Genomic DNA, 57,217 nt, shown 5'->3' with positions numbered 1-57,217 from the left:
GTCTCGAGTTCATCGGCACGTTGGCCCAGCCGATCATGCGTCCGCTCTTTAACCTCCCCGGCCGATCGGCCCTCGACGGCGCGGCGTCGTGGCTCGGATCGTTCAGCATTGGATACTATCTCACTCGAAACGTTTTCGACCGCGGCGGCTACAACAAGCGCGAGGTGTTCGTGATCTGTACCTGCTTCGCGACCGCGAACCTCGGGAGCGTCGGGGCGGTCGCTGCCATTCTCGAGGTGTTACACGTCTTCCCGATTCTCGTCGCACTGTACCTGATCGCGACTCTCATCGTCGCCGCGATCCTTGTCCGCATACCGCCGCTCTCGACAGTTCCTGAGCAATACATTGCGGAACCGGATCCGGAACCGCAGTTCACCGGCACCGTCACCGACTATTTCCGCTTTGCCTTCAACGAAGGCGTCAGAACTGCACAGGAAGGTGAATCGGTCCCCAAAGCGGCGATCAACGGGTTCGTTGACGGGACAAAACTCACCGGCACGATCCTCGGTACTATAATGACGATCGCGACGTCCGTCCTCATACTCGAGGCGTATACTGGCTTCTTCGAATACCTCGCGGCCCCGTTCGTCCCGCTGATGACCATCCTGGGTATCCCGAACCCCGAGACAGCTGCGATAGCGGTCCTCGCCGGCGCCGGCGAATACTTCGTGGGTGCGACGGTCGCCGTCGGGGCGGACGTCATCACGAAAGTATTCGTTGTGATAGTCACGAGCGCGCAGGCGATCTTTTTCGCTGCATCCGCCCCGATGATGGTCGACATGTTCGACGACGTTCCCATGCGCTTCCGCGATCTCACTGTCCTCCTGATACTCCGAACCGCGCTGCTCGTCCCCATCGCGGCCGCGCTTACCCACGGAGCCTCCGCCGTAGGCCTCATCTAGGGCCGTCGGTCGTCATTCGAACTTGTTCTTATCGGCTCTGGACGGAACTAAACTGTCCGTCGACGCCGACTCCGAGAGCGACTCGTCACGGTTGCTCCCGATGCAACCCGTTGGAGTGTTCTTAGAGACGGTCGTCTCGTCCGCGTCGTTCTGATACAAATCGGTAGAACTGTTTGTTCGCATCTGCTCTCGATCCGAGTGCATTACAACTCTACAGGTGTAATCATTGGACGTTTGCTGTACTTTCACCACCTCCCACTTAGCTATCACCCACCAAAGCCAGAAATAAATTACAAAAACTAACAAATAGGGTTATTCTCGTTCAAATGTAATACCCTGTTCTGATTTGCCGAGTATTGTAATGCTAGCAATCGGGCAAAGACAGTATCGTCCCCCAACGTAACGAGCGCGAGTCGACAATCGGTTCCCGAGTTCAAGACATCCGGCATAATAGCTATAACATTTTATCGGGATCGACTTATTATGCTCTCGCAGGACAGACCGGTCCCACTGATCCATAGCCAGACTATCCTCGAGCGATCGCCATCTACGAGAAGATCGAGTTCAGTGTGACCAATGCCAACAAATCAACATCAAGATGCGGCTGCCGCTAGTGACGGTCGCTCGACAACCGTCAGCCCCCGCAGCTGAACGGCCGCTCCTTCACACTGCTCTCACGGACCTGCAACTCGCTCCCGTCAACGGCTGCGTTCGATAATGAGAAATGTACAATCACATCCCGCGTTTCTCCAGGTTCGGTTTCCTGTTCCGTGCGACCACCTATTCGATAGCTGTTGCGCGGCGTTTCCCCTCGGATCCCGACTAATATACAGCGACGTTCGCATTCTATGTAATCCCATCCCTCCGGCGGTCGATATTTGTAACATCAAATAGGGGATCTAGTGAACACCACAAACACTATGATACCATACTTCGTCAATGAACATCATGAGCGATGATACGAACGACGTGCCGGTGCTGGTCGCCGGTGCCGGACCAGTCGGTATGACGGCAGCACTAGCGTTGCACGCGCGAGGAATCGAGACCACAATCCTCGAGGCGGACCCGAAGGACCGGGACCGATCCGGAAGCCGTGCCATCTACGTCCACGGCTCGACGCTTCGAACCCTCGAGCGGATCCACCCCGGACTGGGAACTGACCTCGTCGATGAGGGACTGGTCTGGCCGACCCGACGGACCCTCTACAAGGGGAAGGAGGTGTTCAACCGAACGTACGACTCGCCCGGCGGCAGCGGCGACATTCCGCACTTCACCAGCATCCCGCAGGTCGTGACCGAGCAGTACATGCTCGAGGCGCTGGAGGGCGTCGGCATCGACATCCACTGGGAGTCGGAAGTCGTCTCGGTCGACTCCTCGCCGGACGGTGTCCGCGTTGAGACTGACAACGGTCGTGAGTGGAAGGCTGAGTACCTAGTCGGCGCGGACGGCGGCGGTTCGACCGTCCGCAAGGAGATCGGCGCGAACTTCGAGGGCGATCAGTCCGAAAACGCCTTCATCATCGCCGACATCGAGGACGAGGGGATCGACGACGGGCATCCGGACCTCGAACGAGTGTTCCACTACGACGCGCCCGAAGCCGACGGGCGGAACGTGTTGCTCGTTCCCTTCACCGGTGGCTGGCGGCTTGATATCCAATGCATCGAGGGCGACAATCCCGAGGAGCTCAGCAGTGACGAACGAATGCGGGAGTTCGTTCGCGACATTATGGGTGAGGAGTACGAAGACCAATTGAAGTGGGTCTCTACCTATCACTTCCTCCAAGTGATGGCAGATACCTTCGTCGACGACCACCGGCGCGTGCTGCTGGCCGGCGAGGCGGCTCACCTGCTGGCACCCTTCGGCGCTCGCGGGATGAACTCTGGCATCGCCGACGCCGACGAGGCGGCTTCGGCGGTCGCGGTGGCCCTCCACGCCCGCACGGACGCGGTCGCACGCGACGAGGTCGAACTGTACGCGGCCCGGCGCGAAAAAGCCGCCGAGTACAATCTCGGTGCGGCCGGACAGGCCCTCGAGTACCTCCAGGGCGATGATCCGGTGACTATCCTCCGGAAGGAGGTAGCCGCCTCGATGGCCGATCAATTCGAGATCGCAGGTGAGTGGCTTGACGATGCACCATACGGTCCCCACGGTTCGCCGCCGATCGTCTCGACCGGAAACTACTGAGTCCGCTCCGGCTCGCACTCATTTTTTGCACTCAAACCGCCGAACAGAGCACAGTCCCTCCATTGAGACGCAACGGACCCCTGACTTGGGACCGTTCACGCGCAACTTAACGACCGATGCATCTCGAGTGTCAGGCATCGAGATGACAGTCTCAGTGAAAAACGCTCGGAGACGGGAAACAGAGCCGAATCAGTTTAGATCCAGTCGCTTAGCGACCCAGTGGTCACGGGCGGCCAGCACGAACGCCTCCTCGTTCTTGAAGTCAGTCCGTTCGGCGACGAACTTCTCCCATTCGCCGTGGGGGACCGTCTCGAGTTCCTCGCTGGAGCTGGCCTCACTGGGACTCTCGGCCACCAGTTCATCGAAGTTCTTGAAGTCGGTCCGCTCGCTGATGAACTCACCATCGAACATGTCCGTAATAGCAATCTCCTCGTCCTCGTCGTACACCTCGTCGATGTTCAGAAAGTTGTCCTGCTCCGCTGCTACTTCTTCGAGGTCTCGTTCAAGCACCATACACTCATTCTATAGTGTTATTACGTAAATCCATCCCCTTTTGGTTCGGTCCCTGGCGTTGAAATGATTCTGGCTAGCCATATGTAGCCCGATGTGCGGGAAGATCTCAAGACGGTCGTTGCGATTGCGAATGGGTTCCAATCGAGATCCGGACTCACTGCGTGAGCGGAACTGAGTAGGAGACTGCCTGCCGACCCACTGTTTTCTACCATTGAGAACACACTAAGAGTTTATGACAGGAGGTTCCTAGCATAGGGGTATGTACGAGAGACTGCTTGCACTCGACGAGGAAAGTCGCACGCTCGCTCTCAGCTGACTATGATCACAGATATTCCGGTCGAAGCCGACTCGATAGAATATGGTGGTACACGTATTTTCCGATAATCGGAGCGGAGCCATGATCCCGCCAGTTGGGTTCCGCGAAGACCGTCGAACGAGCTCTCCCAACCGCGGAATCAAATACCGACTCGAAGAACACAGCGGCGAACCGACCGAGGAGATCCTCAACCACGCGACGGAACACGACGTTGGTCTGATCTGTCTGGCCGGTCGGAAACGATCACCCACCGGAAAGGTGCTGTTCGGGGGTGTTACGCATGACGCAATCCTGAATACCGATCATCCCGTTACTGAGTCAGGCTGCGGACGTCACTGGCGTCACGGAGATAGCTGCGGGCGACGAGATCGGGATTTTCTCGGACCGCTGTCAAGTTCGGATCGGCAGCGCCGAGGGCGGGTGGACGGTCGACATGATTGACAAGGCGTTTGATTCGATCACGGACGGTTACGAGACGACGCGGACTGACTGGTTCCTGTAGCGTCCTCACTGAATCGCTTGCTGTCGGTGGCCGTTCGACGCAGAGAACGGCGAGGAAACGACGTACCAGAACGGCGAGGGCGAACTCGTTTGATTTTCTACCACGGGGTCCTCCAACACGCTTATGACGATCCTTCCGGTAAGAGCTATCATGGCACAGCAAGACCCCGAAGAGAGCATTGAACTAACTTCAGAGACCCGGGAAATTCTTGAGGAGAACGATCTCCGGCCGCTGTGGGAGGTTGAGGACACGATGGGCCATGTCTACGACGACCTCCAGCCGGACATCTGGAAGTGGGAAGACATCAAGCGGGCGATCGACAACGTCGAAGAGGACATGCCCATTGAGGAGCTTCCGCCGGGGTTCCAGCGCCGGGTCGCAGTGCCGATCAACACCGGGATGGACAACGCCATCTCGAACACGATCTACGTTGGCGTCCAGACCGTCTCGCCGGGCGAAACGGCGCCGGCGCATCGTCACGGGGCCAACGCCCTGCGATTCACGATCGACGGGAACGAGGACATGAAGACGGTCGTCGCGGGCGAGGAGTTTCCGATGGAGGATAACGACCTCATCACGACGCCACAATGGGAGTGGCACGACCACGTCAACGACTCCGACGAGACGGCGATGTGGCTCGACGTACTGGACCTGCCGCTGATCCTCGATTCGCTGAACTCCTCGAACGTCTTCGAGAACCATGAACTCGAGCGCCAGCCCGTCACCAAGACGCAGGGCTACTGGGACTCCCAGTACGGACAGGCACGCCCCGTCGACGAATCAAAAGACGACGGCATTCCCGGTCCTTTCGAGGGCAACCGCGCGCCGACGCCGCCGTACCGCTTCGGCTGGGACGAGACCCTCGAGACACTGCGCCAGCGGGCCGACAACAACACGCCTGACCCCTACGACGGGTACAGTATGGCCTATACCAATCCAACGACGGGCCAGCCGCCACTGTTTCCGACGATGTCGTTCCGGGCCCAGCTTCTCCAGGAGGAGACGGAGTCCCACTTCCACAACTCCACTGAGGTCTACTTCGTCATTGAGGGCGAGGGAGCCACTCATGTCGGCGACGAGACCCTTGAGTGGAGCCAGTGGGACATCTTCGTGATCCCGCCAGACGAGCCCCACCACCACGATCCCGACGGCGAGGAGGCGATCCTGCTGGGCATGACCGACCGACCGGTGTTCGAGGCGTTCAACTTCTACGCCGAGTCGGCGGTCAACGAGTAACGGCGGTTCGCGACCCCAATCCGCTTTTCGGCGCCAGGGAGAACACTTTATTGACCGGCGGTCGTACTGTATTTGTATGGCAGAGTTCGAGAACCCGTACGCGGAGCACGATCCGTTCGTTCAGGCGCACTTCGACTGTCTTGACTGCGGTGGCAAGCTCTGGGAGTACGCGATCGACGGACAGATGGTGTGTGAGGACTGTCGCAATGTGTTCGACTCGGAGGATATCTTCGACGACCAGATCACGGCTGGTGACTGACGACCAGGATCGAAGCCCATCTCTCGCGTCCGTTCCCGATCCTATTCTTCAACGCACGACTGGCTTGGTGAACTGTCGAATTCTGGTCGGAACACACCGCCATTTTTCGAACGGATCGAAACCGAGAGAGGACGATTTATATGGCAGGACCGTGGTTGTTCTACCATGCGACTCGTCAGATTCAACGACGATCGACTCGGTCTGCTAACTGATGGCGGAATCGTCGATGTCACCGACCGACTCGACCTTCAGACGAACGATCCACTCAAGGAGTACGCCCGTAAGGACCTCGATGCCAGCGAGTACGAGGACGAGGATCCCGACTACGACCGCGACGAGGTCACTATCGAGTCGCCCGTCCGCCGCCCCGGCAAGGTCATCGCCGCACCCCTGAACTACGAGAACCACGTCGAGGAGGCGCTGGCCGACAAGGACATTGTCACTGAGGAGTGGTTCACCATCGAGGACAAGGGCTATTTCCTCAAGGCCCCCTCGAGCGTCGCCGGTCCGGAAGAGGGCATCGAACTGCCGTTCAACGACCGCCGCGTCGACCATGAGATCGAGCTCGCGTTCGTCATGGGCGAGAACGTCAAGGACATCGAGACCGGCGACGTCTGGGACGCAATCCTAGGCTACACAATCCTGCTCGATGTCTCCGTCCGTGGCGACCAAGACCGCTCGAACCGCAAGTCCTACGACACGTTCACGATCATCGGCCCCTGCGTCGCCACCCCGGATGAGGTCGGCGATCCCCACGATCTCGAGATGGAACTGCAGCTCAACGGTGAGACCAAGCAGCAGCAGAACACAGGCGGCATGATCTACAGCTGCGCTGATATCGTCGAGTACGCCTCGATCGGTGCGACCATCGAGGCCGGCGACGTCATCACCACCGGGACGCCCGAAGGCGTCAGCGCGATTTCCGGCGGCGACACCATCGACGCCGAAATCGAGAACGTCGGCTCGATGATCGTCGACGTCACTGAACGCGATGTCGCCTTCGAGGACATCGACGTTCAGAAGAGTCAGAAGAACGAATAACGGTCGCGTCTATTACTTCGATTTCTTTTGTTCCTCAGTTGGCGAGCGAGACGGGCACGTTGAGCGCTACTGTGTACAGTTCGACTGCGTCAGCAGCGGATTGACCTTGATCTCGCGGCCCCTTCGTTACCGTCTAGCAGGTCGCCGACGGCGACGATTTCCTCGCAGTCGACTGCTGGAGAGCCACGGTAGCCGTCGAACGATGGGGACCCGTTGAGTTCGTACGTCATCTCTACCGCTCCGGCCGTCGAGATCGGGGCGAGTCAGTGCTCATATCCCGGAGTACCTGTCTGTTCAGGACGTTACAAACGTGACGATCACGACTCTTACCGTCCGGGAAACCGACGCCAACATTCGTTTCAGTGGTGTGAACAACTCACTGTTGGAGAGCATTACGAGTGGAGAGACCGGAGGTAGCGGAGATGGAGTGATTGTGGTTCAGTCACAGAACATCACGATTCATGACAGCGAGCTCTATGGGCGCACTGTAGATGGAGCTGCAGTGAGGCTAGATCCTTCCGAGCACGTTGCGGTGATTGACAACTCGTTCATGGAGGGATGGTCCGACATCGAAATTTCAGCCACGAATAATTCTACTGTGAACCGGAACTCGTTCCCCGATAACGTAGATTCTTGGCGGAGGGACTCTGGGTTCGGAGCGGGTCACAGAACATCATCTCCAACAATGCGTTCGGGTATTGTGACTTCGGTGGATCAGAGTTAGCGGAACGAACAACACGGTGACCGGGAACACAGTCTCCAGCGATTATGGGATCCACGTCTCAGGATTGAATCACGTGATCTTGAACAACAGCGCCAAAAGCAAGTATCTCGGAAAAGCTCCGGGGGAGACGGATAACTAGCAGATTCAAGACTACTTGTAGAGTGTTGGAGGGATAGTTACTCCTCTGGGTTACGCACTAGACGACCGTAACTGTCCCAGTTGTCTGGAGCCGGACTCCGTGTTTCGCACCTACTTTTCGCCTGTTCCAGTCCATTTCTTGTTGTCCCTGGGTACAGAGTCTACAGGCCCACGGCGGAACCTGGAGAATAAGCCTACGATACTCTGTGTCCCAATCACGCTGTTCCCAGAGATCTGTAATAAAGTGTTCAAACTGAGTAGAATCAAGAGATCGCAAGCGCTCGTGGTGCCGTGGAACAGATTCAGTGTAAAAATCCAAACTGCCAAGGTCTGGGTTCGTGCCCGCCACAGAAGTTGAGACAGCTGTTCTCAATGCATAGCGGTTAGCTACATCCCTGCTGGAGAATACTTCGGTTCCAAGGTGCAAACTCAACTGGCTAGTATGAGGAAATATTAAGTTCATTTGTCCAGTGTTAGTAGCTATGAGTACTTCGGCCCTCCCACGAACGCTCGTTCTCGGCGATCATCCTCGGACGAGCGTGCGAGCGCTGATTGCAGGACTCGTCATCGCGGGGTTGGCGGTCGTCCTACGATTTGTCTCGCCAACTATATTGCTCGGTCCCGAACTCTCGCTCCTCGCAGCGGGTATCGGATTCAGCCTTGCGATTGCTGTTGGCCGCTATGAGGGTGGTGTGCTTATTGGGATTCTCGCGGCTGCCCTCCCCGTATTTGCCCTCAACGCTGCATCGACTGCTCTCTTCGAACCCGTCTCTCTGGAACTAGCTATTCGCGCCGTACGTAGTTCTGCATGGTATACTCTCGGAGTAGCGGTGCTGGTTGTCGGACCACTCGGATACGCTCTCGGCGGGAGCTCACCGTCTGCTGGCGGATCTATGCGTTCACACCTTCGCGTTGATCGGAATCAATACGGGCCTTTGCTTATCTGGAGTTCTATAGCACTAGGAATTGTTGTCCTTTGGACGGTACTCCCGGAGTCTCCGATCTCGCCGGTTGCTTTCTCACCGGTGCCCGTCGCTACTGGACTTGTGGTAGCTGCAATACTCGGTTATCGCGCCCGAGGAGTTCCTGCGGCGGCCATCGCTGGTGGTATCGGTGTTAGTGTAGGTCTCCGGTTATTTACGCAGGGATTCAGCACGCTTGAGATGGGAATGGAAGCTAGTCCATCGCTTATGGCCGTTGGCACACTCATGTTCATTGGGTTCATCGGCGGGATTCCACTCGGCTTGATTGGGTATTGTATCGGACGAATGCTCACTAATTGAGGGGGGACCTGCTCTTGTTCTCTCACATTCGACGTTGTCAGCCGGGAATTCGGTAGCCTAAACGACTGACACTGCTCGATAGGACGCCAAGCTCCTTACAAGACAGTACGAACTCTTCGGAGAAATAGACCAAAAAAGTGTGCTCCAGTCCCTATCACAAGGAGTGCTCCGGCGAAGGCGAGGAATATGAGCGATGTCGGAGAGTCGGTACTGGGAGGCAAGAAGAGGTGATAGCCGAGTAAATACACGAAGAGCCCCCCAACTGGTCCCATCGAGATGAGAATTGTCGTTTTGATGTCGTGGCCATCTAAGGATGCGTAGAAGGAACCTACGCCGACGACAAAAAGGACACCACCCATGATAATGGCAGGAAGTTCTCCGAGTGACTGACCAGCGGTTTCATACAAATATCGGTCAGTTCCGAACGTGAGCAGTGTGATCACTCCCAAAATTGCAGAAAGGACACGATAGCCAATTCGAGGGGGTTTCCCTGTCTTAGAGGAGTTATTCAGGGTGTTCATCTCTCGAAGATGACACGCCGATGAGCATATGTTTTGGGGTTCTTTGGACTGAATGCTCAAAAGTGAGTATTTGGGAATGACTCAATGAGAATGAATTTTCAATAAAAGGGCTAAGTAATCGGCATACTCGATTGGGAATTGGTGCCATCAACATCTGTCTCTCGGCGTGCTGTTTTCCAAACTCTTGCGTCGAAATCATACTACAACTGGCCTGTTTATGATGCAACTCAGCTGTATAACTGCAGTTCACTCGATGCACTTGAAGAAGATATTCGGACTGTTGCAACGGTGTGGTTCGCCCATGAAGATCACGACTTGGTCGATGATTTCATTGCTGAAGTTCCGCTGAGGTATGTCGATTTCGATACACACGATCGCTATCGTGGCTCAACTATGTACAAAATGGACACGTTGGTGCGTGCATTTCTCCTAAAGGAGGTGTACGGATGGGAGCATGAGACGGCACTTATCGAGTATCTAGAGCAGAACCCATCGATTCGGCAGCGGATCGGTTTTGAGACGATACTGGACCAGTCGACACTCTGGCGAACATGGCATCAACGGCTTCCGACCGATTTGCAGGAGACAATCATTGAGGGCGCTCGAATCATCCTTAGACAGGCAGATCGGAGAGGTGTCGAAATCCCACGACAACTACCACATTCCTCCCGTCATCACAACGGAAGTGGCGAGGACGACCTTAACGATCAAACGCTTCTTGCTCGTGCTGACGAATTTACTGATCAGGTTGGACGACTCGTCTATCCTGCGTTTTCGCTCGACCGTAATGCACACTGTGAAATTCACGCAAATGCATTCTGGGACTTACAGACCTATCTCGGGCTGCGCGAGAATTTAGCAGCCAATGAAGGCGCACGGAGTTTCACACTCGAATCACGACGAGACCGGACACCGCTCGGACATACTCACCGAACGCACCTTCGTGACCTCTCTATCGACGAAATTCGTGAAATGTATCGTGAGGCAATTGGCCGATCACTTGACCGGCTTGCCGAGACAGATGCGTTCCATCGGGCGGGCATCGTCGCGATCGATACGACCGAGGACGATCCGTTCACCGGCGACCGTACTGACCATGAAGCCGAGATTATCGGGACGAAAGACGGTGAGTACGCCTACCAGTGGGCGACAATCCAGCTCGTCGGCAATGCAGTACCCATCGTCTTGGACGCTCGGCCAGTTCGGAAGGGTGATTCTCGGTTAGAGATTGTCCGAGACCTCTTAGATTCCGCCCAAGAGCAGGTCCTCGTCGATAATGTCCTGATGGACCGGGAGTTCGATAGCCAGCATATCTTGGAGGAGATTGACCAGCGGGGACTCCGATATGTCGTACCGAAACGGATGCAGACGAGTGAACAAGCTCAAGCAAAGCGGTTACTCCGGTGGGACAAGGATCGGTACGTGACAGACCGGAATCTTCTGTTGAACAACGGTGACCGGCACGAAACAACGCTGGTGTACCGACGTCGGGACAACTCCGAGCGCACTGATTATCGCCAGTATTCCGTGTTCATGACTAATGGCGAACCCTGTCTGTTGCGAGAGTATGCATATCGTTGGGAGATTGAGAGTGGCTACAAGAGCGTCAAACGGTTCATGGGCGCAACGACGTCGAAGAATTTTGTGCTGCGATTCTTCTACTTCGTGTTTGCCTGCTTGTTGTACTCGATTTGGCGTGCTATTGATCTGCTGGTGCAGATCGAAGTGACCGGGGAGTACGAGCAATCACCGATTGTGACGGCAAACACAGTGCTCACGCTACTGAAACGGACTGGAATTGGCTAGAAACCCTGTTTCAAGGTGATGAACGCTGGATGAGCAGCGGCAGCTCTGGTTTGAATCGTCGTTAATTCGCCCAATGATTAGATAATTGATCGAAGTCGGCTTTTGTGGTTCAGTTTGAGACGCTTGCAAAGGGGAGATTGCCTCAAATAGTGCATTCTGGGCTCTCTATACTGGGTGTAGTCTCATCTTCACGTCGCTCATATTTGATATCGCAGTATACAATTTATGAGAATTTAGAACACTGTTTTACCGTGTTGTAGGCGCTCTAGTGCCCTATTTCATTGGAAGTGGTGGTGTGCGATGTACTGCCGATTAATTCAATAAACGGAAGTGGAACTACCCCGGGACCCGCATCTCGATCTGTGCGGAGTTTGTTGTAGGTCTCTCGCGTTTTGCTCTCAAACTAGCCAGAATAGAACGTTGACGATTCAGCTCTCGATGAATCCTATACGAGACGGAGGTCCTGAGGATAGTCGGTGAGATTCTCGCAGCCCAACTCAGTCACCAGAATGAGATCTTCGAGGCGGACACCACCGGCTCCCTGCTCGTAGAGGCCAGGTTCGACTGTGACGACGTGACCAGGCTGTAGCTCCCCGCTACCCCAACTGAGTTTGGGTAGTTCGTGGACATCGAGCCCGACCCCATGCCCAGTTGTACTTATGAAACCATCTTCGGCAGACTCGTCGGTCCGCAGCGTTGGATATCCTTCGCGCTCGAAGACGTCACAGACTGCTTCATGAACTTCCTCGCCAGTCACGCCGGGCTGGATCATCTCCAGTGCCGTCTCAAATGCCTCACGCGTGAGGTCATACCAGTCCTGAATCTTGGAGTCCGGGCTGCCTTTCACAAACGTCCGGGTCATATCCGCGAAGTACCGTGTTTCCTTGCTGCATGGGAAGATATCCACGATGATCGGGTCGCCAGTTTCGATCGGACCAGATCCGACCGCATGGGACTTGGCACCCTCCGGGCCGGATGCCACAAAGCACTCATCCAAGCTATAGCCGTCTTCAAGCAGCGTCATCTCGATGTCCCGGCGGACTCTTTCGCTCGTCAACACCTCTCCATCGAGATACAGGATACCATCATCGACTGTGGCGCTTTCGAGCATCGTCTCTGCAACCGCCATTGCATTCTCATTGGCTCGCTGTGTTTCTCTGATACAGTCGATCTCTTCGTCGGTTTTTACTGCCCGAACTTGAGCAATGATGTTGTCGTAATCTGTGGCTATCTCGATGCCGTGGTCCCGCAGGATATCTGCGGTCCCGTTCGGGAATGACATCGGTACTGATACGGCGTCGATGCCATGATCGGCAAGGAACGCTGCCGCTGCGAGCGGACCGGCTTTCTGTGGTCCGTGCTCGATGACCTTATCTCCGTAGTCGTACTCTGAGAACCGCTGGACAGTAGCGGCATTGCTATCAGTACTCGCTCGCGGGTAGGCGAGATCGGGAACGAGCAGCTGAATTTCTCCGTCAGTGTATAGCGTCAGGAAATCTCCCATCGCGTGGAACCCCGAGAGATACAGCTGATTGCTATCCTCACCATCGGCGTCGATCAGATACCCGTCAGTTCCTGCCTCTTTAAGAAATGTCGTGAGTTGAGGATATACTGAAGTCATGTTATGACAGTGAATGAAACCGGTAATAATAGTACTTTTTCTGCTCTTGGCTCGATCTAACTAGATCTCTTTTCTCTCACTGTTAGTTTTGTTTCCACTCGGTGTAGGCATCGCGTGCCTGCTGTTCGTGGTTTTTGTGCCAGTCGGGAACAGTATTGAGTGACCAGTACTGTACGTCCTCCCCTTCGCGAGAGACTTCGACCGTTCCGCGTTTGATTGTACAGCGATACAGATGAATTACCAGACAATGAGGACCGAACTCTCCCGGCTTCCGCGTATAGACTCCGACCAAATCGCCTGCTGTAACGGTGAGTCCAGTTTCCTCCTTCGTTTCGCGGACGGCGGTCTCGTGCGGGGCTTCGTTGGGCTCGGCATATCCACCTGGGAGACACCAGGTTCCATCGTCAGCTCGCTTTTGGAGCAGGATTTGGCCAGATTCGTTGAATACCGCTGCATCAGCACTGATCTTCGGCGTCACTCGCCCGACTTCTGTCGCGAATCGTGAGCGGACTTCCGCCGGTGGTAACTCTACCGATTGCCCATAGAGTTCACTTACACGTGTCAATATCCGCTCGTAGCGTTCCTCATCATATGGGTCGTCCGCGTACTCTAATCCGACTTGTGCGAGGATGCGCAGTTCATCTAAAAACGAATAGAAATTGGATTGCATACCCTCGCTACAACAGGCAGTGTGCAAAAAGATCGGTGAAGACTCCGTAGAATATCCTTCTGAAATTGCTCGGAGCAGTTGTCTGACATAGATTTATGTATCTTGTATATGTATACAGAAGATGTATATGGTAACTGTCCCAGCGAATCAGATACTGCGGGCGGCGACCTACGTCGAGAAAGGCGGTGTCGGAAAGACGACGACTGCCGCACACGTTGCCGTCGCCGCCAGCCACGAGCACGACCTCGACGTGCTCCTCATCGACTTGGCCGGCAAACAGAACGACCTCTCAACGCACTTCGGAGTCCAAGACGAGATCGACGACCTGGACGCACCCATCTCCGCCGTGTTCGGCGACGACTGGGAGTTCATCCGCGACAACATCTCGGACGTCGTCGATCGAATGGTGTTCGACACAGGCGAAGACGTCGACCTGATTCCCGCCGACCCTGGGCTCGGCGGTGCCGACAACAACCTCGCGAACATCCCCGTCGAGGACCGCTTCGACAAACTCGACGCATTCATCACCAACGACCTTGCTGACCGCTACGACTTCGTGCTGCTCGACCTGCCGGGCAAGGAGGACAACATTGCACTGAACGGCCTGTTTGCCGCTGAGAACATCATCGCTCCGTTGAAGCCGGGGGCGTTCGAGCGCACGCAACTGGAGAACCTGCGACGGGATCTCAAGGAGATCGGCGAAGAGCATCCGGTCGATCCCGAGTTGGTGATGGTTGCACCGACGATGGTGGATCGGACGACGAATCTCTCGCAGTCGTTCGTCGACGATCTTGAAGACACGTATCCAGAGCAAGCGGCCGCGACCGCAGTGTCGAAGTCCCAAGATGTGAGTAAGAAACAGCAGGAAGGCCAGACACTGTTTGCAGTGCCGGACGATGAACTCTACAATACGGGCGAGCGCGTGCGTGAAGCGTACCGAGCAAACACGACTGAACTTCTGGAGCGACTAGCTAACAATGAATGACGACGAACAAGCAGCAGAGGAATTGTTACAGCAGAGTGGCGAACAGAAGCGGCATAACTCAGAACCATCGACTGAGGAGACAACTGACGCCCGGTCGTTACAGGATGCGATCGTGGACGCATACGAAGCGATCGACGATGGGGATTCGTCGTCGAACATTACAGTCCGCGACGAGAATCTTGCGGCGCTAGTCCGTGGCCTCGAGGACGTGGATGAACTATCGGATGTCGCGGAAGCGGCACGCGATGAGTTGGATCGAGACGAGGGGCGTGTCAGTCGGAGTCAGACGCTTGGAGATCTAGCACGTGTTGGTCTAGACGTGGTTGCGCCGGAGGTTATCGAGGACGGGAAAGCAGCGAGAAAGGAGTTCGTGCTCTCCCAGGAAGACGAATTCTGAATTTGTATACTGAATCTGTATACGGTATATGAATATTCTAAGCAGTCCAGCGACGAACGATAACGGTAGCTGTGGCTTGGTTCTGGAGACCGCGTAATCGCTAATCGAAGCCAGAAAGGCGACGTAGCCGGATCGTCAGGCTGTCGGGGCGTCTGCTTCGAGATATTGTTGTTCCCAGTCGTTGCGTGCAGTGATCTCTCGCTGGCCACGCTGGGTGAGCGTATAGTAATTCGTCCGGCGGTCTACTTGCCCCTTTTCGATCAGTCCTTTCTCAACGAGTGTATCCAGGTTGGGGTACAGCCGTCCGTGGTGGACCTCTTTTTCGTAGTACTCTTCGAGGTCGTCTTTGATGGCGAGGCCGTGGGGTTCGTCTAAGCCGTTGACGACGTACAGTAGGTCACGTTGAAAGCCGGTGAGATCGTGCATTGGTACTCGACTAGAGAGTGTCACTCGTCTATTAAACTCCTTTTGGTATATTGAAATTAACACGAACTGACAAGTTGTGGGTGTGTGGTCTTCGATGGACTGAATTTCGTGTCTGCGCGTCACTGAGGTTCTAGACGTGACGCCTTCGGATATCTCTCGGACGGACGGCGGTCGCTACTATGAGTTCAAGGTCACGAACAGCAGGGACACGATCGGGATCAATCCGATCAGTAGTTGAGCAAAATCCTGAGTTGAACATCAAATAGCAGTTCGTTTTAGGTAGCATCATACCTTATTTCTGCGAGCATCCTTCTGATATCCGGGCGTATATTCACCCCTTGCATGGTAATTTTAATATATATCTAACATATATAAAATTATAATGCCTGTGTTCGGTCAATGAGGTGTGGATAACGACTTAGACCACCGATTCGACAAGAGCCGACGAGAATTCCTTCAAAAAGCAGTCACCACCACAACGATCGCCGGCATCGGCGCGTCCGGGGTAGGAGTCGCTGCTGACAAGGAAAACAACGGACAGGCCCCGATAAAAGGTGATCCGTTCACCCTTGGTGTGGCTTCTGGTGATCCCCTACCCGATTCCGTCGTTCTCTGGACTCGCCTCGCACCCGAACCACTCTCCGAAGACGGTGGGATGCCGGACCGTCAGGTACCGGTACAGTGGAACATAGCGACTGACAAGGACATGACCAAGACCGTTGGAAAAGGTAACGTAAAGGCGCATCCTGAATACGCCCACTCCGTCCATATCGACGTAAAAGGGTTGGATGCCGATACAGAATACTACTATCAGTTCAAAGTTGGCCCTAATCGAAGCCCGGTTGGAAGAACAAAAACAGCCCCTGGAGAGGGAGCTGACGTAGACGAGCTTAAGTTCGCCTTCACCTCGTGTCAGAACTACCCCTATGGTCACTATACCGCTTATGACCACCTCGCCGATGAAGACCTCGACCTGGCCATCCAGTTGGGCGACTACCTCTACGAAGGTGATGCACAGGGCTCGCTTGATCGCGGCCACGAACCCCCACGCGAAATTGAGAGTTTGAGTGACTATCGAATACGCGAAGCCCAATACAAGACGGATTCGAACCTACAGGACGCCCACGCTGCATTCCCGTGGCTCGTAACGTGGGACGACCACGAAGTCGAAAACAACTATGCCGACGCAACCTCTGAAAATAACGATCCCACGGAGGAATTCCTCGAACGCCGGGCGAACGCCTACCAGGCATATTTCGAACACCAGCCACTCCGCCCGTCGCGAATGCCTAACGGCCCGAACTTGCCGCTCTATCGACGGTTCACATTCGGTGATCTGGCCGAGTTCAACGTCCTCGACACTCGGCAGTACCGCGACGATCAAGTCTCCTCTTCAGAGGAAGCTGCCGACCCAGGGCGGACTATTCTCGGCGACGAGCAAGAAGACTGGTTGGTCGACGGTCTGCACAAATCAACATCGCAGTGGAACGTTCTCGCCAATCAGGTTCCCTTCGTTGCGACCGACGAGAATCCGAATCCAGACGTACAGAATTTCGGCGGCGGCGACAAATGGGACGGGTACCGAGCCGACCGAGAGAGACTGCTTGATGTCATGGCCGCCGACTCCGACCTAAATCCAGTCGTGATCACCGGCGATGTCCATCGGAACTATGCTTACAATATCAAGGCTGACTTTTCCGATCCTAACTCAGAGACGGTCGGCACCGAGTACGTCGGCACTTCTATCTCCTCGTTCGGAGATGGATCCGGGTTAACTCAATACGGACCATCACTCGGTGAACCCTGGCAGCGGTTCTTCAATGATAAGCGGGGTTACGTCCGCTGTACGATCACTCCTGAGCAGTGGCAGACTGACTACCGGGTCGTTTCAACTGTTGAGGAGCCTGAGGCCTCAGTAAGTACTATCGCATCGTTCACGACCGACGCCGGAGATCCTGGTGCGGACTTGGCCTCCGAACGACCCGCCGAATCCCAGCAGTCGGCTGTCGAGATCACTGAGATCAGACCAGATCAGAATGGAGATCTCAATAACGAGTTCGCCACAGTTCGAAATACTGGCGACACCCCGATTGACTTCTCGGGGTACATTATTAGCTTCGAAGCAGGGAGTCAGAATTACACGTTCGGTGACTTCATCCTCGGGGCAGGTGAGACGGTCACAGTCCGGAATGGGACCGGCGAGGACACTGAGTCAACGCTCTATGCTGACTTCGGCGGCCCGGTTCTGAACAACAGCAATCCTGACACAGTGCTCGTCGCCAATGACGAGGGGGTTGTCCTTGCCGAAGGGTCGTACTTGCCCGTCTAACCCCGATCTCACTCGGTGATTGCACGCTCACACCTACTTTTTCGAGAAGCGACAAGGGCGGCAAGCAGCGCGAAACGTGGCTGCCGGTCGAAGTCGAAGCGACGATCAATCGCTACGTCCAGCAGGCCGATCTTCGGGACGATGACCCCCTGGTTGGACGGTCGAAACGTACCGTCCAGTACCGGGTTGAGCAGGCCGCCGACCAAGCAGCCGAAGAAACAGGCGACAATGACTATCGGCGCGTGTCTACGCATGACTTGCGTCGCTGCTGGGCGAATCACCTCTTGGTTGAGGAGAACGTCTCGCCGCGGATTGTGATGGCGCTCGGTGGATGGTCGAGCTATGATGCGATTGAGCCGTATCTGGCTGCTCCCACCGAGTCGAACATCATTGAGTCGATGAGCGCCGTTGAGCTGTGAGCGGCTAATGAGCTTGAGAATCACTACTCCTGAAAACACAAAACGACAGTGGATACCCCGGTGGTTCCAACTCTATCTATGCGCGATCGCCGCTTCGAAATTATCAAGGGCTCGAAACGCATATTGTTGCTATATCACTAACTTTTGTGTATTCACTTTTGGATTGGCTGGCATTTGTTTACGGCGAGTTTGAGTATAAATTCCGCAACTGGTTCGTGTGACGCCTCTATTCGAGCGGTAAGGAGTTTTGCAGACGGTAATGATTACTAAGATTTGAATGGGCCAGAATCACCAGTAGCTGTAACTGTCCAAGCGAATTCACCGGAATTTGAGATTCGTCCCGATAGAAACGTCCCTTTCTCGCCGTTATTTGGTGCAGGATGGAAGGAAGTGAGTGCTTGGGCATCGTCCAACTTTTGCCCAGAGACTGTGAATCGAATAGCGTACCAATTGGGTGTTGTAAAGACGCTTTCATACGTTTGGGTCTCCCCTGGCTCAATTGTTGTTGCGGCAGTCAGATTGCGCTGAGCGGGACGGACGTTCGGATTTCCACTGACCGTGCCTGGGCCTGTCCCGGATTCTGATCCGACATCCGTAACGTGCATCCTGATGATACGAGGCGTTGAGCTCTCATTGACAAATCGAAGGCTTCCTGCCGGTGGGGCTTCGGATTTGGATTCAGTACATCCTGCTAACCCAGCAAGTGCAACTGATCCAACCGATCCAAGAACAGTGCGGCGTTTCATTGAGGATGTCTTCCCACTTAAATAGCGAAATAAAAAAGTCCATTGCAGCAAGTGCGCCGGTGTTCCCATAGTCTTCGAGGGTGTGGCCGATCTGGGTCGCTCGCCACTGGCCATCGTCAAGCTCTGTGAGCTTGAACGTCGTGTATCCAGTCGGTGAGCGATCGTCAGTGGTTCCATGCTGCGATAGCGAGAGCGATTCCCCAATAGAACTGAATTTTCAACAGAGTCGATTCGACTGATACTGGGAGACAGGGCCGTTAGCATATTATACTAACCTACGAGCCTCCTTACTTATCGGCGCTCAGTTGCTATGCGCTTGTATGAACGAGAACGCGGCTATCATCGCGCGGATTGTCAAACACAACACCGGCGGGAAGAATACGGAGACGATAGCCCGCGAGCAGGTCGGGACGATTGCACACCATCACGGTCGGTTCGACGGCGACCTCAGGACCGCGATCACCGAGACAATCGAGGAAGGCTATCTCGAAGAGCAGGATGGCGAGCTTGTCGCGACCGACGAGGTGAACGAGTTGATTCGGGGGCGGCGACACTCGATGGGATAGAGAAGAGGTGTGAAGAACGTCGGATTATCAGTCAATAATTCTCTTCTCTTATTCCAATCCAATACGACTTATACAAAACTCTTATCCTAGTGGCTGTCCTACGTGAATACAGACGATAGCGAGGTGTAGCATGCATCGACACGGCCATTTTGGACTTGCGTTGCTCGCGCTTGCACCCGTGGTCTACGTGCTCGCGAGCCGCGGCCAGCCCGCGCTCGCTCTCCTGATCGCGGTCGGCGTGATCGTGGTCGAACCACTCCCCGACAACGACCACTGGATACCAGGCCTCTCACACCGAGGCGTCAGCCATTCGCTCTTTACCGCCGGCATCATCGGCGTTGTTTGCGCCGGCTTCGGATGGCTCATCGGTCGCTACGTCACCGTCCCGCTTGCCAAATGGTTGGCAGCAACGACCGCCGAGATCGACGCCACGAGCATTGCCATCGTAATCGACCAGTTGGCAGCGCTCGATCCATCGACGCTCACATTCGCTGGGTTCGCGGTGGGCGTCGGCGGGATCTGCGTGCATTTAGCCGGTGACATCATCACGACGAGCGGCATCAAGCCGCTGTTGCCGTTCTCTCGTCAGCGAGTGTCTCTGTCGGGGCTTCGCGCCGACAGCATGCTCGCGAATAGCGTGCTGTTTCTCGCTGGCACTGTCGCGATGGCCGCCGTCGGCTACGTGCTCTCACCGTTCGCGGGAGGATTCCCATGACGCAGGACAACGACGGCGACCAGCAGGACGGACGGACGCGCCGAGACGTACTCAAACGAGCGGGCGCGGTCGGGACAGCCGTCGCAAGTAGCGGCTGTATCGGTATTCTTGGCGGCAGTGGCGGCGGTGTGCCCACTGACACAGGAAACAATAGCACGCAGGGAAAGGGCGTGAAATTCCCGGCAGCGCTCAGAGCTAAGCAGTACGCCAGCGCGTTCGAGAACGTCGTGAACATGGTCGAGGCCGGCGCTGACCCTGAGGGCAACGAGGACGTTGTGCCCGTTATCGAGCAGGAATTGCAGAGCGATACGTTGCTGTACTTCCCGAAAGGGAGGTACAAGATGAACTCGCAGGTCGCCCGTCGTGGCGAGACGAATCTAGGCCTCATCGGGAATGGCGCGGTGCTTGCCCACGGTGAAGTCAACGATATCAAGGGGTTCACGGTCACAGAGGGCGAGTTCGAGGGGAAGGCCCAGCACTTCAAAATCGGGAGTGGCGATAATCCGCATAACGGGAAGTTCGTGTTTGGTGGGTTCACGATGGATTGGCGCGACGAGAACACGGGGATGCAGATACTGAACCACCACACGACGGGTGTCTCCGAAATCGCGAACGTGCGCCAACTCGGCGTGCATGACCTCGGTTGCCAGGGACCATTTCGGGCGAATCCCGCCACCAAGGACGCGAAGATCCAGGTCCGAAACGTCGACATTCGGTATGGCGGTCTGACCTACCAGAAGACGATCAACGAGCGGACCACAGACAGCGGCGGTGGTGGCTTCGGCCGCAGCTGGGCAACGTCAGGGATTACGATGCATCCCCAGACGAAAGGCTACCTCCGCGTGCAGAACATGTACGTCGGCGGGTGGCCCGACAATGGGATCTATCTCGTCGGCGGTAGCAAGACCCGGTCAGGGACGGTCGAAGTCGTCAATTCCGTTGCAGCGAACTCACACGCGTCGAACATCCGGATTGGTGGGCAGAACTCGAAAATCGTCAACTGCACTGTCGTCACCGACGAGAAATTCAGCAAACACTACTTTGAGCAGCGTCCGATTCGCCTCGACAACGGCAGTTGCAGCATCAAGAACACCCAGATCATTCAGAAGAACCCGACCGGCTGGAGTATCACCGTCCAGCATGCAGTCGAGAAGGCTGTGTTGAACAACGTTCGTATCGCGATCTACAACACGCCGATGACCGCGCTTGTGATCGACCCAGCGGCAGACAGTGTGGTGGTCAAGAACGTCGACATCAAGACGCCGGGATGGCCGGGATCACGGCCGATGCTCATCCAAGGCAGCGGTGATGTGATGCAGAATATCTCGATCTCGTAGTAGAGCCGCTGAAGGAGCGGAAAAGTCGAGTTAGTATTTGACGGGTAGAATCGCTTTAACAGCAAGACGCGCGAAATAGTACGAGACAAGCAGAATTGGAATTACTATCAGCGAACCATCCTGATATCCCCATAGCATCTTGAGTGACTTCCCGATGATAAAAAATGCAATCATGAAAACAAACACGCTGACGACGGCAATTATAAAGATGGCTTTAAGAAGTGCCCAGTGCCGTCGCAGCATATCCTTCGCACCTTCTTCATGGGGATGAGCACGGTCTGGAGTCCGTTGAATGAGTCGCATAGTGTTAATAGTCTGAGTTAGATGTTCTTGGGTCGTGTTTCAACTCATAGAGCGCTGAGGTTTCGTGGACTTTTTCGACATAATCTGCAGCCAGCAAGACCTTCATATTTGTGTATATGTGCTGACCGGAATAGTCGAGTTCGTCGGACATCATCGCTTGCGTTGCGCGACCGTCGTGTAGCAGATCAAGGATTTGCTCGTGGACGTCGTCAAGTTCGACCATGTCTCTGTTCTCCTAGTTTGTTCCTAAAGCATTTTTCCAAAATCCAATTGATATCATAATCTGCCATTTCATTTGTGCTCTTTCTAGTTAGATCAATAACTAATACCCCAAAATATAACTAGTAATGTCTAGTACGTCTAGATGAATTATGACAACTAGCACTAGGTTATCGGGCGGAATAAAGCGGATCGGCAGATACGCAGTTCCTCCACGCCTCATTCAGGCACTCACGCTTCTCTTCCTCACCTCCGTCCCGGCTTTCGCCCAGGACGGCGGCAGTGGCGGGAAAGCTGGTCAACTCATGTGCCAGGCTGGTCTCGGCCAGCTACTCACTATTGGGTTCGGGCTATTGACTATCCTCCTCGTGGTGACCGGTGTCTTCCGCATTGGGAATGGATTCCGGAAGCTAAGTGACCCACGTTCGCAGAAAAAGAGCGAAGGGCGGCAAGGAATCGCAGGCGGAGCACTCGCCTTTGTCGGTGCGCTTGTCGTCGGTGCTGCGCCGGCTCTTCTGCAGGCGATTGGCCTTTCGACGCTCCAGTGCGTGAGCTTCAGCGCCCTCTAGGAGGACTAAGCATGAGAATCGTCCCTCAATTGCCTGCGAGCAAACGCAAATCGCAGGTTTTCGCTGTCGTCCTTGTCGTCTGTCTCGTCGTTCCTACCCTTGCTAGCCCAGTCCTCGCCGGATCGACTCTATCCCAACAGCAAGTGACGACTAACAATTCAACAAATGGGAGCAGCGGGTCTAACGGCGCTGGGCTTGAACCACCGAGCCGGTTCATCGGGAACGGCGAGGCCGATTCGACAGCTAATAATTCGACGAACGGGAGCAACGGGGACCAGAAGAAAAAGAACGGCGGAAATGGGATCGTCGACACTATTGGCGGGATCGGAGGCAGTGTAACGAACCCTACAAAGGCAGTTAAGGGCATATTCAAATCTTTTCTTGGTATCCCTGAGTTTGTGATAGGGCAGATGAATAACCTTATTTTCGGGATTCCTGCCCCTGGTAAGGCACAGCAGCCAGGGACTTGGTCAAATCCTGAGTCGGGAACCTGGAAGGGAGTAATTCAGTTCACTCGCTTCTCAACGGTTCTCGCGACGGTTATTCTTGTCTTCAGTGGCGGGACGTCGTTCTTTGCTAAGGACGAGTATCAGCGGCGTCAGGCATGGAAGCGCTGGGGGCTCGGCGTCTTCGCAATCGTCCTGACGTGGACCATGCTTCCGTTCTTCTTGCACATCGCGAATGCGGCCGCCTCCGGATTGCGGCCAGACGACACAGAGCTATTAGGGGAATTTGCAAATGTCGGAAAGATGAGTGCTGGCCTTGGATTCACCGCGTTCATCGGAATTCTCCAACCAGCAGTTGCAGCAGTGGGCGTGGCCGCTCTTGGTCTTGAACGCTTCTTAATCTATCTCGGTGTCGGCGTCTGGCCGATAGCGTGGGCACTTCGGACGACAAACAACTCGTTCGCGCAGTCAATCGGTCAGACCTTCATCTATATCTTCGGCGTCACCGTCGTCACAAAGCTCTTTCAGGCATTTATTGCGCGATTGCTCTTCATGCTGAACTTCGGCCAATCGTTCCAGAGCACGGTTATGACGACTCTTATGATCGGAGTTGGAATCGCATTCTTGTTAATTTACTTCCCGAAACAGATGCTCGATCACGCCAACGACGCCGCATCTGTTTCACTCGGCGTTGGAGCGGCAGGGTCGAACCAAGTCGGCCAGTATGCCGCGAAAGCCAACGATCGCGTCGGACAGGTGCACGAGAAAGTCGAAGACTATCGTGCTGATGGCGGAGACACGCCCGAGGAAGCGAACACCGACCGCCACGATACTCATTCGGATAGTGGCAGCAGCGGCGGCAGCAGTTCGAGTTCTGATCCGACGAGCGACCTCAATCATCACAGTTCGATAGACGACAGCGCAGTGCCAGACGACATGGAGCGCCAGATCGAGCAGATCGAGCGCACGTCGACGATGCAGCAGCGAATCAACGACGACGATTAGCCGCCTGGAGTGCCGTGCAGTGCTGTCCGGTCGCCCCGCTCGGTTGTCGCCGACTACTCCGTGCAAGGCCGGAGACGGGGCCTCGGAGGTCCCCATCTATGACAGACGACGATCAGGACCCGACACAACTCGTCCCACCCCACGTTGATAGCGGTTGGCAGATCAAGGGCTTCGACGCGAGCAGCCTCGCCTTTGGCATCCCCGGCGTGCTTGTTGCACTCGTCGGCTTTGCCCTCCTTATCGGCTTTCAGCTTGTCGTACCTGCACTCGTGCTTATCGGCGTCGGTGCACTGCTCATTCCCGTCGGCATCGTCTTTGCCGCTCAGGTTGGCAAGTATTCGAGCAGTATCGATCAACTCAAAGGCCCGCTCACATTCCTGCTACGAGGCCGTGACGAAGGCCACGAGGAGGCAACGGCCATTCACGGCGTAAAGCGAATTCACGAGGATGGCACGGCCGAGATGCAGGACGGCCGGATCGCGACCATTGCACGGATCAAGGGCCGGAATACAGACCTGCAGGAGACTGAGGAGAGTCGGCCGATGATTGGTCGACTCCGGCAGGCGTTCGACGATCGCGTTGATTTTGATTTCCAACTCTACAGCACGACCGCGCCGTTCGACCCTGAGGAATTGACCGAGAAGTATCGCGAGCAGTGGCTTGCGGATACGTATGCGTCTGAGGAGTGGAAGCCGGCGCGTGCCCTCCTGAAGAATATCATTGACTGGGAGGAGCAGATGAGCAAGGAGGCGTGGCAGGCGCGTGAGTGGCAGCATTACGTTGTCGTGCAGGTCGACCCCGACGACGTTGACCTGCCGGACGTCGCGACGACCGATGAGGACACCGGTCGGTCCGTGGGCGACTGGATTGACTGGTTGCTTGAACTCTGGCTTGGAGTTGACCGCTCTAGCAGCGACGACGAGCAGGGCGAGCATTGGCAGGCCCGTCGGAGTCGCATGCAGCGCAAAGCATCGCGACGACGGCGACACCTCCGAGAAGCGTTCAGCAAAATCTCCGGAGTAGAGACCCGGAACGTCGAAGCGACCGAGCACGCCCTGTTGCTCACTCGCTTCTGGGCCGGCACAGAACACGAGATTGACCCCGCGCACGTCACCGAGGACGTGAACGCCTCGGTGTGGCCCCACCACAACGCGACCGAGAGCCACCAGCCCGAAGCCGTCAAAGCTGACGAGACGGCCAAGCCGACAGCGGTCGCCGACGTTGAGCAGGTCGAGGCAGTCGCGGATGGCGGCACGCAGGCCGAGACAACGACGACCGCGACGAACACCGCCCACAACGACCCTGCCGACGCGCACGCCGACCAGGACGACGCCGCGAACGCAGGCCTATTCGCACAGATTCGCGAGGGACTGTTCAACCCCGGTAGCAGCGGCGGCAGTGACGACGAGACAGAGGGGAGTCTCACGCAACCGAATCGGATTCAGGATCTGCTCGCGCCCGAGCAGTACAAGGAACCCGAGGATCTCGTCGTTGCTGGCGATCAGTATTGTCGGACGTTCTGGATAGGTGCGTGGCCGACCGAACCCAAGGAGAAGTTCCTACAGGACCTCTACACCCTGCGCGGCGTCGACGTCGACGTGTCGTTGCGGATGCAGTCACTTGATCGCGACTACGCGATTGACGAAGTGAAACACGAAATCGGGAGCATTGACGCGAACATCAACGAGCGCAAGCAGGATGCAAACGACCTGGAGGCGCTGTTGATGGAAGACGAGATCGATCCCTACGTCCAGATGCTCAAGCTGCTCCGTCACTCGAACGCCCAGCCGTGGAAGCTGAGCGGCTACGTGACAGTGCGGGCGGGGACTCGTCGCGCCCTCGAGGAAGCTGAAGACCTGGTTGAGGAAGACTTGGTGCAGGAAGACCAGTTGACGATGGACATCGCGAAGCGTCGAGCACTGGAGTCGGCCTGCGAGAAGGTGACCACCGTGCTGGAGTCGTCGCCCGCAAATCTCACGCTGCTGTCGCCGTCGAAGCGCCAGGGCCAGCTGTTCGAGAGCGCGTCTCCCAACGGACGTAACGCCTACGCCGAAGCATCGCACCGCCAACGGCGCGCGCTCACGCTGTCGGGGACGATCGCAGCGGCGTTCCCCCCGACGTCGAAGTATATTCGCCAGGATGACGGCATGGAGCACGGCCGCAGCACGACGAATGGCAGCGTCGTCACCGCAGACCCGTTCGACCCCGGTCCCGGCCACAAGCTCACCGGCGGCGACTCAGGGTCGGGGAAGACGACGGGCGCGCTCAAACAAGCGATTCGCTGGAAGCTTGCTGACCCCGAGCGGACGCTCATCTTCTGTGATACGGTCGGGGACTTCGGCCCGATCACCGACCTTCTCAATGGCGCCCACATCACGCTCGACGGCGATACCACGATCAACCCACTTCACATGGAGGAGACACCTGAGGAGGCGCTCGAAGCGGGCGTCAAGCCGTTCGAGATGAAGTTCCGGCAGGTCACCGGCCTCGTGCTCGACATCATTGCAGGGAGTTCAACCGATATTCGCGAGCGGTTCAAACCACTCGTCAAAGACGCCGTTCGCGAGACACTGAAAGACGCCGGCATCAAGCCCGGACACCCCGACACGCACAAGCCTGAGCGAAGTCCGACGATGGCAGATTTCCGCGAGACGGTCAAGGACATGGGCAACAACCCCGACGAGTACGTCGAGACCGAGAAAGAGAAGATGCAGATCGAGGACAACGCGGGGCCGCTCCTTCGCCGGATCAAGGGCTTCAGTGAAGACGGGGAGTATGCATCGCTCACCGGCGAATCAGACGCTCGCATCCAGCCGGGAAGCATTACGTATCTCGACTTGCAGCAGATCGAGGGCCTCGGGTCGGCCGCCGACGAGAGCACGATGCTGAATCTGATGCTCGGTCAGGTGTACGAGGCGGTGAAGCGAGCGCCGGACAAGACGATGTTCGTGATCGACGAGGCGCACTACCTCCTGGAGTCAAAGGAAATGCTGCAGTGGTTGCAGCAGGCCGCCCGCCACTGGCGACACTACAACGCTGGCCTCTGGTTCCTCTCGCAGCATCCCAACGACTTCGTCGAGGACGAAGACGAGGACAAGCGCAAATACAAGGAAGCAATCAGAGGCCAAGTCAACACGGTCGAACTCTACGCGACTGAAGACCTCTCCGACGAGGCTGCCGAAGAGTACGGCTTGAACGACCGCCAAGCCCACTACCTTCGGGATAAGGCGACGGCCGGCCAGGACGGCCTGGGCTACACGGATTGTCTCGTCAATTATACCGAGATCCAGGGCTGGATGCGCGTCGAAGTACGGTTGTCGCCGCTAGAGCAGACGATTTACACGCATAATCCAGACGAGGATGGACCGTTCGATGACTATCTCGCCGACGAGTGGGGTGAGTTCTGACAATGGGACTCCTCGGTGACTCCTCGGCGGATTTTCAGGCCGCACAAATCAACGAACAGCACTTCCAGGATGCCAGCGAGACGCCCGGTACCCTGTTGCGGATCACACCGTACAAGCAGAACGAAGGCATCCAGAGCGGGGCCAGGCTCCTGCAGGCGATCCACGACGTGACCACGGAACGCAAGCGGCTGTTCTCGACGAAGAACGTCAGCGATCACCATTCGTTCGAGCTCTGGTTTGACGAGGGTCGCGTGAAGTTCTTCATGCACGCCGCTACCGACGATGCCGCCGACAAGTACACGACCCGCGTCGAGAACGCCTACGATAATTCAGACGTGCATGAGGTGGACGATGGTGACGGTTTCCCGCCGGTCGGTGCCGACGACTACGTGGCTGCAGCGGAACTCGACATCGAGCGTCATCACTTCTATCCGATTCGCCACCACGACGGCGAGGGCTTCGAGCACGACCCCTACTCGGAAATCACGAGCGAGATGCAGTCAACCGAAGAAACACGCGTGGTCGTGCAGGCCGTGTTTCGGCCTGAACCGAAGGATTGGGCGGAGGACGACGGCAGCAGCATGATCGGTAGCGGCGTCAGTGTCGATGACGTCGCGCAGAGTCTTCGCGACGACGAAGTTGAAGGCTGGTTCGACCCCTATACCACCGAAGCGAGCAAGAAGGACAAGGATGCCGCCAAGATCGTTGAACAACAGCGCGGGAAGTATGCGTTCAACACGAACCTCCGCATCATCGCAATCTCGCCCGACGAGTATGAGGCGGAATCGCGGTGCGAGGGCGTCGCTGGCATGTTCACGCGCTACTATAATTCGAAGACAGAGCAGGGGTTCGAAGCGAACCCTGTCGGTGAAGGCCGCCTTTCGAGCGTGATCGAGTCGGCCCAGCAGCGCGAGTGGACCGACCACGAGATGATTTTGACGATTGACGAGCTTGCTGGCGCGGCCCACATTCCGAATGACGAGATCAACGTGGCGAATATCGATTGGAAGAACACCCAGCGCGGCAGTCGCGTGCCGGCCGACTCTCTCCAATCAGACAAAGACTAGCGCAGCAACTACCCCACGCACTTCCCTCTCATCCATGTCACTCTTCGGCTTTGGCGACGACAACGACGCACAGACCGACGAAACGAGCAGCGACCAAGAGGACGAAAACGAGGACGTCCCCGACGAACTCCAGTCAATCACGGGCGAACGCTACCAGATCGACCCGCAAGACCATATCCGCGAGGGCGGGACTTACGTCGGAACGAAAACGCCGAGCGAGAGTCCTGAAAGCGAGTACGATATTGTCGCGAGCGACCGGATTCGCCGCGACTTAGAAGACGCCTATGACGACCCACATTCGCCGCTGTGGACGGGCTACGACGTTTCGGCCCAGCAGGGCTTCGCGGTCCCTGGTATCCCGTTCGAAGACCTGTTTCAGCATCTCTGGTTAGTTGGCACCACAGGCGCAGGGAAGACAACGCAACTACTGAATCAGATGGTGCAGCTCGCCTATGGAGGGCATGGCTTCGTCTATTTCGATCCCAAGGCGGAGGATTCACGCGAACTGTTGCGGATGCTGCCTGAGCACCGCTTAGACGACGTGGTATGGATTGAGCCGGGGAGCGACGAGTTCGAGAAATCCGTCGCGATCAACTTCCTGGACGTCCCCGAGTGTGACAGTGAGGCGGAGCGCGAGCGCGCAATAGAGGACCGCTTAGAGGTGTTGAAGGCGATTTTCGATAACGACGAGTATTGGGGGATCAACATGGCCTCAATTACAGAGTCGATGGGGCGAGCGATGCTCAAACACAACGCCGAGGCCGACGACCCCGAAGACTACTACTCGATTATCGATTTCTACTTTGTCCTGCTGTTGGAGCAGCGCCGCGAAGCATTCGCCGAGGAAGTGGACGACCCATTCGTGGCAGAGTTCGTGAGCGAAATTGCCGACATGGACGATGACGACGTGCGCCCGCTACTCAAACGCATCAAGTCCTGGGTTGAGAACGGGATCATCCGCCGGATCGCCGCCTGCCGCGAGTCCACAATCGACTTTCAGAAGATCATCGACGACAACAAGATCGTCATCGTTCGGACGCCCGTCTCGAACGACGACATCAAGCAGATGATTTCACTCGGGACGATGCGCCCGATCTGGACGGCAGTCCAGAACAAGTCGTTCGATGGCGAGCGAGAGCCGTTCTTCGCGATCTTCGACGAGGCCGACAAGGTACTCAACGAGAATCTGGACGTCGCAGACATGCTCGCCCGCGCTCGCTCGATGAAACTGAGCGTGACCTTAGCGTGCCAGTATCCGACTCAGCTCGCAGAAGCGGGCGTGCTGAAAGCAGTCCAAAATAACTGCAACAACCTCCAGGCGTTCCGCGTCAACGACGACGATGACGCCCGACCGTTGATGAAACGGTTCCGGGGCTACGAGGTAGAAGACCTGCTTGAGACGGAGAACTACCACATCTGGACGCGGGTGCCCCTAGAAGGCGGCGGCCGGAGCGACCCATTGAAGCTCAGTACGTTCCCACCGTATCCGCCGCTTCGGTCGGAGGAGGAAGCAGACGAGGTAATCCGCGAGAGCTTAGATCGCTACGGCCGTACGCCGTTGACAGACGAGGAGATACGCCGGAATCTCCACTTCGGCGAGTTCGAGGAGGCGTTTGACACAGGTGTCGGTGACGACCTCGATCTGTCCGACGACGACCAGCGCAACCAGGCACTCAAAGCCGTCTACGACGAGACGATTCGCCACGGCGACCCTGGTGGATGGATTGAAGTCGCGGAGTGTGTCGACCGTTTGAATCGGTATCTGCCGGGCGACGACGTGACCGACGCCGGGAAAGCATGGCGGAAGGTCCTGCAAGAGGTCCCCGATCCCTACATTGACCGGCGGGAAGTAGACGACGAGATGCAGGTAAAGCCACTGGATACGGGCTTCTTGAACCTCGGTGACAGCGAGAACGACGGGAAAGCGGAACACTGGGCACCGATGGCTGACGCCTACGTGCCGATGACGCAACTCGAGTTCATTTTCGAGATCCCCGAACAGACCGGCGACGCGATGCCGGATGGATTGGCGCGGTTGGACGACGTGCTCGACATCAATCGCGGCGACGCCCCAGACGCAGTAGCCGACGCGGTGAACGCCTATCGCGAGGACCATCCGCTTCTAGATCGCCTTGCAGGGACGAGTGACGCCTACATTGAGAGCGAGCACACGACCGGGAGTACCCAGCCCTCCCAGACGGTCAAGAACCTCGCACAGGCCCACAACGCGGGGCATCGGTGTCTGTTCTTCGCCCGTGAAGACGTGGCCGAGAGCGTGTATGAGACGGTAGCAGACGCGCCGTTCTGTTGCCGGAGCAGTCACCCCGACGATGACGAGCGACGGTTCTACACCGGAACGACAACGCTCACGATTGACGGCGAAACGATCACGCGGCCCGGCGACCGTGAGAACGTTTGGGTCTACGACGAGCAGACCGGCAAGTACGAGCTTCGAGACGGGGATGGAGCGGTCCACGCGCGGTTTAATTCGGCGGCGGACATCTTCACCGACACGAGCGCCTACCCGAGTGGTGGCGACCGGAATGTGAAACCGCCGATCATCCCCGAATACGAGATGGACGGCGATCTGGATGAGGTCGAGTGGGACGTGATTGTAGTGCCGCCGGAGACAGAGACACCGATGGATATGCGCCTGTACGAGGGCGACAAACAGACGCCGCTGACAGACCTACCGACTAACGATGAGAGTGAAGTAACCGAAGAAGAGACGGTAGATATGCCACGAGAAGATGAAGAACAGCGTGAGAAAAACAAAGTTGAGTTTAGCCGCTTTTAGGCTCGATTCTAACTTTCTTGATGTGCTAACTCCTCGACGACATCGGCCATCCGATTGAACTCCTCCCGGAGCTCATTGAGTTTATCCACCTCGGCACGAAGCTCCTCCACCTCCTGCTGGAGGGACGCAATCTGCTCCTGTTGTTGGTTAATCTGCTGTTCAAAACTCTCGACAGATTCCACAGTGGTAGTGCTGTCTGCAATCTCCTCAGCGACATCCGTCCCAGAGTCAGTAAGATGATAGCTATTAGCGATCTCACCATTCTCAAGTCGCTCTGTTCCCTCCTGGCCGATGAGCTCCCAGTCCTCGAGCACCGAGAGATGATACTGAATACTCCCCTCTGGCACATCCCCATAGGCACGAAGTTCACTGGTGTTGGCAGCTCCGCCGTGGTAGCGAAGTCCATCCAACAAGGTCCGACGATGACCCCGAACTTCATCTACGTCTTCTAGTTTTCCTGGTGTTTCCATATGCGGATAAACGCGGATAATGCTAATAATTCTAATGGCGTTTAGGATCATAAACGCGAATAGAACACGACCGCCGACAACTATAGCTGGGTAACAAGGTGAATTGCGTGCCTGGGGGTGAAGGTGTCCTGGCGAGATGTATACTGGAAATGATGGTGTGTGCTGGTGGTGGAGTGAGCCGGAGCGACTGTAGTGTGAAGGAGTAGGATGCGAGTAGAGTGAGGGAGGTGAGTGAGCGTGAGCGAGAGGACGACGTGATGATGTGAGTGGGGGGCACCCAGATGGTGGCGAGACGTATGGCATCCACGCTGTGCGTGACGACAGAGCGGCACCCGACTGCTTAGTAAACGATATGAAATATAGTGTGGGAGCGACGGGGGGACAGTCAGAGTATAGTGGGCGAAGATGACAGTCAATATTATGAGAGAAGCTGAGGATGGCGGCAGTAGAAGCGTATCAATAATGGACCGTGTGGTGAGTGACGGCTCACAGGAGGAGCGCAGCGAGAGATGAAGCAACCCGAGTTGAGACATGGGACAGCCACGACAAGCACAAGAGAACATCTCTGAAGGATGTCATAGTGGTGTGGGACAGTCATAGTGAGCGTAGCGGAGCAGTGAACCAGGGAGGACCAAGTGCCACTAGTCATCCCAAAGCGGAGATGAGAAGCGGACAGATGACGGCGACAGCCTGACAGTCACCACACGCATCCACAGGAGAGACAGAGGACGACCCCGGCAGGAGAATCACCGGACAGGAGAATCTAGTCTGCGAATCCATCAATACGAGATCCACCGATATACTGTCCCTAGAGTACCGATATGAGATGATGAGCGGGTACCGAGATACGTAGGAGCGTACAAGCCTGGAAAGGGACAGCAAATGGAACCCACATACAGTGGCAGAAAACGAAGACCGGAGCGAACAAGCACCCTCCTAACTCCGACGAGACAGTCCACGTGAGACAACCAGCCAGTAGCATGGGACAGCCAGCCAGGAGAGTCTCAGCAAGCCAGACCGTGACAACCAGGCTGAGGGCAAGGGTGCCGGCCGACGAGCACAATCAGGGTGCCAGCAGTCACGCGACAAACCTAGGTGCCGACACCAACGCGAGATCTGGGTGCCACGTGTAACGCGACAGACTGGGGTGCCAGCCAGGCGCACAGCGCCAGCGATCTAGGTGGGAGTGACCAGCGACGGGCCGACTCTCCAGCCATGGCCGACTGTTCACCGGGCGAAGACCCGAACTCACTGATCTCGAGCAACATCACCACGGCGAACTATCCGCTGGTCCACGGCACGACTGCCAGTACTAGCAGTCCCAGACTGTCATCCCAGCACGTCCCAAGGGGACTGTCAGCCGGAACAGACCAAAACGTGCGGAAGAGGCGAAAAGGCTGCTGAATACGGGCATATTACTCCGGAAATCTGGTGTCCGTCCCACGCGAACCAGGCGACTGTCAGCCAGACTAACGCAGGCCGACTGTCATCCGAAGCGTTGGCGGCCGACTGTCCACCACGGCGACACCCGAGGCGTCCACAGCGAGACGACTAGCGACTGTCAACCCCGAGTCCGAGCAGAGGTCTGACTGTCTCCCAGAGCGTCACCGAAGAATGACGCCACACTACTCCACGACCATCACGGAGGGAGACTGTTCAGCACGGCCGGCTGTCCCACCGCTCGCTGTGCAGCCGTGGTCGGCGCTATCGGGAGCAGAGTGACATGGCTGGACGGCTGAAATGTGGCTTAGCGATCGCTCGAATGGTTGGTTGATGAAAGGAGACACCTCAGCGATCGTCCGTCGTATCTCTTTATTATCGCAAGAAGTACTTCAACCAACAACGAACACCAACGAGTCTACAAACCGCCCAGAGAGACGACAACGACACTGAGCTGGACCGAATGTTTAAGCAGCTCGCTTCCCACCATGGAGCTATGGCAAGGGATGAGCACGACGACAGCGGACCAGAGGCCAGCCCCGATCACGCTGTCGGTGAAACCGCTGCCGAGCGCGATCTCGATATGGAGATTCCCGAGGAGGTCCTCGCGCTCCAGCCGGTGTACGAGGCGATTGCGCATCCCCGTCGGCGCTACCTTGTCTATACTCTCTCGGAAGACACCGAGTGGACGCTCGACGAGCTCGCGACAAAACTCGCGGCCTGGGTGACCGACACCCCCGAGGCGGAGATCGCCACGCTCACTCACGACGAGATGTACGTCTCGCTCTATCACGCCCACGTGCCGAAACTGGTCGAGTTGGACGTGATCGAATTCGATGCCGACACCGAGACGATTACACCTGGCGAAAATGCGGCGCAAGTCCTGGCAGTGTTAGAAGGCGCTGGTGGGAGTCTCGACTCCCGCCAGGAGACACACGCACGCCACGAGTTTGACAGTGACGACATCGACAACCACTAGCTTGCTACCAATGCAGTCCGACAACTGTCTTGACGATGGAGGCACGGGGAATAATCGCTTACAGGAGCAGACAAATGCCCTCAAGTAACGACCACACCGACGATGGCGCCAAGCTTGCACAGGACGGCGACACCACCGAGTGGACATTTGTGGAACAAGCCCACTACGCACGCGACAGCGATCGCGATCTCACCACTGCAATCGTGTTCGCGGTTGCGGCCGCTGAAGACAGAGATCCGACCACGCTCACGGATCCACCGCTCTACGAGTGCGTGGATGTCGCGGCGATCGAAGATGCGTTCTTCGGCCCTGCGGTCACCGGGAACAAGCGCGATGGTGAGGGCACTGTCTCGTTCCGATATCACCAGTACCGAGTTGAGGTCACCGACGACGGCTGGATAACTGTCCGTGAACCCGCCGGTGATGACCACCAGTCCACTGACTAACTGTCCACGCTCTTCAGATCGTTCTGTCTGAAGTATGGCGTGTAGTAGGTGAGTGTCGGTGAGGGCAGGACTCTCTGAACGATCGCCGTGACTGTGTTGTGACCGTGTAGAGAGAGCATCACTAAAAAGAATGCAGAGCGCGGACTATAAAGCGAAACGGGACGATCGACAGTGGTAGCAGCCGTCAGTCGTCGGTAGTGTCGACCAGCACCTCCGTAAGCACTCATCAGGGCGCTGGGGCGAGAGATCACCACCGATTCTGACGCATTTGCATGCCCGCACGGGTAGGCGACGAGCGTCGATGGTCCTCGGCCGACCATCGTCACAATACTTCACCGGCTTCAGTACAGCTGGTACTCGAAAATGCAGGTATCGCAAGGAGACGTCGCGAGGATCGTCCGTCGTATCTATCCGTTATCGCGAGAGCCACTTAAAGGCGGACGGGAAGATGTCAGAACTTCCCTTCAGTAGTCAACACCGCTGGCAGTCGCCGACCATTTTATACTACTAGTGGATAGCTTATAATAATCGAAAGAAGGATAGCAATAGAGAACCTTACGTTCTATACAATCATGAGACAATAATTAGAAAAACAGGTAACAGTGCTGAACGAGACCCAGCCACCACGGTATGGGCTCCTCTGCAGCTATCACGAAAATGTCCAGCGGGCGCTCGAAGAGTGCTCATGCAACTATCCCACGACAAAGCGACTCGTCGAGTTCGTTGACGATCCAGCGATCACGCCCCAGATGCTCGGCAATATCTTATCGTTGCTTGTCGATCTCGACGTGATCGGCGTCCACAGCCAGCGCAACAATAGTAACCGCTACGACCTCACTCAGTATGATCCAGCTCGCATGGACGAGCTTGCGGAGCTATTAGCTGCAAATCCAGAGCCGTGACGTCCCTCGCAGCAGGGCCGCCAGTGGCTCAGAACAAATCTCATGTATAACACCTAATTGCTCCATGTTGGCTACGCGCAATCGCTGACAGTGAGTTCAGTAAGCGCCTGCTTTTCATGCAGACGATGAAGATCGCCCAGCAGAACGGCTACGGCGTGTGGAGCGCGAATCAGACGGCGTAGTCGACGTGAAAATAAAGACTCTGTTGAAACCCTCAGGTTGTGATAGGCGTGGCGTGCTGAATGAGAGCACTGATTCAGTAGATCAATAATCATAGACGAGCGATTTAACGACTGTTAGGGGTGGATGAGCCGGGGTGGCGTGATAAAACGATACATTGAAACTTATTGCTCGGCTATTCTTTGTCGATGGAACACCCCCAGCTGTCTTTACAGTGTGAGTGTACGCCTATAGCGGATACTCAATACGATCTAGCCGGGGCAGGTTCGCCCACTCACGCTGTCGTTCGGGCTATCGCCGCCGCCTCGGACACAAACCCAACATCCCTCCCCCCGCTAAACGAGTACATTGACCCGGAGGCTCTTGACCGAATGTTTGACGAGGCAAGTGAGAATGACGGGCCGTCGGGGCGGATTTTCAGTTTTACAGTGAACGGCTGGAACGTGTTCGTTCGTGACGATGGTCGAATTCGCATCTGCGATCCAACAGAAACGGCCAACACTTCGCCGATTTTCGATTGAGCGTTCACCATATTACCATCCATTATAGGAGACGTGATTTCCCGAGAGACCGAAGTCGATGCCGCCCAGTGCCGACTATGCGCCCGCTATTCAGCACGGCCTCGCCAAATTATCACTGTTTAAGTACTTCAAGAGAGCAAAGATGGAAGGCCGAACACGTCAACGGCCGTCAGTCGTCAGCCGTGTCGGCGAGCAACGCAGGCAGCCACTCATCAGGGTGTGCCAGCGAGCAATCGCCGGCTCTGATCAACAACTCAATTACCCGACTCTGTTGGGCACAGCCACTATGTGGAAATTCACGAAAGCTTCGTTTGATGGCCGAGAAAACGATTCACGAAGACAAGGTATCGCGTGAGGAAGTTGCGGACTGACTGCAGGCGCTTGCTCATCAGCTTCGTGATGGTGATAACGCCGATGTAGATGTAGGAAACAAAACTATTACGCTGTCACCTCGTGACACCATTGGCTATGAAATCGGCATCCGGGAATCGTCATCAGTACTCCGGGGTAGCCGTGAATCAGTCACAATTAAACTCGACTGGAAACCAAAGTAAGCTATCCAGTACGAGCTTTCTTTGGTATCCTACTGTCACTGATACCAGACATTTCTATTTGAATCGCATTACTGCGTAGAATATTAACCAGCAGATAGAAGGCTATAAGAGATTGTACTATGGTAATAAAATGGTTATAGAATCACTAATGAGTGTACTTCCAGCAACACCACTCCAGGCAAGTAACGTCTTCAATACAGCATCACTTATCAATAATTACGCTATTCCAGCGGCGTTGTTCGTCGTCTCACTGATAGTTGTGTATCTACTTGGACAGATGGTTCTTCTGCCCGTTGTTAGTCGAGTACTTGAACGGCAGGGGCATGACCCAGCCGTCCAGAGCTTAGCGAAAAATGTGACCGGAGCACTCGTCTGGGTGCTTGCAATCGCGGTCGCGTTCACAGTGGCTGGGTTTGGCAGTGTAATCGCTGCATTCAGCGTGTTTGCAGGCGCGATTGTGCTTGCAATCGGGTTTGCTGCCCAAGAGTTGCTTGGTAACTTCGTGGCAGGTATCTTCATTCTCAAGGACAAGCCGTTCACGATTGGCGATTGGATCGAATGGAGTGACGGTGAGGGTCGCGTCGAAGAGATTGACCTTCGTGTCACGCGAGTCCGGACGTTCGATAACGAGCGGATCACGGTCCCAAACGGCGACTTGGCCAATAATGCAGTGAAGAACCCAGTCGCATATGAGAAACTCCGGCAAAAATTCGTCTTCGGGATCGGCTACGATGACGATATCGACCACGCCAAGGAAGTCATTCTTGACGAAGCACGCCAGCATGACGAAATTCTGGCTGATCCAGCGCCAGATATTCGCGTAACGGAACTCGCCGACTCATATGTTGGCCTGCAAACCCGGTTCTGGATCGACAATCCTGCTCGCTCTAACTTCACGCGAATTCGCTCTGAGTTAGTGCAGGCGGTCAAAGAGCGTCTCGACGCCGAAGCGATCGATATGCCGTATCCCCACCGCACCCTCGAAGGATCGCTCGATCTCACCGAGACACAGCGACCAAGCGAGCAAGCCATCTCCGAGTAACACGGACGGGATGGCAGCTGGCGCTCACAGAAAATGAAGACGGCATGACCGAAATGAAGATGGAGTGCCGAACCCGTCAGCAGCCGTCAGTCGTCGGCAGTGTCGGCCAGGAAGGCCGTGAGCCACTCGTCGGTCGTGGGGGCAAGCGGTCGCCGGGTTCGATCAGCACCGATTCTGACGCGATGTCATGCCCGCACGGATGGACTACCAGCGTCGAGGGACCCCGAACGGCCGTCGCCGTGACCACCGTTTTGCAGTACGGACAGCGGTCGGCAGTCATTGGCCGGGACTCGCTTCGACGTGGAGGTTCCCACCGCAGTCACCACATCGGTAGTCCTCGGGATTGCGGACCGTCTTCGAGCGACGATACCGCCCGATACGCTGGTCGCAATCCACGCAGACCAGCCACCAGTTGGGCGAGGTAAATCGCTCGCAGTGCTGGGCGATATCGAGGCAGTCGGTCCAGCGGGCAAATGTCTCACCGTGATCCGCCTCGTCAAACCGCCAGTACTGCCACGCGTGGACGAGTTCATGCCGGACAGTCTTACTGTATTGCTCCCAGCCGAATTCTTTACATGCATCCCAGGTGAGCCAGATCGTGACCGACTCAGTTTCGGGATTGTATTCAGTCACACCGGCCTGTCGCTGGGGCCGCTCGGAAACCTCCCAATCGATCGACTCGACAGGGAATTCGGGGAAGTGTTTAGCCGCGACGTCGGTCGCGTGCGTTCGTGCCCGGTCGAATAAGGCCGCCTGCGTTTTCGGCACGCTATCGGAGGCGTCTCGGTCGTCGGTCGTCTCGTTGATGCTGTCGGTGAGCGTGCGCTGGTCGGTGACTTCGGAGACCAACCCCACTACGCAGAAGCGTGAATGCAACTACAATGGCGTCCGTGTGAACAGCCACCTATGGATTCGTGTATGAGTTGCCGAGACGAGTGATGATATTGTCCTCCGCAGTTCGTAGCCGGTACTGGACAGTTGATCGGGGAACGTCCAGTATTTCACTCAAATTCTCGACTGTCACCTGCCGTGGTCGTTCGTACGACATCCGCGACTTCGCAGACCGTGCGTCTTGCCCGGACGCTGATCTGCCGGACGATCCGACGCCGAAGAACATCTTCGAAGTGCTGCTCGAGGCCGAGCGCTGTGCGATCCGAACGTGGACCGAAGTCTGCGATATGACGCAAGGCAAAGATCCACGCACGTACGATATGGCCCAACGCGTTCTGAACGAGGAGATCGACCACGAGGCGTGGTTCATCGAACTTCTCAGCAAGGAGCGCGACGACGAGATCAACCCTGCCGGCCACTTCATTCGTGGCGAGCCCGGTGACGCGCCATACTCGACCAACAACCGGTTTAACGACTCGGCGTAACGCAACACCCTCTCAGTTTTTCTTCCTGTGAGGTACTCTTCTTAGCTGCGTTGGCGTCTCATTACCGATTCAGTGATCAGCCAGTTGCTGGCTGTGTTGCCATAACTGTAACATAGGCTGACAACGTGGTTGGAGATATGACGAACGAGGAAGTGACTCAACTCCTGCGGAAGGCGTATGGTGACGAAATCGAGACGGTGATGAACTATCTCAGTAATTCGGTTGTTCTTGACGGTGTGACCGCTGAAGAAGTTAAAGAGAATCTTGCTGCCGACACTCAGGAAGAACTCGGCCACGCTGAAATGATCGGCCAACGGCTCAAACAACTCGACGAACGCCCGCCTGCTTCCTACGACTTTGAAGCACGCCAAGAAAGCCTCCAGCCACCCGAAGACAGTACTGACGTGCTTTCGGTTATCAACGGTGTTCTCGACGCTGAGGAGGACGCTATTGAGACGTATCGGTCGCTGGTGACTGCAGCTGAAGATGCTGATGATCCCGTTACTGAAGATCTGGCGGTCACCATTCTCAGCGACGAAGAAGCCCATCGTACGGAGTTCCGCGGCTTCAAGCGCGAATACGAGGAGTAACCGAAAGGACGACCGTCTACATCAGCGTTTTTCTCCGGTGACTCTGACGTAGCTGGAATCGTTTTCACCAGATCAGCCCCTGTAGGACTCTCAGCAGACAAGGGTCCGGGACTAGCAGTAATAGCATGAGCCGTAGCAACTGGCATTCAGATGCATCATGCTGTCAGAGGAAATCGGATCCGCTATTTATTAGGATAGTATAGCATACTACCCATCGGTTCCTGTGGGATCGCTTTACGCCCCTTGAAAGTGTGGAGAAGAGAATATTGTGGACCAATGCTAGGAAGGGCTTTTTCCGTATGGTGAGCCACCGAGGCTCGTTCTGAACTACTGTGGAGAAGTCCGAACACAGTCTCTCAAGAGATTAATAACTACTCTCAGCTGGGTTACGTGGCTTCGGATGCTATTTTATTCGGTGATTGCGGTTGGTAATGGGTCTAGAACAAAGGAATCGTGGGTCGTCGTAGAACGGGTATGTCAACAGAAGCTGTGAGCCTTGATACGAACTTCGACGAAACACTCAAATCGTTGTTCGGCGATGCCGATACAGTGCTTGTGGTGAATCCCTCGCTAGAAGTATTTCGAACAGCGATGGAGACGGCATTCGAGTTCGACGAGGAGTTGCCGACGCTGCAAGTGCTTGCAACTCCGGATGTGCTTAAAACGGCGGTCGGGGATTTCATTCTGGCCAGCCAAGTGGCGGACTTGATCGACCAAGACACATTGTCGCTGCGGACGACAACTGATATCGCGCGGAGTTCGCTGTTCGTCAGTGACGAGCAGATGATGACAGTCGTGCCAGTCGACGAGGGACTGAGTGGCTTGACGTCGACGGACGAGAAGTTCGTCGAGACGGTGCAATCAGCGTTTGACGACGACTGGGATGAGGGTGAGGAATTTAGCCTGCGAACGCCACCACTGTCTCGTGTTCGAGACACGCTCAGTGAGGTGTTTGACGAAGAGGTCGAAGACGACTTTATGACGATGCTGGAGGCGATGGCGACTGTTCCTGGTGAGGATGACGAGCTGGATGAGGTAACGATTGCATTGCTGGTGGGTGCGAACAACGAACTACTCCTCTACGATATCAGTCGCTGGGGTGAGGATGTTGGGCTGGCGAGTAAAGCAACGTTCTCACGGACCAAGACTCGTATTGAAGATCGGGGGCTGATCGGCACGGAGAAAGTCCCGATCGAGGTTGGGCGGCCACGGCTTCGACTACTGTTAGAGCCGGACGATCTGGAGGATGTTGATGCGCTGGCAGAGCAAGCGACTGCAGCATAGCTCTCAGCAGCGCCAGCTGCTCCGTTTGTAGCTATTGAGTATGAATAGTCAGTTGGAGCGCTCCGTTTTCACATCGATCATACGGGGTCGTGTGTGACTGCAGTATGTCTACGCAGGGCATCGCCACGGTAATTTGTGGGTTATCGACGTCAGTTGCCACGTTGTCTGTGGATGGAAGGAGGTGGCGATGCGGTGAGCGCAGGCAGATGGGTAGGTAGTTATACTCCCGCATCTGCATCTGCACGGCCATGCCAATGTGAGTCACCAGGCATCGACAGGACCGCCTGATGCAATTCATCCAAGACAGAGGGAGGTATTAGACTCCTAGCGTCGTTTCGTTTCGGGAACGGTTTCAACAGTTGTCGCCAGCCTGGAGAGCAATTACGTGCTGTGACCTGCCGCCGCTCAGTGCGCTTACTCACGGCTGCTTGTTAGTAGTCAATACTAACGTCACCGACAACGTGCACTCGTGCTTGGTCGAGCAGGGCCGCCTGCGTTTCCGGCACGCTATCGGCGGCGTTGCAGTCGTCGGGCGTCTCGGCGATGCTGTCGGTGAGCGTACGCTGTTCGGCGACTTCCGGAAGCGTCTGTTGGCGAGTCATAAAACAGGAAGAGAGGCGGTTAGCAGCAGGCGTCGAGCGCGCGTTTGTCAGTGGTTTCAGTCCCGCAGTGCTCGCAGCGCCAATAGCGGTGATCGAAATGGCCGTGTTTGTCGTGGCCGACGTGCGGGCCAATGACGCGTGTCCTAGCATCGTCGTCGCTCTCATCGTCGTCAGCGGGGAAGGCGTCAAGCGACCCGTCGGCGACCGCGCCTTCGACGGCGGCCATGTGCTTGTAGTGAGCATGGCGGTGCACGTAATGGGGGCAGGCGCACGCCATTCAGACGCCGGTCACGCCGTCCAGATTGACTATCCATCCTGTCGGTGAATAACTGGATATCCAGTAACAACAAGGACTGTCCAACTGTCACGCCACTCCATCACTGCCAGTAGCAGCATGGGCGACTGTCACCACGACAGGTTTCCTGGGGACTGTCAGTGAGAGCGCTACTGCGTGAAGCGGACGGCACCACCTGCAGACCGTAACGTACCGTAGGAGTGTGAGAACAACGGGAATCGGCCGTTCTACTCCGGAAATGTGGGTGTCTTCTTTTCTGTGAACAGGCGATCTGTCAGCCTGACCGATGCAGGCCGACTGTCCACCGGTCGGGTGACAGGCACCTCGCAACGGTGGCGCGACGGGTGGTCAGGAGTGCAAAAAGAAGGGCCGTTTTTCGTCATACTTCTCGACAGGCCAACAAAACTCCTTTACAAATCCACTCCAATGGGCAGTAACGAGAGCCGAGCGCTCTATACAACAATATGGAAGGACAAAATCAACAGCAGGCATACGATCGAGGCACGTCAATTTTCTCCCCGGACGGTCGACTCTACCAAGTTGAATACGCTCGCGAAGCTGTCAAACGGGGCAGTGCCAGTATCGGCATTCGGACGAGCGATGGTGTAGTGCTCGCAGCCGAAATCAATCCCCGATCACCGCTGATGGAATCATCGTCGGTCGAAAAGCTCCATAAGACCGACAAGAATATCGGTATTGCATCTGCGGGCCATGCCGGTGACGCTCGCCAACTAATAGACAAAGCACGTCAGCATGCACAAGTTGAGCAATGGCGCTATGATCAACTAATTGATGTCGATACGCTCACCAATGCAGTTTGTGATGATATTCAGGAATATACGCAGAAAGGTGGCACACGGCCATTTGGTGTCGGTCTTCTTATTGGTGGACTTGACGAGGGCGAACCGAGACTATTTGAAGTAACTCCGGCAGGGACAGCGTCCGAATGGAAGGCAACTGCAATCGGTTCGAATAGTGATGAACTGCAAGCCGCTCTCGAAGAGCAGTATAGGACCGATCTATCGCTTGATGATGGCATTCGCGCAGTTCTTCAGGCTCTTAAAAGCGTGACCGATGATGAATTGTTAGCAACAAACGTCAGATTTGCAACCATCGACACCGATTCAAACCAGTACGAGATAGTAAATGAGGAAACAGTTGCAGAATACATTAGTGGCCTCTCAACGTCTGATGAGTAAACACAGATAGTAGACCATTCTGGAGATACAATACTCTCTCAAGGCTTCTACAACGGGTTTCGGACACCTATGTAAGAGAGGCTTCTCGAGGATTGTTTGTAGTTAGTATCCCATACTAGTCAGGGTACACGCTATATTGTTGATGGCGAGAACTTCAACAAGCGGCTGCTGACTGACGGGTATGCCCGACTGTATGAGAGTTCGTTCTCGAAGCGGAACACCTTCGAGGATGCTGAAGCGCAAGCACAGCAAGACAATGTCAGGCTGTGGGACTTCGAGCAACCTACGTAAACCCCCACACCGACAACTGATACACCGGAGACACCCTCCGATGGAGATGAAGGAGTAGACGTACCGCCGCCACCATCGGACGGCGATTACGACTGTAGTAGCTTCGACACCCAAGCACAAGCTGTGCTCGATAGTACGCCGGGTGATCTTCACCGGCTTGATGGCGACGACGACGGTATCGCCTGTGAGTCACTCTAAGCGGTAACTCCTTCCTCAAACCCAGCAGCAATACTCCCAGTATGAGTCAGCGAGTGAGATCGGAGTCGATTACGAAAACTGGTTCTCACTAGAGAGTGCCGATGGAGTCTGGATCGTTAGGTCGTATGATTGTGGGGTTCCCTGGAGTTTGACTCGGATGAGGAGAACAGCAAGATCATCGCCTGCCTCATCGACGATTCGAGTCATTTGCTGTCGCTGGTGGCGTTCGAAGCTTGTTGATCCATGCTTGATTTCGGCGAGATAGCGTTTGAGCACTGGCCCACTGTTGTCCTTAGACGGCGATGACGTTCGCCGATGGACGATAAACTCGCAATCTGGCACCCACCGTCCGTCACTACGTTCGAGTCCGGAGTGGCTGATGCTCTCCGGTGATGCGTTCACTGCAACCTGGAAGTCCTCGGGTTCGAGGCTGAGATCCTTGGCGGCGTATGAGACGATTGGTGGTGGATTCCAACTGTACGCAGTGAACAGTGTCTCTGTGAGTGCGCCAACCTGCTGGGCTCGCATGTTGAACGTCCAGCCGTCGTCTGGCGAACCACGCTCAGCCGGCTCCAGTTCTGGGTCTCGAACCTTCACGAGATACCGGTCGACATCTGTCGAGTCGTTCGGAGCAGGCTGTTGGAAGCGGAGTCCAGAACAGTCAGTGTCGTCGAGAAGTTCCTGTTCTGCCGTGGTTCGCGACTCGTACGTATGAATTTCGCCGAATTTATCGCGGAGGGTGGCGATCTCGGTGGAGGCCGCACAAGCGGACGGCTTGAGTGCAACTCGAAATCGTCCGGACGTCTCTTCCCTCGGGTTGCTATCTGATTCGTATGGAGTGCCCGGCCATTGCTCCTGCCACGTCATAGCTCAGCTATTTTCGGCGGTCGCTTTTATCTAGCGAATCGCTCATTAGGAAAGACTTCTTCCCCGATCTCGATTCCGAACACGTCGAACAAGGCCGTTTTTCAGCGGACGATCGGTGTGCGCTCGCGCATGTCGTCAGTAGCGCGGGGAAATTCTGATTCTCCCGAGGGGAGCGGCCTTCTCACATTTGCCTAGTAGGGCTAAGGTGATAAAACCAACGGTTACCTTATAGGGCCAAGGTTATATGTGGATGGGACTCGTATTGCTGAATATGCCCGAAGACGATGAGAGAGAGCGAGATGAAGGGGGCGAGTTTGTCCAAGAACGCAAGCCCGAGGACGTGTTGGAGGTCATGGAGCCGCTTGAACCCTACATGACAAGCGAAATTGCAGATGCACTCGACTGGCCGCGCCGGTCGGCCTTTAACGTCTTAGACGGCCTCGCCGACGAGGGAAAGATTCGCAAAAAGAAGCCCGAAGCCCGGCGTGTAATCTGGATTCACGAGGAATAGCTGTCGCTCTAGGGGAGTTGATAGCAAAGGTGGGGCCGCGATTGCGTCTTCGCCCTCGACTCAATCCAGCTAAATATACGTCAACAGGCCATATAACGCTGATTTCTATCAGATGTGAGCGACCAGTATAGAGGTCGTCTAGATGCATGTCGAGCTGCCGCTTCAGTGATTACCCTTTGGGAGAATTCTCCAAGGGTTAGTGCAGACCGTAGACCTATCACTAGCGGCTGAATAAGGATTCTTTGTTGTGCATCTCGAACCGTACGTATGGCTTTGACAGCAATGAGACGGACGTCAGCATCAGGCGCAACCCGGTGGCTGCACGGGCTGTGGGAGTATTACCGTGGATACACTCACACCGCAATCCATGCAGCGTCAGCGGCGGCACTCACTGCATTTGGGCTGCTCATCTTTGTCGATCACCTCTTCGTGGTGCTGGCACTTGCCTCGTATGTCTGTCCGCCGATCATCCTCTATAGTCTCGGCGCTGAGTTCGGGAAAACACCGTCTTCGCCGGATGAGAGCCCTGCTCACGCCGATTCGGAAACGCAGCCAGACAGTGATTCCGACACTGATTCCGATACCGACGACGGTGACAGTGACTCTGATAGCGACGATAGTGACAGCGATTCAGACAGCGACGACGGCGATACCGATTCAGATGGTGCCGATGCTGACGCAGACGCCGACGGCGCGGATGCCGACGCCGATGCTGATGGATAACTCCCGCTGCTCTTCGTTCTCTCACTGACGACGGATTCGCCGATCTAGTCGATGGCGGACTGTGGTCGGACGAGCTCGAAATTGACGAATCGCGTGTGGGCGCGACGACGCTCCGAAAATAATGGCAATAAAGAAAATAGAGGTATGAATTCTAGTAGAGATTACGTTCCTCGTAGAACCCTCTGTTCAACGTTTCCGATCTCACCCCTGAGCTTGCGCGGAAACTTGGAGCGAACTCGGCCCGCCTCGCCAAAGGGACTCCCCTGAAAACAGTTGACTGAAGGGAAAGATAATGAATGACCTATAAGAATTGACAGTATGGCCAGTTTGTCGGGACAGCTCTCAGAGCCATAGGTCCTTGGGTAGGTACCGTACGCTAAATTCAAGTTAACTCCGTAGACTAGCGGTCAACAAAGGATTAGTAGCGTAAGCCAGTACAATTTTATTACTAATGACGGACTCTACCAAGGATGAACAACGCATCTTACAGTTTCTGAGCGATAGCGTTGCCAAAGGCGAACGATACTTCCGCGCTAAAAACATCGCAGATCATCTCGATCTTTCCTCTAAACAAGTCGGTGCGCGACTTCCCAAGCTTGTAGAGGAATCAGACGAGTTGGACATCGAGAAATGGGGTCGCGCCCGGTCAACCACCTGGAAAGTCGAACCCTGCTAATCCGCCAGTATAGTATCAGATACAGGACTATTGGTTATTCGGCTACCTCCAGACTACTATCCTCTCTATACTGTTAGAGGCGTGATAGAAGCTTCTTCTTGGCACTGCCAACTCAATTTGGATTCGCTTTCGAATCGCGTCTGGACGGATGGACTGTGCGCGGACAGAACAGTGATCAACGTTTCGACGCGTTAGAAACTGTATCAGTAGAAAACGAACGATAAGGATACAGGATTAACAACTGCCGAGATTTCGGAACTCATTTTGGTCACATTTTGCACAATCAGATGGTTTCGAAATAATCATTGATCCAGCGGAACGCCCGCAAGCGGGCGTCTGTATCGCGGATCATCAACCTCGTCCGCGACTATGATAGTACGGAAGGCGTTGATGATGAGACGGAAAATTTCGTGGCAGAAGCAGCGAACGCAGACCGCCAACGCTTCGATACTGTCGAGCGGTCCGAACAGAACACGGAACTGGTGAACTTCCGCGAGCAGCGCGCCGAATCCCAGCAGGTCGAAGCAAAGTATCTCGACGTGCTGGAAGCCGAGACGAAGATCGCGGAGGAGAATGATGCGATGATTGCGCGGCTGGATTATCGGACGGTCGCCGCCCACTACGGGTGTGCGTACAAGAACGATGGCTATCGCGTGATGGGGGAAATGGCCGACCGCGTCCCCGGGGTGAACTACAAGGAGAGTCGGACGGTGTTGGCGGACGACGCGATGGGTGTCGGTGGCCGGCATATCGAGATCTCGGTCGCTGATCCTGATCTCGCCGGCTGGATGCGAGCACACAACGCCAACACGGGAGGGAACTAACTACGAGAGGAAGCGTTACAACAGTGTAACCACGAGGGTTCGGTGAACCCCTGTCTGCGGCGACACCACCGCACGAGAACCACACCACAATACGGAAGTGGGTACAGGAGTGGAAATAAAGGTTAGTAAGGGTGTAGCCGTGAGTGGTTTGGAGGTGTTTGAGTTTTGTCGGGGAGATTTTGTTCGAGATTGGCTGGCGGTTTCGGTTCTCTGTGGAGTTAGTGCTCGTAGAGAGTTATGGGCGGTCGAAACCGGGTTGCTGAAATAATTCTGTGTACGGTAGATATATGGCAGATGGCGCCGTTAGTACGTGTATGGACATGACCGATACGCCTGACGAGATGCCCGGTAAGGATGAGGAACCACCTGATTTCGATGCGTGGGAGTCTCCGGAGGAGTTGCTGAAGGGTGGGGCGACGAGAGAGCGGATGCTTGATGTCGTGATGCAGTTGCAGGAGCCGACGAAGGTGTCAGAAATAGCTGAGCGTGCGAATTGTGACACAGAGACGGCGCGTGATTATCTGAAGTGGTTTACGGAGATGGGGATGGTTCGTGAGTTGCCGGGTCGGCCTGTACGCTACAAGCGGAATGATTCGTATCTGAAGTGGCGTAGAGTCGAGCAGATCCGCGAACAGTATTCGGAGAGTGAGATTGTCGAGCGGCTCAAAGCCACGCTTGATGCAGCTGGAGAGTATCGTGAACAGTTTGATGCGGAGTCTCCTGATGAAGTGTCGCTCGTGGATGCGAGTCGTGAGGGCGGGATTGAGGATATTTGGGAGGCGGTGTCTAACTGGAAGACGCTTGAGGAACGGGCGGCGTTGTTAGATGCGGCGCGTCGTGATGAGCTGTCGGGTGGGCGTGCTGGGAGAGTCAATGCCTGAGGGAGATTCAGATGGCGTTGGCGGTATCGATAGTGATATTTTAGAGCGGATTGGTCGGCGGTTGCGTGGGAGTGCTCGGTTCTCGAGTGTTGAGTATCGGCCTGCGTATGCACCGAATGCGGTGGTGGCTGATTTTGATGTGGGGTATTTTCCGGCGGGTGTGGAGCGTGCGTATCTGCGTATTCGCTGGTTTGAGACGGATGATTTCAGCGTGCATTATTCGGAGCAGTATCGGGATGGGGAGTCGTGGGAGTGTCGGTGGGATAGGCATCCGAACAGTCACAACGACCGGGAGCATTTTCATCCGCCGCCGGATGCGGCGACGCCTGGTGAGGATATGGTGTTCGTGAGTGATTGGCGGGAGGTGATCTCGCGTGTGGTGTCGGAGTTGAGTGAGCGTATCCAGTCGTTTTGGGAGTAGACGAGAGGCTGTTCTTATCCCGGTATACGAGAATACAGCTAGTACGGCTAATACGTGTAGTACTAGTGATGCGTTGTCGACTCTCGTGGCAGAAGCAGCGAACGCAGGCCGCCAACTCGTCGATACTGTTGAGCGCTCCGAGCAGAATACGGCACTGGTGAACTTTCGCAAGCAGCGCGCCGAATCCCAGCAGGTCGAAGCAAATTATCTCGACGTACTGGAAGCCGGGCAAAAGATCGCGGAGGAGAATGACGCGATGATAGCGCGGCTGGATTATCGGACGGTCGCCGCCCACTGGTGTGCGTACACGAACGACGGCTATCGTGTGATGGAGGAAATGGCCGAGCGCGTTCCCGGCGTGACCTACAAGGAGAGTCGGACGGTGTTGGCGGACGACGCGATGGGTGTCGGTGGTCGGCATATCGAGATCTCGTTCGCTGACCCCGATCTCGCCGGCTGGATGCGAGCACACGAAGCAAGCATGAGAGGAAACTAACCACGAGAGGCGTCGTTACAACAGCGTAATCACGGGGGTTCCCCGAACCCCCGTGCGGCGACACCACCGCACGAGATCCACACCGCATTCCCGGTGAACCATGGTGGTATCGTTCGGACGACTACTGTGGGCTGCGTCTTTTCTGCGAAGGAGAGGGGGGGGTGAAAGCTTACCTCCAGCGCTACTGGCTCAGCCTGGAGAACATTATGAGAACCAGGTAGATTAGCTACGTACACCATCTGAGTATCATGGTAGCGTACGTTTTTGCAGCCGTCATGAATTGATCAAGGGGCAGATACTCGTCGGGTCCATGAGCACCCATTGAAATATCGCCAGGGCCCATGCTAATAGTATCTACACCACAATCGCGCTGGATATACCCATTGTCGGCAACAGCTTTGAATCCGGAGTAAATTGGCGTATCTCCGGTAACTTCCTCATAGGAGTCACCAAGCGCTTGACAGCCGGGGTGATCTGGCGAGACATCAAATGCAGGCCAGTCAAACACGTCCTTCCATCTCATAGTCGGCGGGTTTTCTTTTAGCCAGTCATTGGTTGTTGCGAGCCCTTCAACGGCATCCTGCATTTCTGCCCAGAGATCCTCATCTTCAACGAACGGAGGATAGAAGACATGCCCCTCTATCTTTGCATTGCCAGGAATTGCAGCAATATAATCGCCGGCTTCCATAATCGTGCAGTTAATACCAATTGGCCCGACACCCTGCACATCTGACCGGGGTTTACCGCCACCACCGTAGATCTCATCCTGATATCGCATGTTCCATTCGTGCTCCAGATCGCGGAATCGTTGCAGGATCTGTGTCATGATTTCGGCGGCATCAACACCGACGTCTTGACCTTGTGGAATACCATGTCGCTGAGGATACTGTGTGAGGTTTTTCTGGGAGGTGTGGATGTCTTTGCCCTGTATTTCAATAGTGAAGTCAAATGTTGCCGAGCTTTTCGTATGAATTTCATTATTTGTCGGTTCAACGTTGACGCAGATTGGAATCTCATCAACGTTCGCAAGATGAGCATCTGTGGCCGCGATTGATCCAAATTCCTGCTGATCTAGTTCTTCTCCAACAACAATACTCATCAGAAGATCGCCGCTCAGTTCGACATCTGACTCCATTACGGCCTTAGCAGCCCATATCATTGCAGTGTTTGGACCCTTCATATCGTTGGATCCACGACCATACAGTTTGCCGTCCTCAATAACGGAATTCCACGGATCCTTCGACCACCCCTCTTCAGCTTCCGGAGAAACGTCTACAATGTCAGAATGACCGTTGAACAACAGGTTACGACCGTCACCGTCATCTGTCCCTTCGAGCCGTCCGTTGACGTTTGGACGATCGTGTTCATCAGTTACATCGACAATCTCGACGTCATCCCAGCCCATTTTGTCCCGGAAGAACGGTTCGATAAACTCTCGTTGCACTTCCTCTTCCTCCTCTGTCGGAGAACGATAGGAAATATACTCCTCGACAAAGTCAATCATTTCATCTTCATGGTTATCGAGCCAGTGATACACACTCTCTATCATAGACACTATATCACAGGACTATACAACAAATAGCTTACTACGGGTATAGCACCAGACAAAGATATCTTCTTCTTTGTCTCGAAAGCCCACTACGTGAGCGCGGTTGAGGGGATCCTGGAGGACCCGCTTGCGTCGCTCGCTTAGACCGTGCCTGCGGTCTTCTCGCACACGAAGTGGGAGCAGGCAATCGACACGCAGATGCCGGACCAAGAGTGGCATCGCAGTCTCGGCGCACTCCTGAAGTATGCCATGACGACTCACCGGGTGGCGCTCGATCGCCACGACATAGAGTTGCACTTGCTCGATCTCGACGTGGGAGACGAGGCAAACGACGCATGCCATCAGCTCCTGCTGCTCGCCGAGCGCATCTATGAGCAATACGAGAGTAACGTCGGTGACTACCATCGAACTCGCGTCGAAGACCATCACGCCCCCAGTAGTATCAATGAACTCCGATAGTCCGCGCAGCGGCGGTGGCTACCATCCCGTCTGTAGCGGCAGTGCTCTCGTTTTCACATCGATTTAATTGCCGATATTGCGTCGAACGAATTTCATTGATCACGCTGGGGTCGCGGCGAGATCGATAGCTTTCGGCTGCCAGCCGAGCAGATAGGCCGCAAGTCAGCGATGAGTATATCTCACTGTCGTTAGCGAGGTGGATGGAGTGGTGAGTCTATTTGATGGCTCGCAGTCGTCGGGAGTTCGCGAGTAGTATTAAATTGGCAAATGGCGGTTAGATCGAAGTAGGACAGTTAGTGAGTTTCTGTTCGATATTCTGTACTGTCTGGCCGAGTTGTGAGGTAAAATCGTCGATGGATTCCTTGTTTACTCGGTATTTAGGACTATCCAAGCTAACTGCTCCACAGACGCGACCATCGGGGTGCAGAACTGGTTTTGCGACGGAATAGAGGCCAGTGACGGCTTCCTCATCATTAATGGCATATCCCCGCTCACGTGTCTCTTTAAGTTCCGCGACGAGTTCATCTCGAGTTGAGATCGAATGTTTGGTTTCACAGGGAAGTCCCCACCGGTCAATTATTTTCTCAACTTGTGGTTGTGGAAATTCAGCAAGGATAGCCTTTCCAGATGCGGTGTTATGCATATAAAAAGTACGCCGATCACTAAGAAATGTAGATTCTGCATTGTAGAGTTCACTATAGAGTGAAATTACTCGCCCGTGTTCCTCCACACTAAAGTCAGCTATTCTATCTGTTCGGTCATTAAGATTACTAATCTCTTGCTCAGCGATTTCATAGATATCTTTGCGAGAGATAACATATTCACCCAATTCAAAGAATTTGAGCCCTAAATGGTAAAATTCGCCTTCTTTAACGACATATCGTTTGTTTCTTAGTGTAGTTAAGTGGGCGTGTACGGTGCTTTTTGAGAGATCGAGTTCCTCAGTGATTTGCCTTAATCGAATCCCATCATGGCTACGGATGATCTCTACAATTGCTAAGGAAGTTTCAGTGGTAGATATTGATGAAGAGGTTTTCTTATTCTGCTTTCCCATGGTCATGGATAACATAGACCCCCACTAATAGGTTCGCTATACTCGGACTCAGTTAAATAGCGGACAGTATTAACTTAGAATCCATTCTTAGCGCAGTCTTCTCACTGACGTTCGTTACTGTCCTCATACAGAAGTTGCGTAGCGTTTTGCAGAGAGAAACTATTATATGAGAATTCTCGAGAGGGGCAGTAATTTCCACATCTGATTTATAAACGAGTCTTCTTATCTAATGGAAGTTTGACGGAACAAAGGAGATTAGTATTTAGTGGTTCTATAGAACTAAACTGGATTGGCTATTAACCCGTAGGATTTTCATAAATTGCGGATAAAAACTTTAATATCTTAGCCAACCCTGTTATGGAGTATGTTCGCACGGCTCACTGAGTCACGGATTGGGCGAATCATCATCCCAGCAATCGTCTTCCAATCGGTAAGTATTGGAGGAGGGTTTTCGACAGGCCGAGAGGTAGTGGAGTATGTAGCAAAATATGGTGCACTCGGAAGTGTTTCGATACTCACCTACGTTACTGCTCTCGCTATCTGTGGCGCCTTGATTTACGAATTTTCGAGACAATTTAACTTATATGATTACAAATCGCTCATGAAGAATCTCATTTGGCATGGCTGGCCCATATTCGAGTTCGTCTATATATTATTGGCTATTGTCATCATTGCAGTCGTTGCCTCTGCGGGAGGCAACCTAATGAATCAGATCCTTGGTGTTCCGTTGTTTGCAGCAAACGTCCTTCTCATCGGATTCATCTTCTTTGTCCTTTACTTCGGGCGCGGGGCAATTGAGCGGTTCAGTGTCTATGGCACGACGTTTATTTACGCAGTATACGTTACAATGTTCGGATACGTCCTTGTCAATAACGGTGGGGAGGCGCTCAATGTCCTATCAAGTGGAAGTACAGCATATGTCGATGATCCAAAGTTATTTGCTGCCATCAAATCTGCGTTGATCTATGCTGGATACTCGCTGATCGGCTTTATTCCACCGTTATTCTTAATCGACCGGATGGAAAGCCGCTCAGAGGCAGTTATTTCAGGTGTACTGAGTGCGGTTATGCTTGCTATCCCACTAGTGTTATCATATCTATCGCTTCTGGCTTACTATCCCAACGAGAACGTGATGGGGGCTTCTGTTCCGTGGTTAGCGATGCTTGACCCGCCTATTCTATTAGTTCTCTATGGACTAGCAATCGGATGGACGCTAACTGAAAGCGGAGTCGGGTTTGTCCACTCCATCACAGAGCGAATTGACGAAAACATAAAGGAATCTAATCATCAATTCTTCGTGAAGAGAGACGGCCTCACATCCCTGCAGCGTGGATCAGTAGGCCTACTGATTCTCCTTAGCGCAATATTGCTGTCTCGAATGGGGATTATTAGCCTTGTCAGTCAAATCTACCCAATCTTGGCTGTCTTATTCGCTGCAGTACTCGTTCTCCCTCTGCTCACAGTTGGCCTCTATCGTCTTTCGAATCCGTCGTGGAAACTTGAGTTCTGGCAAGGACGGGGCAGCGATACTCAAAGTACAGGGATCGACATGGAGCAAGCCGAATAATGTACGGGTGGAGAAATCGGCTTGGACTCATTGTGACGTCGTCCGATCGAACGAGTGAGGGCGAATACTTCCGGCATACACCTGAAGGCGTCTCTGTACACGCTTCTCGGATGTTGCTCGAAGACGGGGTTGCTGATACGGAGACGTTAGAGCGGATGTCAAATGATATTGAGCGATGCGCAAAACTGCTTGAAACAACTAACGTTGACGTAATCGCCTATTCCTGTACTACCGGCAGTCTGCTCAAAGGTGAAGGATTTGAAACAGAAATCGAACAACAGATCGAAAACGCTGCAGGGGTGCCTGCGGTTGCAACGGCAGCGTCAATCAAGCGTGCGTTCGACACGCTCAATATGAATTCCATTACGGTTGCAACACCATATATTGAGGAGCTCAACCAGTTGGAAGTCGACTTTCTTGAGGAATCAGGCTATGAATTACTTGACATACACGGGTTAGGGTGCCAGACGGACGAAGAGATTTGCGCTAACCGTCCAGAAATAGCATACCAACAAGCCCGAGATATTGATTGTGAAGATGCAGATGGGGTGTTCATCAGCTGTACTGGATATCGAACATTCGAAATCATCGACCAATTAGAACAAGATCTTGGAAAACCTGTTGTGACAAGCAATCAAGCAACCCTTTGGGATGCACTTCAGACAATAGGAGTCAACTACTCTGAAATCGAACTCGGATCTCTATTCCGACATTGAATTGTCGAGCCAATCATTCCGCTCCGAACGAGTGTAGCATCTACTGCTAGTTATTCGATGACTTGGTCATCGCAGAGCCACACCGCATTCCCAGTGAACCACGGTAGTACCGTTCGGACGACTGCTGTGTGGTGCGTCCTTTTCTGCGTCGTTTCTGCGAAAGAGAAGGGTGTTGACACCGTCGACTCCCATTATTACATCGTTGTAACCAACCTTCGCAACAGGTTCACGAGACAGCGACAAAGATGAGCAAAGGCGCTCCAGCCGGCTACGTCGTTGACCACGATGACTGGAAGGCGGCGTTCCAGACCTGAGTAGGCGACGAGCGCGAGATAAAGCGAGAACGCGAGCAGGAACGGAAGCTTCTCCGAGACCGACGTCGCCAGAGCAAGATGGTGAGAAGGGACGCAGAACCAACGCCGTACTGGCCCGACGTCGCCGACGCGATCGACGCCGTAGACGCCCGCGACGTAGCCTGCCAGACGATGGTCGAAAAGGCGTCTTCTCGCGGTTCGGTCGCTCTTGGGCGAGCACGCAGGTTAGTATATTATGCTAACTTCGGAGGTATTCGAGAATGACGTCCCCGTGGCACGCTTTCGGAGTGCACCAACAGGCCAGAGTCTTGCCACGGAGCCCTTCGACAGCGTTCCGGAACTCGTCGTCGTTAAGTCTGTCGTGAAACGCTTCTCGGTACTTCTCGACCGCTTCCTCTCGCGAGTACCCGTCTCTCGTCTTGTAGGGATTGCCAAGCCACCCGTCATCGCCGACGTCGGTGTTCAGCATGTGACTCTCCCCGCCGTTGGCTCTCCCGATATCGACGTCATACTCGTCGGTCTTCCGCTGGTTAACGAGACGAGTCTGTACGTCGCCCGTAAGCGTGGTCTGTTTCGTCACGGCGGTAGCCTCCGTTCAATCAATAATGATTCGCAGACGTTTCCATATACCGTATCGCAGCAGTTTCTCGACTGATTGAATTGTATTATATGCTGCAGAGGGTGAGTACAGCATCGGAATCCGTCGTTCAATTCTTCTTCTCAGGTTGAAATCGTAATAGGACGCAGCCATTGAAATTCCCATTGCAACGGCCTCGAACGTCAGTCGCTCACCTATTAGCGTGGCAAAAACGAACAGAGTCGGAGTAGATGTGATGCCAGCGAGAGAAGCATACTGGGTACGAGAAAGACTTCATACTCATCAAGACGATGGTAGAGCCGTCTTGCGGTGCTCAGATAGTTCGGACGGGCGATCGGACAGTCGTCACCCACCACGGGCGTGCGTCCACGAATGACGGCTATCGCGTGATGGAGAAAATGGTTGAGCGTGTTCTGGGCTTGGCCGCCAAAGAGAGTCGAAGATTGTTCAGTTCGACTCAAGTCTGGGCAGAGCGAAAGGCAGGATCTAGTCTATCTGTCTACTGATGAAATAGCCGGCGGCAAACATGATCCCGGCAATGATGACGGCGGGAATCGTCCAGATTACCAAGCCCATGATTGAGCCGATGAATGTGCCTGCTCCAGATGCGCCATCACCAGGGGCAATGATTGTTGGAACATAGAATAGCGTTGGGCCAAGTGCAAGGATCGGCGCGGCAACGTACAGTCCGCGTCGGGCGACATGCTTAGCTGTTGGGTTGTTTGCGAGCGCCCACCAACCGACGATAACTCCACCAATGAATCCGACTGCTGCAAGACCAGTGTTGGCGAGTGCCCATGCAGCAAGTGCGCCCCAGAGAATGCTGAATATGGCTGCGACAATACCGATTTTCGCGCCGTTCGGCTTAAGTCGGCTGGTGAAGCCTGCGTTGGTCTGTGTGTCTGTACTTGCGTTTGTGGGTTCTGCGGTTTCTTCTGCTTTGCTCATGTTTTAAATCGACGTCGCTATTGCTGATTGTGTAGGTTCCGACATCTGAATTATTAGGGTCGGACACGGAACTTCGAATTGTCATTGTTAGTATAGCCTGCAACGGCTCGGACTGCTGCGGTTGCGCCTCTGTTTACGAGGACGGATCTTCGTGTTGCCATCTTATTATTATCTCATACATCAACCGCATGTGTTCACCTGCGGTCATGTATATCAATACGGATAAAATTGATAGTTTATAAGTATTTCTTAATTCACCTGTGGGGGAAATTGGACTATCTCATGTCAGGATTCGCTTTGTCTTCATTAGTCGCCTTTTGTACCACCGATCTAGAATACGAGCATCCTATCATTAGCCGACTCAAATTCATGCTTACACCCATTCTTCTCAATGATCTACTGGCAATTCTCCTGTTCTACGTCAACGTATCTGACAGGTCTTTAGTGGGGGCCCACCTCACGACCGTTGGCTACGCCGACGTCTATCCTATAACACTACTTGGAACTTGGTGCAAGAATCGCCACACTCGGAGTCGGTCTCTTTGCACTCCCAGCTAGCATCCTCGCATCCCGATTCATCGAAGAAACCGGTCAAGATATCAAATACTGCCCGCACTGCGGTGAGTCACTAGAAGAGTACAAAGTATAAGAGAGATCTATATCAACAACGACCAATAAGGAGGCTAGCGGAGTTTCCAGAAGGCCTTGTAGGGCTTACTGATGCTGAGGAAGTCGAAGACCCAGTAGAGTGGTTCTGCATCGGTTTGTACTTCATAGGCGAGTTCGCCACGGCGT

At 54.9% G+C, this 57,217-nt stretch carries 55 protein-coding genes and 3 pseudogenes (1 of these 58 cut by a window edge); 42 read left to right on the top strand and 16 right to left on the bottom strand.

Annotation, left to right across the window (positions count from 1 at the left end; all coding sequences use genetic code 11):
* Both ACRYA2_RS17740 and ACRYA2_RS17735 read left to right on the top strand, forming a co-directional pair.
* Positions 1-902, top strand: partial view of a YjiH family protein gene (locus tag ACRYA2_RS17740; protein ID WP_433631084.1) — the 3' portion only. The gene continues 559 nt to the left of window position 1, outside the view; only the last 902 of its 1,461 coding nucleotides appear in the window; its start codon lies off the left edge, out of view; the stop codon is at positions 900-902.
* Positions 903-1,850: 948 nt separating this feature from the next.
* Complete coding sequence (locus tag ACRYA2_RS17735; RefSeq protein ID WP_433631081.1) at positions 1,851-3,086, top strand: FAD-dependent monooxygenase; 1,236 nt, start codon at positions 1,851-1,853, stop codon at positions 3,084-3,086.
* 189 nt (positions 3,087-3,275) lie between these two features.
* Here the strand turns inward: ACRYA2_RS17735 and ACRYA2_RS17730 are convergent, their stop codons facing one another.
* Complete coding sequence (locus tag ACRYA2_RS17730) at positions 3,276-3,599, bottom strand: hypothetical protein (protein WP_433631078.1); 324 nt, start codon at positions 3,597-3,599, stop codon at positions 3,276-3,278.
* Between the two features lie 358 nt (positions 3,600-3,957).
* On the opposite strand from ACRYA2_RS17730, the gene ACRYA2_RS17725 reads away from it, so the two are divergent.
* The 6 genes from ACRYA2_RS17725 (at position 3,958) to ACRYA2_RS17700 (ending at position 9,098) form a co-directional block, all read left to right on the top strand.
* Positions 3,958-4,356, top strand: coding sequence for a universal stress protein (locus tag ACRYA2_RS17725; RefSeq protein WP_433631075.1), 399 nt, complete (start codon positions 3,958-3,960; stop codon positions 4,354-4,356).
* 211 nt (positions 4,357-4,567) lie between these two features.
* Positions 4,568-5,653, top strand: coding sequence for a cupin domain-containing protein (locus tag ACRYA2_RS17720; RefSeq protein WP_433631072.1), 1,086 nt, complete (start codon positions 4,568-4,570; stop codon positions 5,651-5,653).
* A 76-nt stretch (positions 5,654-5,729) separates the two neighbouring features.
* Positions 5,730-5,912, top strand: coding sequence for a hypothetical protein (locus ACRYA2_RS17715; protein ID WP_433631069.1), 183 nt, complete (start codon positions 5,730-5,732; stop codon positions 5,910-5,912).
* A 165-nt stretch (positions 5,913-6,077) separates the two neighbouring features.
* Positions 6,078-6,953 (top strand): fumarylacetoacetate hydrolase family protein, encoded by an 876-nt coding sequence (locus tag ACRYA2_RS17710; RefSeq protein ID WP_433631066.1) that lies wholly within the window; start codon positions 6,078-6,080, stop codon positions 6,951-6,953.
* Positions 6,954-7,227: 274 nt separating this feature from the next.
* A complete protein-coding gene (locus tag ACRYA2_RS17705) occupies positions 7,228-7,677 on the top strand; it encodes a right-handed parallel beta-helix repeat-containing protein (protein WP_433631289.1) in 450 nt (149 codons plus the stop codon).
* A gap of 620 nt (positions 7,678-8,297) precedes the next feature.
* The gene (locus ACRYA2_RS17700; RefSeq protein WP_433631064.1) at positions 8,298-9,098 is read left to right on the top strand and encodes a hypothetical protein; all 801 of its coding nucleotides are present in this window, start codon (positions 8,298-8,300) and stop codon (positions 9,096-9,098) included.
* A gap of 95 nt (positions 9,099-9,193) precedes the next feature.
* Here the strand turns inward: ACRYA2_RS17700 and ACRYA2_RS17695 are convergent, their stop codons facing one another.
* Entirely contained in the window at positions 9,194-9,619 is a 426-nt protein-coding gene (locus tag ACRYA2_RS17695; RefSeq protein WP_433631061.1) for a hypothetical protein, read from the bottom strand.
* A 141-nt stretch (positions 9,620-9,760) separates the two neighbouring features.
* Here ACRYA2_RS17695 and ACRYA2_RS17690 point away from each other — a divergent pair, with 141 nt between their 5' ends.
* Entirely contained in the window at positions 9,761-11,425 is a 1,665-nt protein-coding gene (locus ACRYA2_RS17690; protein ID WP_433631058.1) for a transposase, read from the top strand.
* Between the two features lie 445 nt (positions 11,426-11,870).
* Here the strand turns inward: ACRYA2_RS17690 and ACRYA2_RS17685 are convergent, their stop codons facing one another.
* Together ACRYA2_RS17685 and ACRYA2_RS17680 are read right to left on the bottom strand one after the other, a co-directional pair.
* Complete coding sequence (locus tag ACRYA2_RS17685; RefSeq protein ID WP_433631056.1) at positions 11,871-13,046, bottom strand: M24 family metallopeptidase; 1,176 nt, start codon at positions 13,044-13,046, stop codon at positions 11,871-11,873.
* Positions 13,047-13,128: 82 nt separating this feature from the next.
* Positions 13,129-13,716 carry an NUDIX hydrolase N-terminal domain-containing protein gene (locus tag ACRYA2_RS17680; RefSeq protein ID WP_433631054.1) on the bottom strand — a complete coding sequence of 196 codons (588 nt, stop codon included), beginning with the start codon at positions 13,714-13,716 and terminating at the stop codon, positions 13,129-13,131.
* A 127-nt stretch (positions 13,717-13,843) separates the two neighbouring features.
* Between ACRYA2_RS17680 and ACRYA2_RS17675 the strand changes: the two genes are divergently transcribed.
* Positions 13,844-14,701, top strand: coding sequence for a ParA family protein (locus ACRYA2_RS17675; RefSeq protein ID WP_433631051.1), 858 nt, complete (start codon positions 13,844-13,846; stop codon positions 14,699-14,701).
* On the top strand, positions 14,694-15,098 hold the full coding sequence (locus tag ACRYA2_RS17670) for a DUF8115 family protein (protein ID WP_433631049.1): 405 nt from the start codon (positions 14,694-14,696) through the stop codon (positions 15,096-15,098). The genes ACRYA2_RS17675 and ACRYA2_RS17670 overlap by 8 nt, the downstream gene beginning before the upstream one ends.
* Before the next feature lie 135 nt (positions 15,099-15,233).
* Here the strand turns inward: ACRYA2_RS17670 and ACRYA2_RS17665 are convergent, their stop codons facing one another.
* Positions 15,234-15,524 (bottom strand): PadR family transcriptional regulator, encoded by a 291-nt coding sequence (locus tag ACRYA2_RS17665; RefSeq protein WP_433631046.1) that lies wholly within the window; start codon positions 15,522-15,524, stop codon positions 15,234-15,236.
* Positions 15,525-15,930: 406 nt separating this feature from the next.
* On the opposite strand from ACRYA2_RS17665, the gene ACRYA2_RS17660 reads away from it, so the two are divergent.
* The 5 genes and pseudogenes from ACRYA2_RS17660 to ACRYA2_RS17640 all read left to right on the top strand — a co-directional run bounded on the left by ACRYA2_RS17660 (position 15,931) and on the right by ACRYA2_RS17640 (position 21,636).
* Positions 15,931-17,853 (top strand): alkaline phosphatase D family protein, encoded by a 1,923-nt coding sequence (locus ACRYA2_RS17660; RefSeq protein ID WP_433631044.1) that lies wholly within the window; start codon positions 15,931-15,933, stop codon positions 17,851-17,853.
* Positions 17,854-17,909: 56 nt separating this feature from the next.
* Positions 17,910-18,272: pseudogene (locus ACRYA2_RS17655) on the top strand (tyrosine-type recombinase/integrase); the annotation flags it as partial.
* 1,066 nt (positions 18,273-19,338) lie between these two features.
* Entirely contained in the window at positions 19,339-19,584 is a 246-nt protein-coding gene (locus ACRYA2_RS17650) for a hypothetical protein (RefSeq protein WP_433631041.1), read from the top strand.
* A 130-nt stretch (positions 19,585-19,714) separates the two neighbouring features.
* Positions 19,715-20,299 carry a metal-dependent hydrolase gene (locus ACRYA2_RS17645; protein WP_433631039.1) on the top strand — a complete coding sequence of 195 codons (585 nt, stop codon included), beginning with the start codon at positions 19,715-19,717 and terminating at the stop codon, positions 20,297-20,299.
* Positions 20,296-21,636 (top strand): hypothetical protein, encoded by a 1,341-nt coding sequence (locus tag ACRYA2_RS17640; protein ID WP_433631036.1) that lies wholly within the window; start codon positions 20,296-20,298, stop codon positions 21,634-21,636. Before ACRYA2_RS17645 ends, ACRYA2_RS17640 begins: the two co-directional genes overlap by 4 nt.
* 307 nt (positions 21,637-21,943) lie before the next feature.
* On the opposite strand, the gene ACRYA2_RS17635 is transcribed toward ACRYA2_RS17640, so the two are convergent.
* A complete protein-coding gene (locus ACRYA2_RS17635) occupies positions 21,944-22,162 on the bottom strand; it encodes a hypothetical protein (RefSeq protein ID WP_433631033.1) in 219 nt (72 codons plus the stop codon).
* A 148-nt stretch (positions 22,163-22,310) separates the two neighbouring features.
* Between ACRYA2_RS17635 and ACRYA2_RS17630 the strand changes: the two genes are divergently transcribed.
* The 5 genes from ACRYA2_RS17630 to ACRYA2_RS17610 all read left to right on the top strand — a co-directional run bounded on the left by ACRYA2_RS17630 (position 22,311) and on the right by ACRYA2_RS17610 (position 31,449).
* Positions 22,311-22,727, top strand: a complete 417-nt coding sequence (locus ACRYA2_RS17630; protein WP_433631031.1) for a hypothetical protein — start codon at positions 22,311-22,313, stop codon at positions 22,725-22,727.
* A gap of 11 nt (positions 22,728-22,738) precedes the next feature.
* Complete coding sequence (locus tag ACRYA2_RS17625) at positions 22,739-24,178, top strand: TrbL/VirB6 family protein (RefSeq protein WP_433631028.1); 1,440 nt, start codon at positions 22,739-22,741, stop codon at positions 24,176-24,178.
* A 98-nt stretch (positions 24,179-24,276) separates the two neighbouring features.
* Positions 24,277-27,585 carry a VirB4 family type IV secretion system protein gene (locus ACRYA2_RS17620; protein WP_433631026.1) on the top strand — a complete coding sequence of 1,103 codons (3,309 nt, stop codon included), beginning with the start codon at positions 24,277-24,279 and terminating at the stop codon, positions 27,583-27,585.
* A gap of 2 nt (positions 27,586-27,587) precedes the next feature.
* Positions 27,588-28,652, top strand: a complete 1,065-nt coding sequence (locus ACRYA2_RS17615) for a DUF8128 domain-containing protein (RefSeq protein WP_433631023.1) — start codon at positions 27,588-27,590, stop codon at positions 28,650-28,652.
* A 34-nt stretch (positions 28,653-28,686) separates the two neighbouring features.
* Positions 28,687-31,449 (top strand): type IV secretory system conjugative DNA transfer family protein, encoded by a 2,763-nt coding sequence (locus tag ACRYA2_RS17610; protein ID WP_433631021.1) that lies wholly within the window; start codon positions 28,687-28,689, stop codon positions 31,447-31,449.
* A gap of 8 nt (positions 31,450-31,457) precedes the next feature.
* Here ACRYA2_RS17610 and ACRYA2_RS17605 read toward each other — a convergent pair whose 3' ends face one another.
* Positions 31,458-31,919 carry a hypothetical protein gene (locus ACRYA2_RS17605; RefSeq protein WP_433631019.1) on the bottom strand — a complete coding sequence of 154 codons (462 nt, stop codon included), beginning with the start codon at positions 31,917-31,919 and terminating at the stop codon, positions 31,458-31,460.
* Between the two features lie 1,936 nt (positions 31,920-33,855).
* Here ACRYA2_RS17605 and ACRYA2_RS17600 point away from each other — a divergent pair.
* From ACRYA2_RS17600 to ACRYA2_RS17575, 6 genes are all read left to right on the top strand, one after another.
* Positions 33,856-34,338: a DUF7344 domain-containing protein gene (locus tag ACRYA2_RS17600; RefSeq protein ID WP_433631016.1), complete on the top strand. Its 483-nt coding sequence runs from the start codon at positions 33,856-33,858 to the stop codon at positions 34,336-34,338.
* A 74-nt stretch (positions 34,339-34,412) separates the two neighbouring features.
* Positions 34,413-34,784 (top strand): HalOD1 output domain-containing protein, encoded by a 372-nt coding sequence (locus ACRYA2_RS17595; RefSeq protein ID WP_433631013.1) that lies wholly within the window; start codon positions 34,413-34,415, stop codon positions 34,782-34,784.
* 602 nt (positions 34,785-35,386) lie between these two features.
* On the top strand, positions 35,387-35,686 hold the full coding sequence (locus ACRYA2_RS17590) for a hypothetical protein (RefSeq protein ID WP_433631010.1): 300 nt from the start codon (positions 35,387-35,389) through the stop codon (positions 35,684-35,686).
* A 368-nt stretch (positions 35,687-36,054) separates the two neighbouring features.
* Positions 36,055-36,387, top strand: coding sequence for a HalOD1 output domain-containing protein (locus ACRYA2_RS17585; protein ID WP_433631008.1), 333 nt, complete (start codon positions 36,055-36,057; stop codon positions 36,385-36,387).
* Between the two features lie 371 nt (positions 36,388-36,758).
* Positions 36,759-36,941 carry an amphi-Trp domain-containing protein gene (locus tag ACRYA2_RS17580; RefSeq protein WP_433631286.1) on the top strand — a complete coding sequence of 61 codons (183 nt, stop codon included), beginning with the start codon at positions 36,759-36,761 and terminating at the stop codon, positions 36,939-36,941.
* A 148-nt stretch (positions 36,942-37,089) separates the two neighbouring features.
* Entirely contained in the window at positions 37,090-37,983 is an 894-nt protein-coding gene (locus ACRYA2_RS17575; RefSeq protein WP_433631005.1) for a mechanosensitive ion channel family protein, read from the top strand.
* A 276-nt stretch (positions 37,984-38,259) separates the two neighbouring features.
* Here the strand turns inward: ACRYA2_RS17575 and ACRYA2_RS17570 are convergent, their stop codons facing one another.
* Entirely contained in the window at positions 38,260-38,838 is a 579-nt protein-coding gene (locus ACRYA2_RS17570; RefSeq protein WP_433631002.1) for a SprT-like domain-containing protein, read from the bottom strand.
* Between the two features lie 49 nt (positions 38,839-38,887).
* Positions 38,888-39,028, bottom strand: a pseudogene (locus ACRYA2_RS17565) (helix-turn-helix domain-containing protein); the annotation flags it as partial.
* Between ACRYA2_RS17565 and ACRYA2_RS17560 the strand changes: the two are divergent.
* The 3 genes and pseudogenes from ACRYA2_RS17560 to tbsP all read left to right on the top strand — a co-directional run.
* Positions 39,027-39,359, top strand: a pseudogene (locus ACRYA2_RS17560) (ferritin-like domain-containing protein); the annotation flags it as partial. The pseudogenes ACRYA2_RS17565 and ACRYA2_RS17560 sit on opposite strands and share 2 nt — an antisense overlap.
* A 137-nt stretch (positions 39,360-39,496) precedes the next feature.
* The gene (locus tag ACRYA2_RS17555) at positions 39,497-39,949 is read left to right on the top strand and encodes a ferritin-like domain-containing protein (RefSeq protein ID WP_113278206.1); all 453 of its coding nucleotides are present in this window, start codon (positions 39,497-39,499) and stop codon (positions 39,947-39,949) included.
* Between the two features lie 474 nt (positions 39,950-40,423).
* A complete protein-coding gene (gene tbsP, locus ACRYA2_RS17550) occupies positions 40,424-41,233 on the top strand; it encodes a transcriptional regulator TbsP (RefSeq protein WP_433630999.1) in 810 nt (269 codons plus the stop codon).
* A gap of 431 nt (positions 41,234-41,664) precedes the next feature.
* Here tbsP and ACRYA2_RS17545 read toward each other — a convergent pair whose 3' ends face one another.
* Both ACRYA2_RS17545 and ACRYA2_RS17540 read right to left on the bottom strand, forming a co-directional pair.
* Positions 41,665-41,835 carry a hypothetical protein gene (locus ACRYA2_RS17545; RefSeq protein ID WP_433630996.1) on the bottom strand — a complete coding sequence of 57 codons (171 nt, stop codon included), beginning with the start codon at positions 41,833-41,835 and terminating at the stop codon, positions 41,665-41,667.
* Positions 41,836-41,854: 19 nt separating this feature from the next.
* Positions 41,855-42,061, bottom strand: a complete 207-nt coding sequence (locus ACRYA2_RS17540; RefSeq protein WP_433630993.1) for a DUF8118 domain-containing protein — start codon at positions 42,059-42,061, stop codon at positions 41,855-41,857.
* A gap of 533 nt (positions 42,062-42,594) precedes the next feature.
* On the opposite strand from ACRYA2_RS17540, the gene psmA reads away from it, so the two are divergent.
* Entirely contained in the window at positions 42,595-43,329 is a 735-nt protein-coding gene (psmA, locus tag ACRYA2_RS17535; protein ID WP_433630990.1) for an archaeal proteasome endopeptidase complex subunit alpha, read from the top strand.
* A gap of 135 nt (positions 43,330-43,464) precedes the next feature.
* Positions 43,465-43,620 carry a thermonuclease family protein gene (locus tag ACRYA2_RS17530; RefSeq protein ID WP_433631284.1) on the top strand — a complete coding sequence of 52 codons (156 nt, stop codon included), beginning with the start codon at positions 43,465-43,467 and terminating at the stop codon, positions 43,618-43,620.
* 267 nt (positions 43,621-43,887) lie between these two features.
* Here the strand turns inward: ACRYA2_RS17530 and ACRYA2_RS17525 are convergent, their stop codons facing one another.
* A complete protein-coding gene (locus ACRYA2_RS17525; protein ID WP_433630987.1) occupies positions 43,888-44,685 on the bottom strand; it encodes a DUF8081 domain-containing protein in 798 nt (265 codons plus the stop codon).
* A 271-nt stretch (positions 44,686-44,956) separates the two neighbouring features.
* Between ACRYA2_RS17525 and ACRYA2_RS17520 the strand changes: the two genes are divergently transcribed.
* The 7 genes from ACRYA2_RS17520 (at position 44,957) to ACRYA2_RS17490 (ending at position 49,217) form a co-directional block, all read left to right on the top strand.
* Entirely contained in the window at positions 44,957-45,196 is a 240-nt protein-coding gene (locus ACRYA2_RS17520) for a hypothetical protein (protein WP_433630984.1), read from the top strand.
* Positions 45,197-45,463: 267 nt separating this feature from the next.
* The gene (locus ACRYA2_RS17515) at positions 45,464-45,919 is read left to right on the top strand and encodes a hypothetical protein (protein WP_433630982.1); all 456 of its coding nucleotides are present in this window, start codon (positions 45,464-45,466) and stop codon (positions 45,917-45,919) included.
* Between the two features lie 451 nt (positions 45,920-46,370).
* Positions 46,371-46,595 carry a DUF7123 family protein gene (locus ACRYA2_RS17510; RefSeq protein ID WP_433630979.1) on the top strand — a complete coding sequence of 75 codons (225 nt, stop codon included), beginning with the start codon at positions 46,371-46,373 and terminating at the stop codon, positions 46,593-46,595.
* A 410-nt stretch (positions 46,596-47,005) separates the two neighbouring features.
* Positions 47,006-47,419, top strand: coding sequence for a hypothetical protein (locus ACRYA2_RS17505; RefSeq protein WP_433630976.1), 414 nt, complete (start codon positions 47,006-47,008; stop codon positions 47,417-47,419).
* Positions 47,420-47,733: 314 nt separating this feature from the next.
* Positions 47,734-48,300: a DUF7342 family protein gene (locus ACRYA2_RS17500; RefSeq protein WP_433630973.1), complete on the top strand. Its 567-nt coding sequence runs from the start codon at positions 47,734-47,736 to the stop codon at positions 48,298-48,300.
* Positions 48,293-48,721, top strand: a complete 429-nt coding sequence (locus tag ACRYA2_RS17495) for a toxin-antitoxin system TumE family protein (RefSeq protein WP_433630970.1) — start codon at positions 48,293-48,295, stop codon at positions 48,719-48,721. Before ACRYA2_RS17500 ends, ACRYA2_RS17495 begins: the two co-directional genes overlap by 8 nt.
* 85 nt (positions 48,722-48,806) lie before the next feature.
* Positions 48,807-49,217, top strand: coding sequence for a hypothetical protein (locus ACRYA2_RS17490; RefSeq protein WP_433630967.1), 411 nt, complete (start codon positions 48,807-48,809; stop codon positions 49,215-49,217).
* Between the two features lie 226 nt (positions 49,218-49,443).
* Here the strand turns inward: ACRYA2_RS17490 and ACRYA2_RS17485 are convergent, their stop codons facing one another.
* Positions 49,444-50,766 carry a M20 family metallopeptidase gene (locus ACRYA2_RS17485; protein ID WP_433630964.1) on the bottom strand — a complete coding sequence of 441 codons (1,323 nt, stop codon included), beginning with the start codon at positions 50,764-50,766 and terminating at the stop codon, positions 49,444-49,446.
* Positions 50,767-50,913: 147 nt separating this feature from the next.
* On the opposite strand from ACRYA2_RS17485, the gene ACRYA2_RS17480 reads away from it, so the two are divergent.
* Positions 50,914-51,225 (top strand): hypothetical protein, encoded by a 312-nt coding sequence (locus tag ACRYA2_RS17480; RefSeq protein WP_433630961.1) that lies wholly within the window; start codon positions 50,914-50,916, stop codon positions 51,223-51,225.
* Between the two features lie 274 nt (positions 51,226-51,499).
* On the opposite strand, the gene ACRYA2_RS17475 is transcribed toward ACRYA2_RS17480, so the two are convergent.
* Positions 51,500-52,279 (bottom strand): IclR family transcriptional regulator, encoded by a 780-nt coding sequence (locus tag ACRYA2_RS17475; RefSeq protein ID WP_433630958.1) that lies wholly within the window; start codon positions 52,277-52,279, stop codon positions 51,500-51,502.
* A gap of 364 nt (positions 52,280-52,643) precedes the next feature.
* Between ACRYA2_RS17475 and ACRYA2_RS17470 the strand changes: the two genes are divergently transcribed.
* Both ACRYA2_RS17470 and ACRYA2_RS17465 read left to right on the top strand, forming a co-directional pair.
* Positions 52,644-53,846, top strand: coding sequence for a YkvI family membrane protein (locus ACRYA2_RS17470; RefSeq protein ID WP_433630955.1), 1,203 nt, complete (start codon positions 52,644-52,646; stop codon positions 53,844-53,846).
* A 110-nt stretch (positions 53,847-53,956) separates the two neighbouring features.
* The gene (locus tag ACRYA2_RS17465) at positions 53,957-54,562 is read left to right on the top strand and encodes a maleate cis-trans isomerase family protein (protein ID WP_433630952.1); all 606 of its coding nucleotides are present in this window, start codon (positions 53,957-53,959) and stop codon (positions 54,560-54,562) included.
* Between the two features lie 552 nt (positions 54,563-55,114).
* On the opposite strand, the gene ACRYA2_RS17460 is transcribed toward ACRYA2_RS17465, so the two are convergent.
* Both ACRYA2_RS17460 and ACRYA2_RS17455 read right to left on the bottom strand, forming a co-directional pair.
* Positions 55,115-55,456 carry a DUF4326 domain-containing protein gene (locus ACRYA2_RS17460; RefSeq protein WP_433630949.1) on the bottom strand — a complete coding sequence of 114 codons (342 nt, stop codon included), beginning with the start codon at positions 55,454-55,456 and terminating at the stop codon, positions 55,115-55,117.
* Between the two features lie 504 nt (positions 55,457-55,960).
* Entirely contained in the window at positions 55,961-56,422 is a 462-nt protein-coding gene (locus ACRYA2_RS17455; RefSeq protein WP_433630946.1) for a hypothetical protein, read from the bottom strand.
* Positions 56,423-57,217: the final 795 nt, after the last annotated feature.

It is taken from the genome of Halomicrococcus pelagicus (assembly GCF_050954125.1).
The sequence above is the reverse complement of the archived record's forward strand: the minus strand, read 5'-3'. Positions and strand labels throughout refer to the sequence as shown.

Excerpts from the sequence above, each read along its gene's own strand:
- ACRYA2_RS17600 (WP_433631016.1), top strand. The coding sequence starts at position 33,856 with ATGGCAAGGGATGAGCACGACGACAGCGGACCAGAGGCCAGCCCCGAT.
- ACRYA2_RS17665 (WP_433631046.1), bottom strand. The coding sequence starts at position 15,524 with ATGCACGATCTCACCGGCTTTCAACGTGACCTACTGTACGTCGTCAAC.
- ACRYA2_RS17495 (WP_433630970.1), top strand. The coding sequence starts at position 48,293 with ATGCCTGAGGGAGATTCAGATGGCGTTGGCGGTATCGATAGTGATATT.
- ACRYA2_RS17635 (WP_433631033.1), bottom strand. The coding sequence starts at position 22,162 with ATGGTCGAACTTGACGACGTCCACGAGCAAATCCTTGATCTGCTACAC.
- tbsP (WP_433630999.1), top strand. The coding sequence starts at position 40,424 with ATGTCAACAGAAGCTGTGAGCCTTGATACGAACTTCGACGAAACACTC.
- ACRYA2_RS17625 (WP_433631028.1), top strand. The coding sequence starts at position 22,739 with ATGAGAATCGTCCCTCAATTGCCTGCGAGCAAACGCAAATCGCAGGTT.
- ACRYA2_RS17675 (WP_433631051.1), top strand. The coding sequence starts at position 13,844 with ATGGTAACTGTCCCAGCGAATCAGATACTGCGGGCGGCGACCTACGTC.
- ACRYA2_RS17545 (WP_433630996.1), bottom strand. The coding sequence starts at position 41,835 with ATGACTCGCCAACAGACGCTTCCGGAAGTCGCCGAACAGCGTACGCTC.
- ACRYA2_RS17610 (WP_433631021.1), top strand. The coding sequence starts at position 28,687 with ATGTCACTCTTCGGCTTTGGCGACGACAACGACGCACAGACCGACGAA.
- ACRYA2_RS17630 (WP_433631031.1), top strand. The coding sequence starts at position 22,311 with ATGACAACTAGCACTAGGTTATCGGGCGGAATAAAGCGGATCGGCAGA.
- ACRYA2_RS17735 (WP_433631081.1), top strand. The coding sequence starts at position 1,851 with ATGAGCGATGATACGAACGACGTGCCGGTGCTGGTCGCCGGTGCCGGA.
- ACRYA2_RS17455 (WP_433630946.1), bottom strand. The coding sequence starts at position 56,422 with ATGAGCAAAGCAGAAGAAACCGCAGAACCCACAAACGCAAGTACAGAC.
- ACRYA2_RS17680 (WP_433631054.1), bottom strand. The coding sequence starts at position 13,716 with ATGCAATCCAATTTCTATTCGTTTTTAGATGAACTGCGCATCCTCGCA.
- ACRYA2_RS17585 (WP_433631008.1), top strand. The coding sequence starts at position 36,055 with ATGGAACACCCCCAGCTGTCTTTACAGTGTGAGTGTACGCCTATAGCG.
- ACRYA2_RS17555 (WP_113278206.1), top strand. The coding sequence starts at position 39,497 with ATGACGAACGAGGAAGTGACTCAACTCCTGCGGAAGGCGTATGGTGAC.
- ACRYA2_RS17700 (WP_433631064.1), top strand. The coding sequence starts at position 8,298 with ATGAGTACTTCGGCCCTCCCACGAACGCTCGTTCTCGGCGATCATCCT.
- ACRYA2_RS17650 (WP_433631041.1), top strand. The coding sequence starts at position 19,339 with ATGAACGAGAACGCGGCTATCATCGCGCGGATTGTCAAACACAACACC.
- ACRYA2_RS17615 (WP_433631023.1), top strand. The coding sequence starts at position 27,588 with ATGGGACTCCTCGGTGACTCCTCGGCGGATTTTCAGGCCGCACAAATC.
- ACRYA2_RS17465 (WP_433630952.1), top strand. The coding sequence starts at position 53,957 with ATGTTGCTCGAAGACGGGGTTGCTGATACGGAGACGTTAGAGCGGATG.
- ACRYA2_RS17575 (WP_433631005.1), top strand. The coding sequence starts at position 37,090 with ATGAGTGTACTTCCAGCAACACCACTCCAGGCAAGTAACGTCTTCAAT.
- ACRYA2_RS17725 (WP_433631075.1), top strand. The coding sequence starts at position 3,958 with ATGGTGGTACACGTATTTTCCGATAATCGGAGCGGAGCCATGATCCCG.
- ACRYA2_RS17540 (WP_433630993.1), bottom strand. The coding sequence starts at position 42,061 with ATGGCCGCCGTCGAAGGCGCGGTCGCCGACGGGTCGCTTGACGCCTTC.
- ACRYA2_RS17720 (WP_433631072.1), top strand. The coding sequence starts at position 4,568 with ATGGCACAGCAAGACCCCGAAGAGAGCATTGAACTAACTTCAGAGACC.
- psmA (WP_433630990.1), top strand. The coding sequence starts at position 42,595 with ATGGAAGGACAAAATCAACAGCAGGCATACGATCGAGGCACGTCAATT.
- ACRYA2_RS17475 (WP_433630958.1), bottom strand. The coding sequence starts at position 52,279 with ATGGGAAAGCAGAATAAGAAAACCTCTTCATCAATATCTACCACTGAA.
- ACRYA2_RS17520 (WP_433630984.1), top strand. The coding sequence starts at position 44,957 with ATGCCCGAAGACGATGAGAGAGAGCGAGATGAAGGGGGCGAGTTTGTC.
- ACRYA2_RS17640 (WP_433631036.1), top strand. The coding sequence starts at position 20,296 with ATGACGCAGGACAACGACGGCGACCAGCAGGACGGACGGACGCGCCGA.
- ACRYA2_RS17715 (WP_433631069.1), top strand. The coding sequence starts at position 5,730 with ATGGCAGAGTTCGAGAACCCGTACGCGGAGCACGATCCGTTCGTTCAG.
- ACRYA2_RS17685 (WP_433631056.1), bottom strand. The coding sequence starts at position 13,046 with ATGACTTCAGTATATCCTCAACTCACGACATTTCTTAAAGAGGCAGGA.
- ACRYA2_RS17525 (WP_433630987.1), bottom strand. The coding sequence starts at position 44,685 with ATGACGTGGCAGGAGCAATGGCCGGGCACTCCATACGAATCAGATAGC.
- ACRYA2_RS17670 (WP_433631049.1), top strand. The coding sequence starts at position 14,694 with ATGAATGACGACGAACAAGCAGCAGAGGAATTGTTACAGCAGAGTGGC.
- ACRYA2_RS17605 (WP_433631019.1), bottom strand. The coding sequence starts at position 31,919 with ATGGAAACACCAGGAAAACTAGAAGACGTAGATGAAGTTCGGGGTCAT.
- ACRYA2_RS17620 (WP_433631026.1), top strand. The coding sequence starts at position 24,277 with ATGACAGACGACGATCAGGACCCGACACAACTCGTCCCACCCCACGTT.
- ACRYA2_RS17710 (WP_433631066.1), top strand. The coding sequence starts at position 6,078 with ATGCGACTCGTCAGATTCAACGACGATCGACTCGGTCTGCTAACTGAT.
- ACRYA2_RS17595 (WP_433631013.1), top strand. The coding sequence starts at position 34,413 with ATGCCCTCAAGTAACGACCACACCGACGATGGCGCCAAGCTTGCACAG.
- ACRYA2_RS17730 (WP_433631078.1), bottom strand. The coding sequence starts at position 3,599 with ATGGTGCTTGAACGAGACCTCGAAGAAGTAGCAGCGGAGCAGGACAAC.
- ACRYA2_RS17485 (WP_433630964.1), bottom strand. The coding sequence starts at position 50,766 with ATGATAGAGAGTGTGTATCACTGGCTCGATAACCATGAAGATGAAATG.
- ACRYA2_RS17500 (WP_433630973.1), top strand. The coding sequence starts at position 47,734 with ATGGACATGACCGATACGCCTGACGAGATGCCCGGTAAGGATGAGGAA.
- ACRYA2_RS17695 (WP_433631061.1), bottom strand. The coding sequence starts at position 9,619 with ATGAACACCCTGAATAACTCCTCTAAGACAGGGAAACCCCCTCGAATT.
- ACRYA2_RS17510 (WP_433630979.1), top strand. The coding sequence starts at position 46,371 with ATGACGGACTCTACCAAGGATGAACAACGCATCTTACAGTTTCTGAGC.
- ACRYA2_RS17645 (WP_433631039.1), top strand. The coding sequence starts at position 19,715 with ATGCATCGACACGGCCATTTTGGACTTGCGTTGCTCGCGCTTGCACCC.
- ACRYA2_RS17470 (WP_433630955.1), top strand. The coding sequence starts at position 52,644 with ATGTTCGCACGGCTCACTGAGTCACGGATTGGGCGAATCATCATCCCA.
- ACRYA2_RS17515 (WP_433630982.1), top strand. The coding sequence starts at position 45,464 with ATGGCTTTGACAGCAATGAGACGGACGTCAGCATCAGGCGCAACCCGG.